This window comes from Belnapia sp. (assembly GCF_059504005.1).
Genome location: NZ_JCACHU010000044.1, coordinates 108844 through 161446, shown reverse-complemented (window position 1 = coordinate 161446; position 52603 = coordinate 108844). Strand labels below are relative to the sequence as shown.

At 73.1% G+C, this 52603-nt stretch carries 54 protein-coding genes (2 of these 54 running past the window's edge); 32 read left to right on the top strand and 22 right to left on the bottom strand.

The window, feature by feature from the left end; translation table 11 throughout:
• A protein-coding gene (locus AC5JJ1_RS06995; protein WP_495784390.1) for a DUF1194 domain-containing protein crosses the window boundary here: on the bottom strand, nucleotides 1–734 show its 5' portion. 1 nt of this gene lie to the left of the window's left edge; only the first 734 of its 735 coding nucleotides appear in the window; the start codon lies at nucleotides 732–734; the stop codon is cut by the window's left edge — 2 of its three bases fall inside, at nucleotides 1–2.
• Nucleotides 735–815: 81 nt separating this feature from the next.
• Nucleotides 816–1988, bottom strand: a complete 1173-nt coding sequence (locus tag AC5JJ1_RS06990) for a DegT/DnrJ/EryC1/StrS family aminotransferase (RefSeq protein WP_495784389.1) — start codon at nucleotides 1986–1988, stop codon at nucleotides 816–818.
• Between the two features lie 184 nt (nucleotides 1989–2172).
• Between AC5JJ1_RS06990 and AC5JJ1_RS06985 the strand changes: the two genes are divergently transcribed.
• The 3 genes from AC5JJ1_RS06985 to AC5JJ1_RS06975 all read left to right on the top strand — a co-directional run bounded on the left by AC5JJ1_RS06985 (nucleotide 2173) and on the right by AC5JJ1_RS06975 (nucleotide 5548).
• On the top strand, nucleotides 2173–3720 hold the full coding sequence (locus AC5JJ1_RS06985; RefSeq protein ID WP_495784388.1) for a DHA2 family efflux MFS transporter permease subunit: 1548 nt from the start codon (nucleotides 2173–2175) through the stop codon (nucleotides 3718–3720).
• A gap of 28 nt (nucleotides 3721–3748) precedes the next feature.
• A complete protein-coding gene (locus tag AC5JJ1_RS06980; RefSeq protein ID WP_495784387.1) occupies nucleotides 3749–4720 on the top strand; it encodes a Gfo/Idh/MocA family oxidoreductase in 972 nt (323 codons plus the stop codon).
• A gap of 78 nt (nucleotides 4721–4798) precedes the next feature.
• Complete coding sequence (locus AC5JJ1_RS06975; RefSeq protein WP_495784386.1) at nucleotides 4799–5548, top strand: carbonic anhydrase; 750 nt, start codon at nucleotides 4799–4801, stop codon at nucleotides 5546–5548.
• A gap of 30 nt (nucleotides 5549–5578) precedes the next feature.
• Here AC5JJ1_RS06975 and AC5JJ1_RS06970 read toward each other — a convergent pair whose 3' ends face one another.
• The 8 genes from AC5JJ1_RS06970 to AC5JJ1_RS06935 all read right to left on the bottom strand — a co-directional run bounded on the left by AC5JJ1_RS06970 (nucleotide 5579) and on the right by AC5JJ1_RS06935 (nucleotide 13621).
• Entirely contained in the window at nucleotides 5579–7540 is a 1962-nt protein-coding gene (locus tag AC5JJ1_RS06970) for a polysaccharide biosynthesis protein (RefSeq protein ID WP_495784385.1), read from the bottom strand.
• 7 nt (nucleotides 7541–7547) lie between these two features.
• On the bottom strand, nucleotides 7548–8723 hold the full coding sequence (locus AC5JJ1_RS06965) for a glycosyltransferase (protein ID WP_495784384.1): 1176 nt from the start codon (nucleotides 8721–8723) through the stop codon (nucleotides 7548–7550).
• A complete protein-coding gene (locus AC5JJ1_RS06960; RefSeq protein WP_495784383.1) occupies nucleotides 8686–9762 on the bottom strand; it encodes a UDP-N-acetyl glucosamine 2-epimerase in 1077 nt (358 codons plus the stop codon). The genes AC5JJ1_RS06965 and AC5JJ1_RS06960 overlap by 38 nt, the downstream gene beginning before the upstream one ends.
• Nucleotides 9762–10994 (bottom strand): glycosyltransferase family 4 protein, encoded by a 1233-nt coding sequence (locus tag AC5JJ1_RS06955; protein ID WP_495784382.1) that lies wholly within the window; start codon nucleotides 10992–10994, stop codon nucleotides 9762–9764. Before AC5JJ1_RS06955 ends, AC5JJ1_RS06960 begins: the two co-directional genes overlap by 1 nt.
• 101 nt (nucleotides 10995–11095) lie before the next feature.
• Nucleotides 11096–12136 (bottom strand): DegT/DnrJ/EryC1/StrS family aminotransferase, encoded by a 1041-nt coding sequence (locus AC5JJ1_RS06950; RefSeq protein WP_495784381.1) that lies wholly within the window; start codon nucleotides 12134–12136, stop codon nucleotides 11096–11098.
• A gap of 160 nt (nucleotides 12137–12296) precedes the next feature.
• Complete coding sequence (locus tag AC5JJ1_RS06945) at nucleotides 12297–12443, bottom strand: hypothetical protein (RefSeq protein ID WP_495784380.1); 147 nt, start codon at nucleotides 12441–12443, stop codon at nucleotides 12297–12299.
• Between the two features lie 58 nt (nucleotides 12444–12501).
• Entirely contained in the window at nucleotides 12502–12990 is a 489-nt protein-coding gene (gene secB / locus AC5JJ1_RS06940; RefSeq protein ID WP_495784379.1) for a protein-export chaperone SecB, read from the bottom strand.
• 52 nt (nucleotides 12991–13042) lie between these two features.
• Complete coding sequence (locus AC5JJ1_RS06935; protein WP_495784378.1) at nucleotides 13043–13621, bottom strand: histidine phosphatase family protein; 579 nt, start codon at nucleotides 13619–13621, stop codon at nucleotides 13043–13045.
• A gap of 191 nt (nucleotides 13622–13812) precedes the next feature.
• Here AC5JJ1_RS06935 and AC5JJ1_RS06930 point away from each other — a divergent pair, with 191 nt between their 5' ends.
• The 4 genes from AC5JJ1_RS06930 to AC5JJ1_RS06915 all read left to right on the top strand — a co-directional run bounded on the left by AC5JJ1_RS06930 (nucleotide 13813) and on the right by AC5JJ1_RS06915 (nucleotide 17064).
• A complete protein-coding gene (locus AC5JJ1_RS06930; protein WP_495784377.1) occupies nucleotides 13813–14454 on the top strand; it encodes a Tim44/TimA family putative adaptor protein in 642 nt (213 codons plus the stop codon).
• 80 nt (nucleotides 14455–14534) lie between these two features.
• Nucleotides 14535–15500: a murein transglycosylase A gene (mltA, locus tag AC5JJ1_RS06925; protein ID WP_495784376.1), complete on the top strand. Its 966-nt coding sequence runs from the start codon at nucleotides 14535–14537 to the stop codon at nucleotides 15498–15500.
• Nucleotides 15501–15565: 65 nt separating this feature from the next.
• On the top strand, nucleotides 15566–16333 hold the full coding sequence (locus AC5JJ1_RS06920; protein ID WP_495784375.1) for a (Fe-S)-binding protein: 768 nt from the start codon (nucleotides 15566–15568) through the stop codon (nucleotides 16331–16333).
• Nucleotides 16330–17064, top strand: coding sequence for a 2OG-Fe dioxygenase family protein (locus AC5JJ1_RS06915; RefSeq protein WP_495784374.1), 735 nt, complete (start codon nucleotides 16330–16332; stop codon nucleotides 17062–17064). The genes AC5JJ1_RS06920 and AC5JJ1_RS06915 overlap by 4 nt, the downstream gene beginning before the upstream one ends.
• 6 nt (nucleotides 17065–17070) lie before the next feature.
• Here the strand turns inward: AC5JJ1_RS06915 and AC5JJ1_RS06910 are convergent, their stop codons facing one another.
• On the bottom strand, nucleotides 17071–17280 hold the full coding sequence (locus AC5JJ1_RS06910; RefSeq protein ID WP_495784373.1) for a hypothetical protein: 210 nt from the start codon (nucleotides 17278–17280) through the stop codon (nucleotides 17071–17073).
• A 114-nt stretch (nucleotides 17281–17394) separates the two neighbouring features.
• Between AC5JJ1_RS06910 and AC5JJ1_RS06905 the strand changes: the two genes are divergently transcribed.
• Nucleotides 17395–18807, top strand: a complete 1413-nt coding sequence (locus AC5JJ1_RS06905) for an amidase family protein (RefSeq protein ID WP_495784372.1) — start codon at nucleotides 17395–17397, stop codon at nucleotides 18805–18807.
• 24 nt (nucleotides 18808–18831) lie between these two features.
• Here the strand turns inward: AC5JJ1_RS06905 and AC5JJ1_RS06900 are convergent, their stop codons facing one another.
• The 3 genes from AC5JJ1_RS06900 to AC5JJ1_RS06890 are packed head-to-tail and all read right to left on the bottom strand — an operon-like array spanning nucleotide 18832 to nucleotide 21940.
• On the bottom strand, nucleotides 18832–20247 hold the full coding sequence (locus AC5JJ1_RS06900) for a TRAP transporter large permease (protein WP_495784371.1): 1416 nt from the start codon (nucleotides 20245–20247) through the stop codon (nucleotides 18832–18834).
• 19 nt (nucleotides 20248–20266) lie between these two features.
• Nucleotides 20267–20815: a TRAP transporter small permease subunit gene (locus AC5JJ1_RS06895; protein WP_495784370.1), complete on the bottom strand. Its 549-nt coding sequence runs from the start codon at nucleotides 20813–20815 to the stop codon at nucleotides 20267–20269.
• A 24-nt stretch (nucleotides 20816–20839) separates the two neighbouring features.
• On the bottom strand, nucleotides 20840–21940 hold the full coding sequence (locus tag AC5JJ1_RS06890) for a TRAP transporter substrate-binding protein (RefSeq protein WP_495784369.1): 1101 nt from the start codon (nucleotides 21938–21940) through the stop codon (nucleotides 20840–20842).
• A 191-nt stretch (nucleotides 21941–22131) separates the two neighbouring features.
• Between AC5JJ1_RS06890 and AC5JJ1_RS06885 the strand changes: the two genes are divergently transcribed.
• From AC5JJ1_RS06885 to AC5JJ1_RS06855, 7 genes are all read left to right on the top strand, one after another.
• Nucleotides 22132–24126 carry a proton-conducting transporter transmembrane domain-containing protein gene (locus tag AC5JJ1_RS06885; protein ID WP_495784368.1) on the top strand — a complete coding sequence of 665 codons (1995 nt, stop codon included), beginning with the start codon at nucleotides 22132–22134 and terminating at the stop codon, nucleotides 24124–24126.
• The gene (locus AC5JJ1_RS06880) at nucleotides 24127–25086 is read left to right on the top strand and encodes a respiratory chain complex I subunit 1 family protein (RefSeq protein ID WP_495784367.1); all 960 of its coding nucleotides are present in this window, start codon (nucleotides 24127–24129) and stop codon (nucleotides 25084–25086) included.
• Nucleotides 25086–25754 (top strand): hydrogenase-4 component E, encoded by a 669-nt coding sequence (locus AC5JJ1_RS06875; RefSeq protein ID WP_495784366.1) that lies wholly within the window; start codon nucleotides 25086–25088, stop codon nucleotides 25752–25754. The genes AC5JJ1_RS06880 and AC5JJ1_RS06875 overlap by 1 nt, the downstream gene beginning before the upstream one ends.
• A complete protein-coding gene (locus AC5JJ1_RS06870) occupies nucleotides 25754–27178 on the top strand; it encodes a proton-conducting transporter transmembrane domain-containing protein (RefSeq protein WP_495784365.1) in 1425 nt (474 codons plus the stop codon). The genes AC5JJ1_RS06875 and AC5JJ1_RS06870 overlap by 1 nt, the downstream gene beginning before the upstream one ends.
• Entirely contained in the window at nucleotides 27175–28677 is a 1503-nt protein-coding gene (locus tag AC5JJ1_RS06865) for a hydrogenase large subunit (protein WP_495784364.1), read from the top strand. Before AC5JJ1_RS06870 ends, AC5JJ1_RS06865 begins: the two co-directional genes overlap by 4 nt.
• Nucleotides 28674–29219 (top strand): NADH-quinone oxidoreductase subunit B family protein, encoded by a 546-nt coding sequence (locus AC5JJ1_RS06860; RefSeq protein ID WP_495784363.1) that lies wholly within the window; start codon nucleotides 28674–28676, stop codon nucleotides 29217–29219. Before AC5JJ1_RS06865 ends, AC5JJ1_RS06860 begins: the two co-directional genes overlap by 4 nt.
• Before the next feature lie 308 nt (nucleotides 29220–29527).
• On the top strand, nucleotides 29528–30238 hold the full coding sequence (locus tag AC5JJ1_RS06855; protein WP_495784362.1) for a pirin family protein: 711 nt from the start codon (nucleotides 29528–29530) through the stop codon (nucleotides 30236–30238).
• Here the strand turns inward: AC5JJ1_RS06855 and AC5JJ1_RS06850 are convergent.
• The gene (locus AC5JJ1_RS06850) at nucleotides 30186–31004 is read right to left on the bottom strand and encodes a lipase family protein (RefSeq protein ID WP_495784361.1); all 819 of its coding nucleotides are present in this window, start codon (nucleotides 31002–31004) and stop codon (nucleotides 30186–30188) included. The two genes, AC5JJ1_RS06855 and AC5JJ1_RS06850, sit on opposite strands and share 53 nt — an antisense overlap.
• A 1-nt stretch (nucleotide 31005) precedes the next feature.
• Nucleotides 31006–32007, bottom strand: a complete 1002-nt coding sequence (gene curA / locus AC5JJ1_RS06845; RefSeq protein ID WP_495784360.1) for an NADPH-dependent curcumin/dihydrocurcumin reductase — start codon at nucleotides 32005–32007, stop codon at nucleotides 31006–31008.
• A gap of 79 nt (nucleotides 32008–32086) precedes the next feature.
• Here curA and AC5JJ1_RS06840 point away from each other — a divergent pair, with 79 nt between their 5' ends.
• Together AC5JJ1_RS06840 and AC5JJ1_RS06835 are read left to right on the top strand one after the other, a co-directional pair.
• Complete coding sequence (locus AC5JJ1_RS06840; RefSeq protein ID WP_495784359.1) at nucleotides 32087–32551, top strand: DUF427 domain-containing protein; 465 nt, start codon at nucleotides 32087–32089, stop codon at nucleotides 32549–32551.
• A 110-nt stretch (nucleotides 32552–32661) separates the two neighbouring features.
• Nucleotides 32662–32961, top strand: a complete 300-nt coding sequence (locus AC5JJ1_RS06835) for a hypothetical protein (protein ID WP_495784358.1) — start codon at nucleotides 32662–32664, stop codon at nucleotides 32959–32961.
• A gap of 22 nt (nucleotides 32962–32983) precedes the next feature.
• Here the strand turns inward: AC5JJ1_RS06835 and AC5JJ1_RS06830 are convergent, their stop codons facing one another.
• Nucleotides 32984–34987 carry a 4Fe-4S dicluster domain-containing protein gene (locus tag AC5JJ1_RS06830; RefSeq protein WP_495784357.1) on the bottom strand — a complete coding sequence of 668 codons (2004 nt, stop codon included), beginning with the start codon at nucleotides 34985–34987 and terminating at the stop codon, nucleotides 32984–32986.
• Nucleotides 34988–35077: 90 nt separating this feature from the next.
• Here AC5JJ1_RS06830 and AC5JJ1_RS06825 point away from each other — a divergent pair, with 90 nt between their 5' ends.
• The 12 genes from AC5JJ1_RS06825 (at nucleotide 35078) to AC5JJ1_RS06770 (ending at nucleotide 45641) form a co-directional block, all read left to right on the top strand.
• The gene (locus AC5JJ1_RS06825) at nucleotides 35078–35752 is read left to right on the top strand and encodes a biotin/lipoate--protein ligase family protein (protein ID WP_495784356.1); all 675 of its coding nucleotides are present in this window, start codon (nucleotides 35078–35080) and stop codon (nucleotides 35750–35752) included.
• Nucleotides 35749–36273: a DUF6505 family protein gene (locus AC5JJ1_RS06820; RefSeq protein WP_495784355.1), complete on the top strand. Its 525-nt coding sequence runs from the start codon at nucleotides 35749–35751 to the stop codon at nucleotides 36271–36273. The genes AC5JJ1_RS06825 and AC5JJ1_RS06820 overlap by 4 nt, the downstream gene beginning before the upstream one ends.
• Nucleotides 36270–37301 carry a DUF6352 family protein gene (locus AC5JJ1_RS06815; RefSeq protein WP_495784354.1) on the top strand — a complete coding sequence of 344 codons (1032 nt, stop codon included), beginning with the start codon at nucleotides 36270–36272 and terminating at the stop codon, nucleotides 37299–37301. The genes AC5JJ1_RS06820 and AC5JJ1_RS06815 overlap by 4 nt, the downstream gene beginning before the upstream one ends.
• The gene (locus AC5JJ1_RS06810; protein WP_495784353.1) at nucleotides 37301–37816 is read left to right on the top strand and encodes a DUF3305 domain-containing protein; all 516 of its coding nucleotides are present in this window, start codon (nucleotides 37301–37303) and stop codon (nucleotides 37814–37816) included. Before AC5JJ1_RS06815 ends, AC5JJ1_RS06810 begins: the two co-directional genes overlap by 1 nt.
• On the top strand, nucleotides 37813–38394 hold the full coding sequence (locus AC5JJ1_RS06805; RefSeq protein ID WP_495784352.1) for a DUF3306 domain-containing protein: 582 nt from the start codon (nucleotides 37813–37815) through the stop codon (nucleotides 38392–38394). The genes AC5JJ1_RS06810 and AC5JJ1_RS06805 overlap by 4 nt, the downstream gene beginning before the upstream one ends.
• Nucleotides 38395–38509: 115 nt before the next feature.
• Complete coding sequence (locus AC5JJ1_RS06800) at nucleotides 38510–39103, top strand: TorD/DmsD family molecular chaperone (protein WP_495784351.1); 594 nt, start codon at nucleotides 38510–38512, stop codon at nucleotides 39101–39103.
• 19 nt (nucleotides 39104–39122) lie between these two features.
• On the top strand, nucleotides 39123–39341 hold the full coding sequence (locus tag AC5JJ1_RS06795; RefSeq protein WP_495784350.1) for a twin-arginine translocation signal domain-containing protein: 219 nt from the start codon (nucleotides 39123–39125) through the stop codon (nucleotides 39339–39341).
• A gap of 8 nt (nucleotides 39342–39349) precedes the next feature.
• Complete coding sequence (locus tag AC5JJ1_RS06790; protein WP_495784349.1) at nucleotides 39350–42280, top strand: formate dehydrogenase subunit alpha; 2931 nt, start codon at nucleotides 39350–39352, stop codon at nucleotides 42278–42280.
• Between the two features lies 1 nt (nucleotide 42281).
• The gene (fdh3B, locus tag AC5JJ1_RS06785) at nucleotides 42282–42878 is read left to right on the top strand and encodes a formate dehydrogenase FDH3 subunit beta (protein WP_495784348.1); all 597 of its coding nucleotides are present in this window, start codon (nucleotides 42282–42284) and stop codon (nucleotides 42876–42878) included.
• Nucleotides 42875–43879 (top strand): formate dehydrogenase subunit gamma, encoded by a 1005-nt coding sequence (locus AC5JJ1_RS06780; RefSeq protein ID WP_495784347.1) that lies wholly within the window; start codon nucleotides 42875–42877, stop codon nucleotides 43877–43879. The genes fdh3B and AC5JJ1_RS06780 overlap by 4 nt, the downstream gene beginning before the upstream one ends.
• 10 nt (nucleotides 43880–43889) lie before the next feature.
• Nucleotides 43890–44393: a molybdopterin-guanine dinucleotide biosynthesis protein B gene (gene mobB / locus AC5JJ1_RS06775; RefSeq protein ID WP_495784346.1), complete on the top strand. Its 504-nt coding sequence runs from the start codon at nucleotides 43890–43892 to the stop codon at nucleotides 44391–44393.
• A gap of 9 nt (nucleotides 44394–44402) precedes the next feature.
• Entirely contained in the window at nucleotides 44403–45641 is a 1239-nt protein-coding gene (locus AC5JJ1_RS06770; RefSeq protein WP_495784345.1) for a molybdopterin molybdotransferase MoeA, read from the top strand.
• A 1-nt stretch (nucleotide 45642) separates the two neighbouring features.
• Here AC5JJ1_RS06770 and AC5JJ1_RS06765 read toward each other — a convergent pair whose 3' ends face one another.
• The 3 genes from AC5JJ1_RS06765 to AC5JJ1_RS06755 form a co-directional block, all read right to left on the bottom strand.
• On the bottom strand, nucleotides 45643–47016 hold the full coding sequence (locus tag AC5JJ1_RS06765; RefSeq protein ID WP_495784344.1) for an ATP-binding protein: 1374 nt from the start codon (nucleotides 47014–47016) through the stop codon (nucleotides 45643–45645).
• Between the two features lie 61 nt (nucleotides 47017–47077).
• The gene (locus AC5JJ1_RS06760; protein ID WP_495784343.1) at nucleotides 47078–47800 is read right to left on the bottom strand and encodes a response regulator; all 723 of its coding nucleotides are present in this window, start codon (nucleotides 47798–47800) and stop codon (nucleotides 47078–47080) included.
• Between the two features lie 6 nt (nucleotides 47801–47806).
• Nucleotides 47807–48400, bottom strand: a complete 594-nt coding sequence (locus AC5JJ1_RS06755; RefSeq protein WP_495784342.1) for a MarR family winged helix-turn-helix transcriptional regulator — start codon at nucleotides 48398–48400, stop codon at nucleotides 47807–47809.
• A 112-nt stretch (nucleotides 48401–48512) separates the two neighbouring features.
• Between AC5JJ1_RS06755 and AC5JJ1_RS06750 the strand changes: the two genes are divergently transcribed.
• The 3 genes from AC5JJ1_RS06750 (at nucleotide 48513) to AC5JJ1_RS06740 (ending at nucleotide 51677) form a co-directional block, all read left to right on the top strand.
• Nucleotides 48513–49415 carry a branched-chain amino acid aminotransferase gene (locus tag AC5JJ1_RS06750; RefSeq protein ID WP_495784341.1) on the top strand — a complete coding sequence of 301 codons (903 nt, stop codon included), beginning with the start codon at nucleotides 48513–48515 and terminating at the stop codon, nucleotides 49413–49415.
• A 117-nt stretch (nucleotides 49416–49532) separates the two neighbouring features.
• Nucleotides 49533–50111, top strand: a complete 579-nt coding sequence (locus AC5JJ1_RS06745; protein WP_495784340.1) for a LysE family translocator — start codon at nucleotides 49533–49535, stop codon at nucleotides 50109–50111.
• A 36-nt stretch (nucleotides 50112–50147) separates the two neighbouring features.
• Nucleotides 50148–51677, top strand: a complete 1530-nt coding sequence (locus tag AC5JJ1_RS06740; protein ID WP_495784339.1) for an AMP-binding protein — start codon at nucleotides 50148–50150, stop codon at nucleotides 51675–51677.
• On the opposite strand, the gene AC5JJ1_RS06735 is transcribed toward AC5JJ1_RS06740, so the two are convergent.
• Nucleotides 51670–52416 (bottom strand): sulfite exporter TauE/SafE family protein, encoded by a 747-nt coding sequence (locus tag AC5JJ1_RS06735; RefSeq protein WP_495784338.1) that lies wholly within the window; start codon nucleotides 52414–52416, stop codon nucleotides 51670–51672. The two genes, AC5JJ1_RS06740 and AC5JJ1_RS06735, sit on opposite strands and share 8 nt — an antisense overlap.
• Nucleotides 52413–52603, bottom strand: the final stretch of a protein-coding gene (locus AC5JJ1_RS06730) for a hypothetical protein (RefSeq protein WP_495784337.1). The gene runs 1108 nt beyond the window's last position; only the last 191 of its 1299 coding nucleotides appear in the window; its start codon lies off the right edge, out of view; it ends in the stop codon at nucleotides 52413–52415. The genes AC5JJ1_RS06735 and AC5JJ1_RS06730 overlap by 4 nt, the downstream gene beginning before the upstream one ends.

The following is a 52603-nucleotide window of genomic DNA, read 5'->3' as shown; positions in this document are numbered from 1 at the left end:
CAGCCCGCCGGCGTCGCGGGCAATGCGGCGATCTCGCGGATCAGCTTCCGCTTCACCGCATTGCCGAAGCTCTGGAAGTCCTCGGCGACCACGACGAAGGCGCCGGGGCCGCCGATGACGTTCTCGCGGTAGTACTCGTCGAGCGGCACCGGCGGCATCCGGCCGAAGGTGGGGCGGTCGTTCACGATGGGCAGGCCGTTGATGGTCACGCCCTCGGCCACCACCCGGTCGCGGGCCAGCTCCACCGGCCCGCCGCTGTTGTTCACCCCGTCGCCGGAGACGTCGATCACCCGGCGCATCGCCTCGAAGGGGGCGTCGTTCAGCACCTTCAGCGAGAAGTCGAGCGCGCTCGAGATCGATGTCCAGGACAGCGAGGCGCGCGGGGCCTCGGCCAGGAGCTCCGACCAGGCCTCGGCATCCCCGGCGCCGGCGATGCGGTGCCAGGGCAGCAGGAGGCGCTGGTATTCGGCCCCGGCCCATTCGACATAGGCCAGCCCGATGGCGCCGATCATGCCGCCGCGCACGGCCTCGATCACCGCCGGGTCGGAGACGGCGTTGCGGTAGCCTTCGCGCTGGAGCCGGGCCTCGTCCTCATCGACCGAGCGCGAGACGTCGACGGCGAGGACCAGCAGGACGTCCACCGGTTCGCCCTCGGCCCGGGCGAGCCCGGGCGCAAGGGCGGCCGCACCCAACAGGGCGCGACGGCCGAGCCGCATGGTAGTGGAGTACGGCACGACCGTCGCCTCCTTGACGCTTGGCCGTCATGGAAGCCCGCGCGCGGACGGCGGTTCAAGCACGAACCGCCAAGGAAACGATTACAGTCCGGCGATTACGGCGGCGGCGACGCCGGCCACATCCTCCTCGGTGAGGTAGGGATGCATCGGCAGGGAGAGCACCTGGTGGCAAAGCCGCTCGCTGACCGGCAGCGGCGGCGGGCCGGACCTGTCCCCCTGGGCGATGCTGCCGGCATGGGCGGCGGCATAGGCCGGCTGGTGGTGCAGCGGCTTCGGGTAGTAGATCGCCGACGGGATGCCGGCCGCCTTCATGCTGTCCTGGACGCGGGCGCGGGCCGCGGCATCAGGCAGGACCACCGTGTAGATGCCCCAGGCGCTGCTGGCGCCGGCCGGGACCTGCGGGGTGCGGACCCGGCCGGCGAGATGCGCCTCGTACCAGGCGGCGGCCCGGGCGCGCGCCTTTAGCTCGCCCTCCAGCAGGGGGAGCTTGGCGAGCAGGATGGCGGCCTGGATGGAATCGAGCCGGCCGTTCATGCCGGTGCGCTGCACCTCGTAGCGCGTCTTGCCCTCGCCATGGGTGCGGAGTGAGCGGTAGAGCTCCGCCCGGTCGGCATCGTTGGTGAGGATGGCGCCGCCGTCGCCGTAGCAGCCGAGCGTCTTGGTCGGGTAGAAGCTCAGCGCCGTCGCATGGCCATGGGTGCCGAGCCGGCGGTTGCCGAGCGCACCGCCGAAGGCCTGGGCGGCATCGTCGAGGGCGAACATGCCGTGCCTGGCGCAGAGCGCCTCGATGGCGGGCCAGTCGGCCGGCAGGCCGTAGAGGTCGACGCCGACGACAGCACGGGGGCGCAGGCGCCCCTCCTTCCGCACCAGCTCCAGCCGGCGCTCGAGATCGGCGAGGTCGATGTTGAAGCTGCCCTCCTCGACATCGACGAAGACCGGCGTGGCGCCGAGGACGAGCGGCACCTCGGCCGTCGCCGTATAGGTGAAGGCGGGGAGGAAGACGGCGTCGCCCGGCCCGATGCCCTCGGCCATCATGGCGATCTGCAGCGCATCCGTGCCGGAGGAGACGCCGACCGCATGCGCGGCGCCGGAGAATTCGGCGAGCCCGGCCTCGATCGCATCGACCTCGGGGCCCTGGATGAATCGGCCATGGTCGAGGATGCGGGCGATGCCGGCATCGATCTCGGCCCGGATCAGCGCCTGCTGGGCCTTCATGTCGAAGAAGGCGATGGGGCGGGGTGCGGCTGTACTCATGCCCCCGGGGATAGACCGCCGGGGCGGACGGGACAAATCAAGCCCGGTATCGAAGCGCAACATCGCGTCGGGGCATGGGCTGGCGCCCGCGCGGGCGTAGAAGGGCGGCCGGAACCGGCCCCGTCGGCCCGCCTTACCCCCAAGGGCCGCCCCGGGGCCTGCCCGCCCGGGCCGAGGAGAGCGCGTGAGCAGCCGAATCCGCACCGATGCCGCCCTGCCGGACCCCATGCCCGAGGCGGCGCCCCACCCCACGGTGCGGCTCAGGACCGTCCTCGCCGGGGCGCTGCTGGCGATGATGCTGGCGGCGCTCGACCAGAACATCGTCAACACCGCCCTGCCGCGGATGGTAGGCGAGCTCGGGGGGATGGCGCATCTCTCCTGGGTGGTCACGGCCTTCATGCTGACCTCGACCACGACGACGCCGCTCTACGGCAAGCTCTCCGACCTCTACGGGCGGCGGCGGCTGTTCTTCGTCGCCATCTCGCTCTTCCTAGTCGGCTCGCTGCTCTGCGGGGCGGCGCAGTCGATGGGGCAGCTGATCGGCTTCCGGGCGCTGCAGGGGCTCGGGGCGGGCGGGCTCCTGGTGCTGGCCCAGGCGGTGATCGGCGACGTGGTGACGCCCCGGCAGCGGCCGCGCTACCAGGGGCTCTTCACCGGGACCTTCGCGCTCTCCAGCGTCGCCGGGCCGCTGCTCGGCGGCGTCATCACCTCGGCGCTGTCCTGGCGCTGGGTCTTCTACGTGAACCTGCCGATCGGCCTGCTCGCTATGGTGATGATCGCCATCGGGCTGAAGGCGCCGCCCTCGGGCCAGGCGCGCCAGGTCGACTATCTCGGCTCGGCGCTCCTGGCCGGCGCGACCGCCGCCCTGCTGCTGCTGCTGGCCTGGGGCGGGACGGAATTCCCCTGGGCCTCGGTCGAGAGCCTGGCGCTGGCGCTGGGGACGGCGGGGCTGATCGGCCTCTTCCTCTGGTGGGAGCTGCGGGCGCCGGAGCCGCTGATCCGCCTCGCCCTGTTCCGCAACGCGATCTTCGCCCGCGGCGTCGCGGTGGGCGGGATGATGACCTTCGCCATGCTCGGCTCCACCGTCTTCCTGCCGCTCTACTTCCAGCTCGTGCTCGGGATGAGCCCGGCGGTCGCCGGGATGATGATGCTGCCGCAGGTGGTGGGCATGGTGCTCAGCTCGGTCATCGGGGGGCGGATCGTCTCCCGGCTCGGGCGGAACAAGCCCTTCCTGCTGGCCGCGCTCGGGCTGGAGGCGGCGGCGCTGGCCAGCCTTGCCCTCTTCGCCTGGATGGCGGCGGGGCCGGCGGCCTTCCTGGTGTCGATGGGGGCGCTCGGGCTCGGCATGGGCATGGGCATGCCGAACCTGACGACGGCGGTGCAGAATGCGGTCGCGCACCGCGAGCTCGGCGCGGCGACGGGGGCGATGGCCTTCGTCCGCTCGCTCGGCGCCGCGATCGGGGTGGCGGCCTCGGGGATGATCATGACCTCGCGGCTCTCGGCGGCGCTGGCGGGCATCGGGGGCGGGCTCGACTTGGCCCGGCTGACCGAGCACGGGATCGAGGCGATGGCGGGGATGGGCCCCGCGCAGCAGGCCGCGGTCGGGGCGGCCTACCGCTCGGCGCTGACGGGTTGCTTCCTGCTCAGCGGCGTGGTGATGACGGCGGCCTTCCTGCTCGTCCTCGGCCTGCCGGAGCTGACGCTGCGTAACAGCCTCGGCGACGCGGATTGAGGGCGGCGCCCCATCCAGGATCATTGCCATGCCCGCTCCCATCGCCCTCGGCATCATCGGCTTCGGCATCATGGGGGAGCGGCTGCTCCGCGCGGCGCTCGACCACGCGGCGGGCAGCGTGCGCCCGGCCGGGGTGTGGGACCCGGCGGAGGCGGCGCGGGGGCGGCTGGCCGCGGTCCCGGGCGGGGTGCCGATGCTCGGCTCCGCCGAGGCGGTGATCGCGGCCTGCGACTGCCTGTACGTCGCCGCGCCGCCGGCGGCCCATATCCCGCTGGCCGAGGCGGCGCTAGCGGCAGGGCGGGCGGTCTTCCTCGAGAAGCCGCTGGCGACGGACCTGGCCGAGGCGCGGGCCTTCGTCGCCCGGGCGGAGGCAGGGGGCGCGCGGGCGGCGGTGAACTTCCCGATGGCCTCCTCGCCCGCGGTGCGCGACCTCGCCGCCTGGCGCGAGGGGCTGCGGCCGGCGGCGCTCGAGATCGAGGTCGGCTTCGCCGCCTGGCCGCGCGGCTGGCAGAGCGAGGCGGCAGGGTGGCTCGCGCGCCGGGCGGAAGGCGGCTTCACGCGGGAGGTGGTCTCCCATTTCCTCTTCCTCACCCGGCGGCAGCTCGGCCCGCTTGCGCTGGAGGAGGCTACGGTCGACTTCCCGCCGGGGGATGGGGCGGAGACGGCGATCCGCGCCCGGCTGCGGGCCGGCGGGGTGCCCGTGCAGCTCCTGGGCGGCGTCGGGACCACAACGAAGGACGACCACAATGCCTGGACGCTGAACGGTGCGATCCGGCTGCGCGACTGGTCCTTCGCCGAGCGGCGCGGGCCGGATGGTGCCTGGGCGCAGGCGCCGGATGCGCTGCCGAACGAGCGCATGCGGCCGCTGGTCCTGAGAGACCAGCTCGCCGGCGTGGCGGCGATGACCCGCGGCGAGCGGCACCACCTGGCGACGCTGCGCGAGGCGCTGGAGGTGCAGGAGGTGGTGGAGGCGATCCTGGCGGCCGGCCCGCGCGCCTGAGCGCGGCATCCGCCGCCCTGGCCGAATCACGGCGTCGCGCGTTGCCTCTGGCACCTCGTCAGGTCCGGAGGATATCCGATGCGTCATGACGCTTGCGGCTGCTGCGGCGGCCTGGTCCATCGCCCCGCCGTCCCGGGGCGCCGCGCCGTGATGGCCGGCGGCGCCCTGCTGGCCAGCCTGGCCCTGCCGCCCGGCCCCGCCCGGGCGGCAGGGCCGGTGCCGAAGACGGATCTCACCCCGGATGCCGCGCTCGGCCTGCTGAAGGCCGGCAACGACCAGTTCCGCACCGAGGCGCCCTTCCGCAGCGCCCAGGGCCGCGAGCGGCGGGTGGAGCTGGCGCGCGGGCAGGCGCCCTTCTGCGTGCTCGTCGGCTGCTCCGACAGCCGGGTGCCGCCCGAATTGCTGTTCGGCCGCGGCCTCGGCGAGCTGTTCATCGTCCGCAATGCCGGCAACACGGTCGATACCGCGGCGCTCGGCAGCGTCGAGTACGGCGTCGGCGTGCTCGGCTGCCCGCTGGTCGTGGTGCTCGGGCACGAGGGCTGCGGCGCCGTCGCCGCGGCGCTGGACGTAGTGCAGCGGAACGCGACCTTCCCCGGCGTGATCGGCGAGATGATCCAGCCGATCATCCCCGCGGTGCTCACCGCCCGCCGCCCCTCCGGCGAGGTGGAGCTGGACGATGCGGTGGTGGCGAATGCCCGGCGCGTGGCGACGCGGCTCAGGACGCAGAGCCCGGTGGTGCAGCAGCAGCTGCGCGAGGGCCGGCTGAAGATCGTCGCCGCCCGCTACGACCTCGACGATGGCAATGTGGACTGGCTCGAGGAGCGCTGAACCTCCCGGCCCCGCATGGAAGGGCGGCGGCTACTGCGCCTTCCGCGCCTCCTCCCCCTCCGCCTTGTGGGTGAACTCCGGCACCAGCCGGCCGAGCTGGGCGAGGGCGGCGCGGGTACTGCCGGCACGGCTGCTGGCGGCGATCTCGTCGATGGCGCGGCCGACCAGCGCCGGGTCCGCGGTGCGGGGCGTCGCCATCAGCAGGCCGCGGAACTCGGTCGGGCGCGGCGGCTCCTGGCCGTGGAACAGCTCCTCGTAGAGCTTCTCGCCGGGGCGGAGGCCGGTGAAGCGGATGTCCACATCCTCCTCCGGCCTGAGGCCGGCGAGGCGGATCATGCGGCGGGCGAGGTCGACGATCTTCACCGGCTTGCCCATGTCGAGGACGAAGATGCCGCCCTCGGCCAACTCCTTGGGCTGGTCGTCCCGGTCCTCGGCGCCGATGACCGAGGCCTGGAGGACGAGGCCCACCGCCTCGCGCACCGTCATGAAGTAGCGGCGCATGTCCGGATGGGTGACGGTGAGCGGCCCGCCGCGCTCGAGCTGGCGCCGGAAGAGCGGCACGACGGAGCCGGTCGAGCCCAGGACGTTGCCGAAGCGGACGGTGACGCAGCGCATGCCGCCCGTGGCGCGGGCCTCGCGCTCCAGCGCCTGGCAGTACATCTCGGCCAGGCGCTTGCTGGCGCCCATGACGCTGGTCGGGTTCACCGCCTTGTCGGTGGAGATGAAGACCATCGCCTTGCAGCCGACCGAGCGGGCGGCATCGGCCACGATCCGGGTACCGAGGGCGTTGGTCTGCAGCCCCTCCAGCGGGTCGTTCTCCACCATGGGGACGTGCTTGAGGGCGGCGGCGTGAAAGACGAGCTCGGGGCGCAGCTCCTCCATCAGCCGGCGCATGCGCGACTCGTCGCGGATATCGGCGAGCACGGCGCGGCGGGGGACGTCCGGGTTGCGCTCGCGGAGCTCGAGGTCGATCTCGTAGAGCGCGAACTCGCCATGGTCGAGTAGGGTGAGCTGCGCCGGGCCGAGGGCGGCCACCTGCCGGGCCAGCTCGCCGCCGATCGTGCCGCCGGCGCCGGTGACGAGGACGCGGCGGCTCTGGATCAGCCGCGCCATGCCCTCGCGGTCGAGCGGCACCTGCGGGCGGTCCAGCAGGTCCTCGATGAGGACGGGGCGGAGCTGGACGGGCTGCGCCTCCTTCGCCTGCAGCGGGTCATCCATCCGCCGCGCGGCCGGGTCGAGGCTGGTGATGGAGGGGGCGCGGCGGACCGGGACGCCGTGGCGGTCCGCGGCATCGAGCAGGCGCTCGAGGGCGAGGCCCTGGACATGGGAGGTCGTGAGCACGATGAGCGCCGGCAGCCGGTCCTCGTCCCGCATGCGGTCGAGCACGGCGGGAATCTCGTCCGCCGTGCCGAGGATCGGGTGGCCCTGGATGCGCCGCCCCGCCTGGCGCGAGCGCATGGAGAGGATGCCGACCACGCGGTAGCTCGGGCTCCGCTCCTGGGCGAGGCCGCGGATGAAGAGGCTGGCGCCGTCCCCGGCGCCCACCAGCAGCACGGGCTGGGCAGCGCCGACGCCCTCCGGCCCGCGCCGCCCGTGATGCAGCCGCCCGGCGACGCGCGGCGCCCCGAGCAACAGGCCGAGGGTGAGCGCATGGATGGCTGGGAAGGCGGGGTTCGGCGGCTCCCAGCCATGCAGCAGGCGCAGCCCGCCGGAGAAGAGGATCGCGGCCATCACCGCCGCGCCCGCGATGCCGAGGAGGTCCGGCAGGCCGGCATAGCGCCAGTACTGCTGCGGCAGTCGCACCGGCAGCCCGGCCGCGAGCAGCGTCAGAGCCGCGCCGGGCAGGGCGAGCAGCCACCAGGGCAGGGCGGTCGGCTCCGGCGGCCAGGCACCGGGCGCGGCCAGCGCCATCGCTGCCGGCAGGGCGAGGCAGGCGATCAGGCTGTCGAGCAGCAGGTTCAGCAGGATTCGGTGCGGCGCGCGGCGGGCCATGGCGCCGCTATAGGCCGGCGGGCGCCGCTTGGCTATCGACGCTTGGGGGAGCGAGCGTCCGGTACAGCGCGACGAGCCGCGCCGTCTCGGCCGGCCAGGCATAGCGGGTGACGGCGGCGGCCCGCCCGGCAGCGCCGAGCCGGGCCCGCCGCCCCGGGCAGCCGAGGTCGCGGATGGCGGCCGCAATGGCGCCCGGGTCGGCGGTCTCGACCAGCCGGCCGCAGCCGGCATCGCGGATGACGGCCGCGACCTCGGTGGCGAAGGCCGGGACGATGACCGGCAGGCCGGCCAGCATCGCATCGAGCAATTTATGCGGCAGGGCGAGCCGGTGGTTGGTCTCGCCCGGCTGGAACAGGACGAGGGCGATGTCGGCCTCCGCCACCAGCGCCAGCGCCTCCGCATGCGGTCGCCAGCCGAGGCATTCGATCCGGGGCGCGAGGCCGAGGCGCGCGGCCTCGGCCGCGAATGCCGCCTCCGACCCGTCGGTGAAGCGGCCGACGAGGCGGAGGCGCGTGTCGCCCGGCAGCAGGGCGAGGGCGGCGAGCAGCTGAGGCCAGCCGCGGCTCCGCGTCATCGCGCCGGCATGGACCAGGGTGAGCGGGCCGGGCCGGTGCTCGCGCGGGGCGAGGGCTGCGGGCAGCGCGTAGTTCCGCACCGCGATGGTGCGGCGGGGGGCGGCGAAATCCTCGGCCAGCCCGTCCTTCGCCACCACCACCGCATCGGCGGCGCGGGCGGCCAAGCGGCAGGCGAGGCGGAGTGTCGACCGGGCCAGCGGCCGGAGTGGGCGGGGGAGGCGGGAATCCAAGCGGGAAGGGTAGTGCTCATGCACGTCGAGCACCACACGGGCGCCGCTGCGCCGCGCGGCCCAGAGGGCGGCGAGCCAGGCATCCGGCTCGCTGGCGTGCAGGATGCGGGCGCCGCTCGACGCTGCGCGGCGGGCGAGCCGGGGCAGGTTGAGCAGGCGCCCGCGCCAGCCGGGGCGGCGGCGATAGGTCTCGATGGCGACGCCGGCGACGCGCCCCGGCGCATCGGCGGGGCCGGGGGCGAGGTGGCGGACCGGCCAGCCGGCCTCGGCAAGCGCCGCGGCCTCCTCTTGCGGACCACGCGGATGTCGTCGGGCGGATGGGCCGCGGAGAGCATCAGGATCATCCGGCGCACCAGTCCTGCTCCGCGAGATGGGCAACCATGCGGGCCCCGGCCCCGCCATCCCAGAGCGGGATCGGCCGGGCGCGCGGCCATTTGCCGGCCAGGACGGCGGCGACCGAGGCCGCCAGGGCGGCCGGGGCGACGAGGCGGCTGGAGCCCGCCTCCAGCTTCACCGGCCGCTCCGTGCTCGGGCGGAGGGTGAGGCAGGGGAGGTCGAGCACCACGCTCTCCTCCTGCACCCCGCCGCTGTCGGTCGCTGCCAGCCGGGCGCCCGCCAGCAGGGCGAGGAAGTCCGGATAGGCCAGCGGCGGTAGCAGGGCGATGCCGGGCGGCGGGGCGAGGCCATGGCCGGCGAGGCGGGCGGCGGCCCGGGGATGCACCGGCCAGGCGAGGGGCAGGAGGCGGGCGGCGGCGCCGAGGCCGTCGAGCAGCGCCGCGAAGGCCGCAGGGTCGTCCACATTGGCGGCGCGGTGCAGGGTGACGACGCCGTAGCCGCCCGGGGCGAGGCCCGGCGGCAGCGGCCGGGCGCGGGCGGCGGGAAGCTGGCGGAGCAGCGTGTCGATCATCGCATTGCCGACGGCGCGGACCTCGCCATGCCCCGCGCCGCGGAGGCGGGCGGCGCTCGCCTCGTCCGGCGCCCAGTGATGGGTGGCGATGGCGTCGATGGCGCGGCGGTTGATCTCCTCGGGCATGTCGGCATCGTCGCAGCGGAGCCCGGCCTCCAGATGGACCAGCGGCAGGCCGAGCCTGCGGGCCGCGAGCGCGGCGGCGAGCGCGCCGTCGACATCGCCGGCGACGACCACGGCGGCGGGTCGGCGGCTCTGCCAGCATTCGGCCGCCGCCATCATGGTGCGGCCGGTGAGCGCCGCATGGCCGCCCCCGGCGATGCCGAGGCTGATCGCCGGCTCGGGCAGGCCGAGCGCGGCGAGGTGGTCGCCGAAGAGGCCGGCATCGTGATGCTGCCCGGTATGGAGCAGCACGGGGCGAAGGGGCAGGCGCGCCTCGGCCAGCGCAGGCCAGAGGGCGGCGAGCTTCGGCAGGTTGGGCCGGGCGGCGGCGACCAGGTGCAGCTCCATCAGGCGGCGGCCTCGACTAGGGCGCAGAAGCGGTCGGCAAGCAGCCGCCGGTCCCAGCGCTGCTCGGCCTGGAGGCGGGCGGCGTGGCCGAGCGCGGCGCGGCGCGCCGGGTCGGCGGCGAGCGTATCGAGCGCGGCGGCGAGGGCGGCCGCATCGCCCGGCGGGGTGACCAGGCCGCAGAGCCCCTCCTCCAGCAGCCGGGCGGCGCGGCCGGGGCAGTTGGCGACGACCGGAAGGCCCGCCGCCAGGTAGTCCATCAGCTTGTTTGGCGCGGTCCATTCGGCGAAGGTCGGCACCGGCGCCAGGCATTGCAGCCCGACCTGGCTGCCGGCCAGCAGCGCGGCCAGGCGCGGCTTCGCCAGCGGGTCGAGGAAGTGGAGGTTGCGCAGGCCGGCGGCGGCAGCCTGCAGGCGGCGCTTCTCCGCGCCCTCGCCGACCAGCAGCAAATGGAGGCGCCGGTCCCGCACCCGTGCGGCCGCCTCGATCAGCTGGTGGAGGCCATTGGCCGGGCCATGGGCGCCGGCATAGGTGGCGAGCACCGCATCGGGCGGCAGGCCGGGCGGGCGCCAGGGCAGGACGTGGGGGCCGAACAGCGCGAGGTCGCAGCCATTCGGCAGCACCGAGACCTCGCGGGCGCCGTGGGCGCGGGCGGTCTCGGCCATGCCCTCAGAGAGGGCGATGACGGCCCGGGCCTGGCGGCAGGCGGCATCCGCCAGCCGGTCCATCGCCCACCAGAGGCCGGGGCTGCCGATCCCCATGGCGCGCGGCAGCTCCGGCCAGGGGTCGCGGATCTCGAAAACGAAGGGCAGGTGGCGCAGCCGCTGGGCGAGCAGAGCAGGCAGGGCGACGCTCAGCGGCGTCGAGCTGGCGAGCGCCAGGTCGAACCGGCCGGACAGCGCCAGCCCGGCGGCGCGGCCGGCATAGCGCAGGAAGGCGCCGGCCCGCTCGCGGAGGCCCTGGCGGTTGCCGCAGGGGACGGCGAATTCGACGACGCGGAAGGCATCGACCGCGCCCTCGCGCCGGCCGCGGCCGAAGGGGCCGGCGAGGCCGGTCTCGGCACCCTCGTAGCCGCCGCAGGCCAGCGTCACCCGGTGGCCGCGGGCGGCCAGCGCCCGGGCCATGGCGAAGCTGCGCGTCGCCGTGGCGCCGCCGGGGGTGGAGAAATGCTGGTGGAGATAGAGGATGCGCATCGGGTGCCCTGCCCCCGCATCCCGGCCGGGGCCGGGAGGCATGGGCGGTTCGCTCCCGCCGGCCGATGGCATGCCGAGGCGGGCCCATCAGCGCCGCCACAGGCGGCGCAGCACGCCGACCACCCGGTCCTGCTGGCGGATGGTCAGCGCGCTGCCGGAGGGCAGGCACAGGGCGCGCTCGAACAGGCTGGCAGCGACGGTGCCGCCTCGCGGCACGGCGCGCCGAGGGCGGGGTCGAGCAGCAGGGCGGTCAGCCAGCGGGTGCCGCGGCTCCAGCCGGGCTCGGGCATGAAGGCAATCCCCGGCAGGTCGCCGAGGCCGGCTCGGTAGCGCTCGAAGATGGCGCGGCGGGCGGCGACGCGGTCCGTCAGCGCGCCGAGCTGCGCCAGGCCGAGCGCGGCGAGGACGGAGGAGAGGCCGTAGGAATAGCCCGTCGTCTCATGCTCGTAATGCGGCGCCGGGCGCCTGGCCTGGTTGGCGAGGCCGCGCGCCTCGGCGATGAGCGCCGAATCGGCCGAGGCCAGCGCCCCGCCGCCGCCGGCGGTGACGATCTTGTTGCCGTTGAAGCTGAAGGCCGCCAGGCGGGCGCCCTGGCCGGCCGGGCGGCCGCGATAGGTGGCGCCGAGCGCCTCCGCGCTGTCGCAGAGCACGGGCACGCTCCAGCGGTCGCAGAGGCCGAGGATGGCGTCGAGGTCGCAGCTCTGGCCGAAGAGGTCGACCGGGACGACGGCGCGGGGCAGCCGGCCGGCGCGGGCGGCCCGCCCCAGCTCGCGCTCCAGGAGATTCGGGTCGAGGGTCCAGCTTTCGGGCGAGACGTCGAGGAAGCGGGGGCGGGCGCCCATCTGCACCGCCGGGGCGATGGTGGCGACATAGGTGAGGGTCGCGGTCCAGACCTCGTCGCCCCGCTCGAGGCCGAGGCAGCGGTAGCCGAGATGCAGCGCCGCCGTGCCGGAGGCCAGCGCCAGGACATGCGGCTGGCCGGTCGCCTCGGCGATCGCGGCCTCGAAGGCGGCCGGGGCGGGGCCGGCGGGCGCCACCCAGCCGGATTGCAGCGTGGCGGCGAGGGCCGGCAGCTCGCCCCCCGTTAGATGCGGCGGCGAGAGCAGGATGGGCACCGCCGGCTCGGTGCGCGGCCGCAGGCGGTGAATCGGCGGGGCAAGCTGCACCGCCTCGGCGATCGGCATGGGCAGGGCTTTCGTTATGATAATAGACTATATGCATATCGGAACGAACAGCCGCAAGCCCGGCGGACGGCAAGGGCGGCGCCCTGCCGCGCGGCGCTGGGCGCCATGGCCGACGACACCCGCCCGTCTCGCGCGCCGGCATGGCCGGCTTCCCGATCGCCTACTTCGCCGGGGCGCTGCTCAGCGACACCGCCCATGCCGGCACGGCCGGGATGATGCGGGTGAATTTCCCGCCTGGCTGCTCGCGGTCGGCATGCTCCAGCCGCAACCCGGCAAGCTCCGGCGAATGCCAACGGGATGTCGGCAACACGGCCCGGTGGGGAGGGCGGCGGGCGGGGGTGGCCGAACCACCCCCGCCAAGGGGGTCAGGCGGTGCCGGCCACCTGGCCCTCGGCACGGCGGGACTGCCAGAGGGCGACGAAGTCGATCGGCGCCAGCATCACCGGCGGGAAGCCGCCCTCGCGCGTCACATCGGCCAGGATGTTCCGGGCGAAGGGGAAGAGCAGGCGCGGGCACTCGACCAGCAGCACCGGCTCCAGCTGCTCTGGCGGCACGTTCACGGTGAAGATGCCGCAGTAGACCAGCTCGGCGATGAAGCAGGCGCGCCCCTCGGCCTGGGCATCGGCGCGAATCTGCAGCGAGACCTCGAAGACGTTGCCGCCCTCCTGCACCGGCCGCGCCTGGACGTCGAGCTGGAGGTCAACGCGCGGCTGCTCGCGCAGCGTGGCGAAGATCTCGGGCGCCCCCGGCACCTCGAAGGAGAGGTCCTTGGTGTATTGGATGTTCAGCACCAGCGGGCCCTGCGGGGCCCCGGGGGAGGATTGATTGGGGTCGCCGTTCGGCAGGTCGGACATCGGGGCGCCTTTCACGAGGAGGCGGGGCGGTTAGCACGCCCCCGCCGGGCTGTCAGGGCTTGACCGCGGTCGGGTGCGGCTGCCGCCACTGGATCGCCTCCGGCGCCGGCGCGGTCGGGTCGCAGCGGCGCCACTCGCCGTTCATCACCCGCTCCCCGGTCATGGCCAGGATGAAGCCCCAATGCGAGACGACCAGCGTCTCCCGCCAGTCCGGCAGCGCCGCCATCTCGGCGCGGAACAGGGCGGCGCGGGCCTCGATGCCATGGTCCGGCTCCTCCACCGCGGGCCACCAGACATCGTCGATATGGGCGAAGTCGAGGCCGGGGAAGGCGATGGCGAGCTCGGTGCAGGGCGAGCCGATGTCGCAGGAGAAGGCGTAGCGCTCCCGCACGGTCGGGTTCACCAGGATCGGCAGGCCATGCTGGCGGGCGATGGGCGCCGCCGTCTGCAGGGCGCGGGTATAGGGCGAGGCGATGATGCGGGTGATGCGCTCGCCGGCCAGCGCCAGCACCGCCGCCTCGGCCTGCTGCAGACCGAGCTCGGTCAGCTTCGGGTCGGGAATGCCGGGGTCGCGCTTGGTCGCGGTGAAATGGAGGTTGAACTCGCTCTGCCCATGGCGCAGCAGGATCACTGTGGTCTTCCTCCCGGCATTCCTGCCCCGGCGTAGCGGGGGCGCACCGGGCCGGCAAGCGCCGTTCATGGGTCATTGTTTATGGCCCCGCCATCCTCCCGGCCGTTGCGGGGGAGGGGTCGCTCGCCTAGATAGGTGAAAAGGAGTTCATGATGACGGGCGGATTTCCGGTCGATCTCATCCTGTTTGCGATGATCGCGGCTTTCCTCGTGCTGCGGCTGCGGAGCGTGCTCGGCAAGCGCACGGGCTTCGAACGGCCGGTACAGCCGGAAGCGCGGCCGGCGGGCTTCGACCCGCGCGGCGGCGCAATAGAGGGCGTCGCCGAGGAAGTACGCGGCCCTGCCGCGGCGGCGGGAAGCCGGCGCGTGGTGCCCGACCCGCGCACGCCGCCGGGCCAGGCGCTGTCACGCATCGCCGGACTCGACCGCAGCTTCGAGCCGAACGCCTTCCTCGACGGGGCGGAGGCGGCCTTCCGCATGATCGTGGCCGCCTTCGCCGCCGGCGACCGGCAGACGCTGCGAGCGCTGCTGTCGGACGACACCTATGCCGGTTTCGAGCAGGCCATCACCGCGCGGGAGAATGCCGGCGAGACCCAGCGGACCGAGCTGCGCGCCGTGCATGAGCTGGCGATCGAGGCGGCCGACCTGCGCGGCAGCATCGCCGACGTCACCATCCGCTTCGTCACCGACCAGATCAACCTGACCACCGGCCGCAACGGCGAGGTGGTGACGGGCAGCGACGCGGTGACCGAGCTGACCGATGTCTGGACCTTCCAGCGCGACCTGAACCAGGCGGACCCGACCTGGAAGCTGGTCGCCACCCGCTCGGCCTAGACCTTCCCGCGGCCTTGCGGCGGGGCGTCCTACGGCCTTCCGCGGCCTCGCCGCCGGGGGCCTCCGAGCCGGCTCTGGCGTTGCTCCTCCTCGGCCTTGCCCTGATGCTGGGCGGGGCGGGCTGGCCGTCGGACTGGCCGGGCGAGGCGCCGGAGGCGGCGCTGGCGCCCTTTCTCCGTTCCTGCGAGGCGTGGCGCGCCGGGCCGCCGGAGTTCGCCGCTCCCTGGGCCGAGGCCTGCGCGGCCGCCGAGGCGGTGCCGCCGGGCGAAGCGGCCGCCTTCTTCGAGCGCGCCTTCGCGCCGCACCCGCTGGGGGAAGGGCTCGTTACCGGCTACTACGAGCCCGAGTTGCGCGGAGCGGAGGTGCCGGGCAGCGGCTATGCCGTGCCGCTCTTCGCCCTGCCGCCCGACGGGCCGCTGCGGCTGCTGGACCGTGGCGCCATCGAGGCGGGTGGGCTCGAGGGGCAGGGGCTGGAACTCGCCTGGGTGGATGACCCGGTCGATGCCTTCTTCCTGCAGATCCAGGGCTCCGGCCGGATCGGGCTGCCGGACGGGCGGGTGCTGCGGCTCGGCTATGCCGGGCGGAATGCGCATCCCTACCGGCCGATCGGCCGCAGCCTGATCGAGCGCGGCGCCATCGCCCGCGAGGCCATGTCGATGCAGGCTATCCGCGCCTGGCTCGGCACCGCCCCGCCCGGGGAGGCGGCGGCGCTGCTCAGGGAGAACCCCGCATTCGTCTTCTTCCGCCCCGTCGCGGGGCTCGCACCGGAGATGGGCCCGATTGGCACGCTCGGGGTGCCGCTGACGCCCGGGCGGTCGCTCGCCGTCGATGCGGGGATCGTGCCGCTCGGCGCGCTGGTCTTCCTCGAGACGCGGGACCCGCTGAACGGCCGGCCGATCCGCCGTATCGTCCTGGCGCAGGACACTGGGGGCGCGATCCGCGGCATGGCCCGCGGCGACCTGTTCTGGGGCTGGGGGGCCGATGCTGCGGCGCGGGCCGGGCTGATGCGCGAGCCGGCCCGACTGTTCCTGCTACTGCCCCGCTGACGGAGCAGTACAGTTTCGGACTCGGCGTCCTTCCGCCGGGGCCGCGGTGCGCCTAGATTGCAGGCATGCTCCAGACCCGTCCCCGTGTCGCCCTCTTCGTCACCTGCCTGGTCGATCTCTACCGGCCGAATGTCGGCTTCTCCGCCATCGCCCTGCTGGAGGAGGCTGGCTGCCAGGTGGAGGTGCCGCGGGCGCAGACCTGCTGCGGCCAGCCGGCCTACAACAGCGGCGACCGGCAGACAACCAAGGACCTGGCGCGGGCGGTGATCGACGAGTTCCTGCATTACGACCACGTGGTCGTGCCGAGCGGGAGCTGCGGCGGGATGATCGCGCACCACTACCCGGCGCTCTTCGACGACGACCCGGAGTATCGCGGCAAGGCGGAGGCGCTCGGCGCCAGGACGCATGAGCTCGTCTCCTTCCTGACCGACGTGCGGGGGATGGAGGGCGTCGCGGCGCGGTTCGAGGGCGTAGTCACCTATCACGACAGCTGCTCGGGGCTCCGCGAGCTCGGGGTGAAGGCGCAGCCGAGGGCGCTCCTCCGCTCCATGCCCGGCGTGGTGGTAAAGGAGATGGCCGATGCCGAGATCTGCTGCGGCTTCGGCGGGACCTTCTGCGTGAAGTACCCGGACATCTCGACGCGGATGGTGGCCGACAAGGCGAAGTCCATCGCGGCGACGGGAGCGGATACGCTGCTCGCCGGCGATCTCGGCTGCCTGCTCAACATGGCCGGTCGGCTGAAGCGGGAGGGCGTGCCGGTGAAGGTGCGCCATGTGGCGGAAGTCCTGGCCGGGCGGACCGAGGAAGCCCCGGCGATCGGTGAGGTGTCATGAGCGCGGCGCTGAGGATCGAGGACGGGGACCCGCTGCTGGCGGAGGTGGCGGCGCAGGGCTTCGCACGGGTGCCGGGCGTGGCGCTGGAGGCACGGCTCGGCCTCCGGCCCCAGGCGCTCGCGGGCTTCGCCCGGAGCTGGGAGCGGCTGGAGACCGACCGCTTCATGGCCGATGGCGGCCGCTACCGGCGGCGGCGCCACGCCAATTTCTCCGCCCGCGCCGGCGTGCCGGGGCATGTGCGGGGGCCGCACCGGGCGCATTTCCAGGCGGTCGTCCACAACAGCCTCAATGGCGGGGTGGAGCGCTGGTTCGCCCCGGTCGAGGATGGGGTGGGCGAGGGGCCGGTGCTGCAGGCCCTGCTCGATCTCGGCCGATCGGTCGCCGATGCGCGGACGCCGGGCGCCGACTGGTTCGTCGAGGTGCACCAGTTCCGCATCGAGGCGGCGGCGGGCGCCCCGGGCTTCCCGACGCCGGAGGGCGTCCACCATGACGGCGTCGACACCGTGCTGATCGGCATGGTGGCGCGGACCAATCTCGCGGGCGGCGAGACGCTCATCACCGACGATGCGGGGGCCGAGCTGGCGCGCTTCACCCTGCTCGGCCGGCTCGACACGGCCCTCATCGACGACCGGCGGGTCATGCATGGGGTGACGCCGGTGCAGCCGGTGGACCCGGCGCTGCCCTCCTGCCGCGACGTGCTGGTCATCACCTGGAAGCGCGCGGACGGCTGAGCCGCCTCAGCGGTTGGCCGCCTTGTGCGTGCCGACATTCTCGTGCCACTCGATCGGCAGCCCGTCCCAGGTGGCGAGCTGCTTGCCGGGCCATTTGCGCCGGACATAGACGCGGAAGCCATCCGCCGTGGCCTCCACATAGCCCGACTTGCCGTCGTTGAGCTTGAGGTGCTGGGCCAGCTCCTCCGCGCGTTCCTGCATGTAGTCGTCGGCCATGGCCGCGATGCCTCCTCTTTGGCGCGAGCTTGCCCGATCCGGCGGGGAAGGGGGCTACAAAGCCTGGTGTCCGGCGGGCCATGATGGCGGCCCTCAGCACAAGGGACCACCCCCATGCAGCACCTGCCCCCCGAGCTCTGGCGCTGGAATGCCGTCGACCTGGCCCGCGCCATCCGGCTGCGCGCGGTCTCGGCGCGGGAGGCGGTGCGGGCGATGCTCGACCGCTGCGCCGCGGTGAACCCGGCCCTCAACGCCGTCGTGCTGGTGCTGGAGCAGGAGGCGCTGGACGCGGCCGAGGCCGCCGACGCCGCCATTGCCAGGGGCGAGCCGGTCGGGCCGCTGCACGGCGTGCCGGTCACCACCAAGATCAATGCTGACCAGAAGGGTCTGCCGACCAGCAACGGCTGCGTGCCCTGGCGCGACCTGATCGCCCTGGAGGACAGCGCCGTCGTCGCCAACCTGCGGGCGGCGGGGGCGATCATCCTCGGCCGGACCAATACGCCGGCGCTCTCCATGCGCTGGTTCACCGAGAATGCGCTGCACGGGCGGACGCTCAACCCCTGGAGCGCCGGGCATACGCCGGGCGGCTCCTCCGGCGGGGCGGCGGCGGCCTGTGCGGCGGGGATCGGGCCGATCGCCCATGGCAACGACCTTGGCGGCAGCGTGCGCTACCCGGCCTATGCCTGCGGCATCGCCGGCATCCGGCCGAGCTTCGGCCGCGTGCCGGCCTTCAACCCGACCATGGCGGCGGAACGGCCGCTCTCAGGCCAGCTGATGTCGACCCAGGGGCCGCTGGCCCGCCGCGTCGCCGACCTGCGGGTGGCGCTCGCGGCCATGGCCCGGGGCGATGCGCGCGACCCGTGGTGGATGCCGGCGCCGCTGGAGGGGCCGCTCCTGCCGCGGCCGATCCGCGTCGCGCTCTCGGTCGACCCGGCGGGGACGGGGGTGCACCCGGAGGTCGCCGAGGCGGTGCGGCGCGCGGGGCGCATCCTCGAGGCGGCCGGCTATGCGGTCGAGGAGCGCGAGCCGCCCGATTTCGCCGGCGCGGCGCGGGACTGGGATGCCTTCGCCCATGGCGAGGCGCGGCTCTTCATGGCCGAGAGTTTCGCGCGGCATGCCGACCAGGGCGCGCAGGACACCTACCGCTTCATGCTGGCGCATTGCCTGCCGACCGACCTCGAAGGCTACATGCGGCTCGCCGCGCGGCGCACGACGCGGCAGCGGGACTGGGCGCGCTTCATGGCGGAGGTGCCGCTGGTGCTCTGCCCGGTCTCGGCCGAGCCGCCCTTCCCGCAAGGGCTGGATGTGGCAGGGCAGCAAGGCTTCGATGCCGTCTACCGGGCGCAGCAGCCCTTGCTGGCGACGCCGCTGCTCGGCCTGCCGAGCGTCTCCGTCCCGACCGGCGTGACGGCGGAGGGGCTGCCGATGGGGGTGCAGATCATCGCGCCGCGCTGGCGCGAGGACCTGGCGCTCGACGCGGCGGAGGTGGTGGAGGCGGCCTGCCCGATGGCGACGCCGGTCGGTTGACGAATTGCGGGGGCAGACCCCCGCCTATTTGAACACCGGCGGCGCGTCATCCTCCGGCAGGTCGGGCAGCGGCACCTCGATCCGCACCGTGCTCGGGTCGACGCCGGTGCCCCTGTCGATCCAGTAGGTCACGCTCTGCGGCCAGAAGATCACGATGGCGACCAGCACCAGCTGCAGCCCGACCCAGGGGATGGCGCCCCAGTAGATGTCGCTGCTGCGGACCTCCTTCGGGGCGATGCCGCGCAGGTAGAAGAGCGCGAAGCCGAAGGGCGGGTGCATGAAGCTGGTCTGCATGTTCACGCAGATCAGCACGCCGAACCAGACGAGGTCGATGCCGAGCTTGGCCGCGACGGGCGCCAGCAGCGGGATGACGATGAAGGCGATCTCGAAGAAGTCGAGGAAGAAGGCCAGGAAGAAGATGAAGATGTTGACCGCGATGAGGAAGCCGGTCGCCCCGCCCGGCAGCTTCATTAGCATGTGCTCGATCCAGAGCGAGCCGTCGACGCCCTGGAAGACAAGGCTGAACACGGTCGCGCCCATCAGGATAAAGATCACCATGGCGGTGATCCGCATGGTGTTCTCCATCGCTTGGCGCAGCAGCGACCAGGTGAAGCGGCCATTCACCCAGGCGAGGCCGATGGCGCCGACTGCGCCCATCGCGCCCGCCTCGGTGGGCGTCGCCAGGCCGAGGAAGATGGTGCCGAGCACGAGGAAGATGAGGACGATGGAGGGCACCATGCCCTTTGCCACGCGCCAGATGAGCGGCCAGCCGCGCTGCTTCAGCGCCTCGTCCGGCAGCGGCGGCACCTTGTGGGGCGCGAAGATGCTGACGCCGGCGATGAAGAGGATGAAGAGGAGGACCTGCAGGATCGACGGCCCGATCGCGCCCGCATACATGTCGCCGACCGACTTGCCGAGCTGGTCGCCGAGGACGATCAGCACCAGCGAGGGCGGGATGACCTGGGTGATGGTGCCGGAGGCCGCGATCACGCCGGTGGCGATCCGCATGTCGTAGCCGTAGCGCATCATGATGGGCAGCGAGATCATGCCCATGGCGATGACCGAGGCGGCGACCGTGCCGGTGATGGCGCCGAGCACCGCGCCGACCAGGATCACCGCATAGGCGAGGCCGCCCGGGATCTTGCCGAAGAGCTGGCCGGTGCCTTCAAGCAGGTCCTCGGCAAGGCCGCATCGCTCGAGAATGGCGCCCATCAGGGTAAAGAAGGGGATCGAGAGCAGCAGATCGTTCTGCACGATCCCGAAGACGCGCAGCGGCAGGTTGCCGAGATAGGCCGGGGTGAAGAAGCCGAGCTCGATCGAGAGGAAGCCGAAGAACAGCCCGGTCGCGGCCAGGCTGAAGGCGACGGGGAAGCCGATCAGCAGGAAGACGACCAGACCGCCGAACATCAGCGGGGCCATCACGTCCATGTCGATGGTCATGGGATCTGTCGGTCCTGGTTCACTGCTCGGGGCGGTGGTACTCGACCACCACCTCGGCCGCCGGGCGGATGCCGCGCAGCAGGGCGATGCGCTTGATGAGTTCCGAAAGGCCCTGCAGCGTCAGCAGGAAAAAGCCGACGGGCAGCAGCAGCTTCACCGGCCAGCGGATCAGCCCGCCGGCATTGGGGCTGCCCTCGTCCCGCACCCAGCTGTCGACGAAGAAGGGCCAGGTCATCCAGGCGAGCAGGATGACGGCGGGCAGCATGAAGAAGATGAAGCCGAAGACGTCGATCCAGAGCCGCGTCCGCTCCGAGACATTGCCATAGACCAGGTCGACGCGGACATGCTCGTTGCGGAACAGGGTATAGGAGGCGCCAAGCAGCACGATGGCGCCGAACAGGTACCACTGCACCTCCAGCCAGGCGTTGGAGCTGTAGGAGACGCCGTAGCGGACGAAGGCGTTGCCGGCGCTGATGACGCAGGCAAGCAGCACCGCCCAGTCAGCGATCTTGCCGACGGCCGCGTTAAGTTTGTCGACGCCCCGGCTAAAGGCGATCAGTGGACCCATACCCTTGCGGCCTCCGCGGGCGCCTCAGCGGCGCTGCTGCTGTTCCTGCGCCTGCATGAAGTAGCCGAAATTGTCGAAGGTGCTCTCGGCGACGCGGAACCACTGGTACTGCGAGTCGCGGAAGGCCCGCCAATGCTCGAAGACCTTCTTGAAATTGGCGTTCTTTGCCGCGGTCTCGTCATAGAGCTCGAAGGCGGCCTTGTAGCAGGCCTGCATCACCTCGCGCGGGAAGGCGCGGAGCTGTGTGCCGGCGCCGATCAGGCGGCGCAGCGCCTGCGGGTTCTGCACGTCGTACTTGGCCATGGTCTCGATGGTGCTGTCGCGGCAGGCGCTCTCCAGCGCATCCTTGTAGAGCTGCGGCAGCTCCTCGTACTTGGCGCGGGCGATATAGAAGGAGAGGTTGAGCGAGCCCTCCCACCAGCCCGGGTAGTAGTAGTACTGGGCGACGCGGTTGAAGCCGAGCTTCTCGTCGTCATAGGGGCCGATCCACTCGGCGGCGTCGATGGTGCCCTTTTCGAGCGCCGGGTAGATGTCGCCGCCGGCGATCTGCTGCGGCACCACGCCGAGTTTCTGCAGCACGTTGCCGGCGAAGCCGCCGACGCGGAACTTCAGGCCCGAAAGGTCCTGGACGGTCTTGATTTCCTTACGGAACCAGCCGCCCATCTGCGCGCCCGTGTTGCCCGCCGGGATGGAAACGATGTTGTAGCCCTCGAAAAACTCGCGCATCACTTCGCGCCCGCCGCCGGCCTGCAGCCAGGCATTGATCTGGCGCATGTTGAGGCCGAAGGGAATGGCGCCGTCGAAGGCGAAGGTCGGGTCCTTGCCGACGAAGTAGTAGCTGGCCGTATGGGCCGACTCCACCGTGCCGTTCTGCACCGCATCGGCCACCGCGAGGCCGGGGACCAGCTCGCCCGCCGCGAAGACGCGGATCTGGAACTTGTTGTCGGTCAGCGCGGCGACGCGCTTCGCCACATGCTCGCCCGCCCCGTAGATCGTGTCGAGCGACTTGGGGAAGGAGGAGGCGCAGCGCCAGCGCACCTCCGGCATAGCCTGGGCGATGGCGGGCGTGGCCAAGGCCAGCGTGCCGGCAGCGGCGGCGCCGGCGAACAACCCTCGACGATCCATGGTTCTTCCTGTTCCGCGGGACATGTTCTGAAAGCGGGGCGTCCAGCCTTCGGGCGCGTCTCTATCGCGTCATTGCGCGGAAGTTAAGGCATGATTTTCGGGCGCCCCCACACGGTTGGCGGAAACGGCCCTTCGCGCCGGTCGCGGGGCCGGGCTAGACTGCGGGCCGTGCAAGCCTTGCCCTGCCCCCGGTGCTGACGGCGCTCGCCCTCGGCCCTGCCCTGTTCGGCCTGCTGGCCCTGGCTGGCTTGGCGCCGATGGGCCGCAGGGCCGGGCCGGTGGTGTTCGGGGGATGCGCGCTCGTCTCGGCCGGCCTCGCGCTCCTGGCGGGCGGGTCGCTGGCCTTCGGCCCGCCGGAGGGGGTACTGGCGCTGCCCTTCGGCCCGGCCTGGGGCGGGATGCGCCTGGGGCTCGACGGGCTCTCCGCCTGGTTCCTGCTGCTGCTGGGGCTCGCCGGGGCGGCGGCCTCGGTCTTCGCCCTGGGCGGGCCGGCGCGGGGGCTGGTCGCCTGGCCGCTCTTCCTCGGCGGGATGGAGCTTGCCCTGCTGGCGGCGGACGGCTTCACCCTGATCCTCGGCTTCGAGCTGATGTCGCTCGCCTCCTGGGCCTTGGTCGCGCTCGACCATCGGGAGGCCGGCAACCGGGAGGCGGCCCGGCTCTACCTCGTCTTCGCCGCCCTGGCCGGGGCCTGCCTGGTGCCGGCCTTCGGCCTGCTCGGCGCGCTCGATTTCGCCGCGATCCGCGCGGCGCCGCCCGAGGGCTGGCGGGCCATCGCCATCCTGGCCCTCGGCCTTCTCGGCGCCGGGGCCAAGGCGGGGCTGGTGCCGCTGCATCTCTGGCTGCCGCTCGCCCATCCGGCCGCGCCCTCGCCGGCCTCGGCGCTGATGTCGGGGGTGATGACCAAGGTCGCGCTCTATGTCCTGGCGCGGCTGCTGCTCGATCTGTGCGGGCCGCTGCAGCCGGGCTGGTGGGGCCTGCCCCTGCTGGTCGCGGGCGCGGGCTCCGCTCTGCTCGGGGCGCTGCGGGCCAATCTGGAGGAGGATGCGAAGGTCGTGCTGGCCTGCTCGACCATCGAGAATGTCGGGCTGGTGACGATGGCGCTCGGCCTCGCCCTGCTGTTCCGGGCGGCGGATCTCGGGCCCATGGCGGCGCTGGCCGCCGGGGCGGCGCTGCTGCACGCCATGGCGCATGGGTTGTTCAAGACGCTGCTCTTCCTCGTCGCGGGTGCCGTGCAGCATGCGGCGGGCAGCCGGCGGCTGGACCGGCTCGGCGGCCTGATCCACGCCATGCCGCGGACGGCGGTAGCGGCGCTGATCGGGCTCGGCGCCGCGGCCGCCTTGCCGCCGCTGCCCGGCTTCGCCAGCGAGTGGCTGCTGCTGCAGGCGCTGATCGGCGGCTGGCGGCTGGGCGAGATCGGACTGCAGGTCGCGGCCGCGGCGGCGCTGGCGGTGGCGGGGATGGCGGCGGCGCTGGCGGCGGCGGCGATGCTGCGGCTCTTCGGCCTGGCCTTCCTCGGCCGGCCGCGCAGCCCGCGCGGGGCAGGGGCGCGGGAGGCCAACCGCTTCGAGTTGGCGGGGATGGCGGTGCCGGCGGCGCTCACCCTGCTGATCGGGCTGTGTCCCGGCCTGGCGCTGGCCCTCGCCGGCCCCGGCATCCGCGTGCTGGTCGGGCCGGCCGCGCTGCCGCCGGTGGTCGGGCTGGCGATCGGCGCGGCGGAAGGGCACTCGGCCTATGCGCCGCTGGTCGTCGCCCTGCTGCTCGGCCTCGCCCTGGTCCTGCCCTGGCTGGCGGTGCGGCGCCGCTCGCCATTGGCCGCCGATCGCGGGCCGGCCTGGAATGGCGGCTTCATCGATCCGCCCGCGGAATTCGTCTTCGGGGATCCGTTGGGCCAGCCCTCGGCCGCCGGCATGGCGCAGCCGCTGCGGCGGATGCTGGGCGACCCGCTGCTCGCGGCGCGCGAGGCGGTGACGATGCCGCCCCCGGGCGACCCGCGGCCGGCCCGGCTCGACGCCGGCTTCGAGGATCGCGCCGCCCTTGCCCTGCCCGTGCCGGCCGCGCGGCTGCGCGATGCCGTCGCCGGGCAGGTGGAGCGGCTGCGCGGCCTCACCCTGCGCGGCTCGCTCTCGCTTGGCTTCGCGACGCTGGTCGGGCTGCTGGCGCTGCTGGCCTGGCTGGAGGGGCGCTGAATGCTCGTCCTCGGCGCCGTCCTCGCGCAAATTCTGCACATCGCGCTGATGCTGGCGGCGGCGCCGCTGGCGGTCGGCGTCATCCGCTGGCTGAGGGCACGGATGCAGGGGCGGCGCGGCGCCTCGCCGATGCAGCCCTTCCGCGACCTTGCCAAGCTTTGCGCCAAGCGCCCGGTGTTGGCGGAGAACGCTTCCCCCGTCAGCGAGGCGGCGCCCTACTTGGCGCTGTCGGCGACGCTGGTGGCCGCCGCGCTGGTGCCGGGCTTTGCGCAGGGGATGGCCTTCGCCCCGGTCGCCGACCTGGTGCTGGTCGCGGGGCTGCTGGCCCTGGCGCGGATGGCGCTGGCGCTCAACGGCATGGATGCGGGCACCGCCTTCGGCGGGATGGGCGCGGCGCGGGAGATGAGCTTCGCCGTCTTCGCCGAGCCGGCGCTGCTGGTCTCGGCGCTGAGCTTTGCCATCCTCGCCGGCAGCACCAATCTCGACCAGATCGGCGCCGTCTTCCGCGACGGCGGCCTCGGCCTCCGGGTCTCGCTCGGCCTGGCGGCGGTGGCGATGGGGGCGGTGGCGCTGGCGGAGAATGCGCGCATCCCCGTCGACAACCCGTCGACGCATCTCGAGCTCACCATGGTGCATGAGGCGATGCTGCTGGAGGCCTCCGGCCGCCACCTCGCGCTCTGGGAGCTGCAGGCGGCGCTGAAGCTGACCCTGTGGCTGGCGCTCGTCGCCGCGATCTTCCTCCCCTTCGGCACGGCGCCGGCGGGCAGCGGGCCGCTCGCTTGGCTCATCGGCCTGCTGGCCTGGGGGGCGAAGATGGGCGGGCTCTGCCTGGCGCTCGCCGTCTTCGAGGGGATGGTCGCCAAGATGCGGGTCTTCCGCGTGCCGGAGTTCCTGGGCGCGGCGCTGCTGCTGGCCCTGCTGGCGGCCGTGCTGCTCTTCGTCTCGACGGGATTCGCCTGATGGGCTTCGGCCAGCTCCCCTATGACGTGGCGCATCTGCTCGGCGGCGGGATGCTGCTGCTCTCCTTCATGCTGCTCTACCAGCGGCGCGTCGCGGCGGTGGTGAGCGTGCTGGCGGCGCAGGGGGCGGTGCTGGCGCTGGCGGCGGCCTGGCAGGGGTGGGTGCAGGGGGCGCCGCAGCTCTACCTCACCGCGCTGATCGCGGCGGTGGCGAAGGCGGGGCTGATCCCCCTCGCGCTGCGCTGGATGATCCGCCGGCTCGCCCTGGCGCGCGGGGTGGATGCGGCGCTCGGCATCGGGCCGAGCCTCGTCGCCGGGGTGGCGCTGGTGGCGCTCGCCGTCGCCGTCGCGCTGCCGATCACCACCGGCGCACAGGCCCTGGCGCGGGAGGACCTGGCGATCGCCCTCTCCGTCGTCCTGCTGGGGATGCTGATGATGATCACCCGGCGCAACGCCATCCTCCAGGTCGCCGGGCTGATGAGCCTCGAGAACGGGCTGGTGCTGGCCGCCGTCGGCGTCGCTGGGATGCCGCTGGTCGTCGAGCTCTCGACCGCGGCGCTGGTCATGCTAGTGCTGGTCGTGGCCGGCGTCGTCGTCTTCCAGATGCGGGAGAGGCTCGACAGCCTCGACATCGCCCTGCTGCACCCGCATCGGGGGGAGCGCGAGTGATGCCGCTCGCCTGGCTGCTCGTGCTGCTGCCCTGGGCCGGCGCGGCGGTGCTCGGTTTCCTGCCGCGGGAGCGGGTGGCGGCGCGCGTCAATTGCGGCGTCTCCGGCCTCTCCTTCCTGCTCGCCCTGCTGCTGCTCGCGCAGCCGGAGGGGGTAGCGGGTTGGACCCGGCTCGACCCGCTGAACCTGCCGCTGCTGCTGCTCGCCTTCCTCGTCGGGCTGACGACAGCCATCTACTCGCTCAGCGCCATCGCGGCGGAGGGGCTGGACCCGCGCCGGCTGCGCGCCTTCCATGTCGCCTTCCAGCTCTTCATGGGCGCACAGGCGCTGGCGCTCCTCGCCGACAATCTCGGCATCATGTGGGTGGCGATCGAGGTGGCGACGCTCGCCAGCGTGCTGATGGTCGGGCTGCATGGCACCCCGGCGGCGATCGAGGCGGCGTGGAAGTTCTTCATCCTCTGCGGCGTCGGCATCGCGCTCGCCCTGCTCGGCACCATCATCCTCCATCTCGCGGCGCAGCCGGTGATCGGCGAAGGCGAGGGGCTGTCCTGGGCGGCGCTGCGCGCGGTCGCCGCGCGCTGCGACCCGGGCGTGCTCAACCTCGCCTTCGTCTTCCTCCTCGTCGGCTACGGCACCAAGGCGGGGCTGGTCCCGCTGCATGCCTGGCTGCCGGATGCCGAGGCCGAGGGGCCCATCGCCATCTCCGCCGTGCTCTCCGGCTTGCTGCTGAACGCGGCGATGCTGGCCGTGCTGCGGGCGAAGGCGATCGTCGGCGCGCATCCGGAGACGGTGCCGCCCGGCGCGCTGCTGCTCGCCTTCGGCCTCGCCTCCGTCCTCGTCGCCGCCTTCGCGCTCTGGCGGCGGCGGGATGCGCGGCGCTTCTTCGCCTGGAGCAGCATCCTGCATATGGGCCTCGCCGCCACCGGCTTCGGCTTCGGGGGGGCGGGGAACCTGGCGGGGCTGCTGCAGATGCTCGGCCATTCGCTGGCGAAGTCGGCCGTCTTCTTCGGCATCGGCGCGGCGGTGCGCCTGCGCGGCTCGCAGCGGATCGCCGATCTCGGCGGGCTCTGCATCGCGGCGCCCGGGCTCGGCTGGGCGCTGGCCATCGGCATCGCGGCGGTGGCGGGGCTGCCGCCCTTCGCCCTCTTCGCCGGCGAGTACCTCCTGGTGACGGAGGCGGCGGCCAGTCACCCCTGGGCGATCCTGCCGCTCGGCCTCGGCCTGCTGGTGGCGGTGGCGGCGAAGGTGCGGGTGCTCCAGGCGCTCTGCTTCGGCGACCCGCCGGCCGGACCCGCCGCCGGGCCGGCGGAGTGGACGAGCCTCGGGCCGATCTGGGCGCATCTGGTGCTGGCGCTGCTGCTCGGCGTGGCGCTGCCGGGGCCGCTGCGGGCGCTGCTCGGCGAGGCGGCGGGGGTGGCGGGATGAGCGAGGCATTGCAGCGGCTGGTCCGCCACGGTCAGGAGCAGGGCTGCCGCCCGCATCAGCGCTACCTGCTCGACCGCGGGCAATGGGCGGCGCTGGCCACGGCCATCGGCGAGGATGAGGGGGTGGCGCTGCTCGGCCTCTGGGCCGATCCCGCCCAGGTGCATGCGGCGCTGATGGTGGGGGAGGCGATCCTCATCGCCTCCTGCGCCGTGCCCGAGGGGCGCTATGCCGCGCTCTCCCCGGTGCGGCCGGGCGCGGTGCCCTTCGAGCGGATGATCCGCGACCTCTGGGGCCTGGTCGCCGAGGGCGGGCTCGACCAGCGGCCCTGGCTCGACCACGGGCGCTGGCCGATGCTCGGCCCGCTGGCGGCGCGGCCGGCGCCAAATGCGATGCCGCCGCCGCAGCCCAGCTTCCTCCCCGTCGAGGGCGAGGGCGTCCACCAGATTCCGGTCGGGCCGGTCCATGCCGGAGTGATCGAGCCGGGGCATTTCCGCTTCCATGTCCAGGGCGAGGCGGTGGTGCGGCTCGAGGCGCGGCTCGGCTACCTGCACAAGGGGCATATCGGGCTGATGCTCGGCAAGCCGGCGCGGGTGGCGGCGCGCTTCGCCGCCCGGCTCTCGGGCGACTCGACGGTCGCGCATAGCTGGGCCTTCGCTCAAGGGGTGGAGGCGGCGCTCGGCCTCGAGCCCTCGCCGCGCGCCCTCACCCTCAGGGCGCTGATGGCGGAGCTGGAGCGGCTGCACAACCACCTCAACGACTGGGGTGCCATCTGCAACGACGCCAGCTTCGCCTGGCTCCACGCCCAGGCCGGGGCGCTGCGCGAGGCGGTGCTGCGGGCCGCGGCCACCGCCTTCGGCCACCGGCTGATGATGGACCGCATCGTCCCAGGCGGTGTCACCGATGACCTGATGCCGGCCGGGGCGGCCGCCCTCGCCGCCGCGCTCGATGCGGTGGAGGCGGAGCTGCCACGGCTCGATGCCGTCTATGACAGCCATGCCAGCCTCGCCGACCGCATGGTCGGCACCGGGGTGATCGCACATTCTCTCGCTCAGCGCTTCGCTGCCGGCGGGGTAGTGGGCCGCGCCTCCGGCCGGGCCTTCGATACGCGGTACCGGCCGGGCTACGCGCCCTATGCGCCGGCCGAGCCGGCGGTGCTGGCGGCAGGCGATGTCGATGCCAGGGCGCGCCTCCGCATGACGGAGATGGGCCGCTCGATCCGCCTGGCGCGCGGGCTGATGGAGGCGCTGCCGCCCGGCGAGCTCACCCTGCCTCTGCCGCAGCGGAGCGGCGAGGGCCTCGGCCTCGTCGAGGGCTTCCGAGGCGACTGCCTCCATTGGGTGGCGCTCGACGAGGGCGGGCTGGTGCGCGCCGTCTTCCCGCGCGACCCGTCCTGGCTGCTCTGGCCGCTGCTCGAGGCGGCGATCGAGGGGAACATCGTGGCCGACTTCCCGCTGATCAACAAAAGCATCAACGCCTCCTATAGCGGGGTCGACCTGTGAGGGAGGGCTGGCGCCGCCTGCTCTGGCCGCGGCTGGCCCAGGCGCTGGCCTCGCCGCCGCTGACCGAGGCGGCGCCGGTGCCGCCGGCGGAGGTGGTGGAGGCCCTCGTCGCCCGGCTGGAGGCGGCGGCGCAGGCGCGGCTCGGGCGCAGCCTCGCCATCCGGCAGGTGGATGCCGGCTCCTGCAATGGCTGCGAGCTCGAGATCGGCGCCATGCAGAACGTGGTGCATGACCTGGAGCGCTTCGGCCTCCGCTTCGTCGCCAGTCCGCGCCACGCCGATGTGCTGCTCGTCACCGGCCCGCTGACCCGCAACATGCGCGCGGCGCTGCTGCGCACGGCGGAATGCACGCCGGAGCCGAAATGGGTAGTGGCCGCCGGGGATTGCGCCGTCGATGGCGGCGTCTTCAAGGGCAGCTACGCGGTGGAGGGCGGGATCGAGGCCGCCCTGCCGGTCGACCTGCTGATCCCCGGCTGCCCGCCGACGCCGATGCAGCTGATCGAGGGAATGCTCGCCCTGCTGGAGGCTCAGGCGCGGGACTGAGAAAAAGAAGCGGGCCGGCCGGAGGTCCGACCGGCCCGGTGGCTGCCTGTCATGGCTGCCAGTCTGACAACGGCTTGCCGGGAAATAGCCGCTGCCCGATGCCGCCCGTCCGTACACCTGCGCCGGGGCGCCAGGTCATCAGGACGACAGGTGCGAGCATCCGTCACGCAGCCTCTACGGAAGGTGAGGCCGGGCTTAAACTGCGGCAATGCGGCCATGGCCCCGGTGAATGGCGCCGATGGGTGGCGGTGATGGGCATCCGGCGCGGAAAGCGCCTATCTCCTGCGCAACCCGAAAGGAGCACGACGATGATCGATATCCGTCCCTTCACCACCCTCGGCGGCGCCAACCATGGCTGGCTCAAAGCCCGCCATCACTTCTCCTTCGCCGGCTACCATGACCCGGCGCGGTTGAACTGGGGCAAGCTGCGCGTCTGGAACGACGACGAGATCGCCGCCGGCACCGGCTTCGACCCGCACCCGCATCGCGACATGGAGATCATCACCTATGTACGCGAGGGGGCCATCACCCACCGCGACAACATGGGCAACGAGGGCCGCACCGAGGCGGGCGACGTGCAGATCATGTCGGCCGGCACCGGCGTGGTGCACAGCGAGTACAACCTGGAGCCGGAGACGACCAAGATCTTCCAGATCTGGATCATCCCCGACCGCCGCGGCGTGCAGCCCAACTGGGGTGCCAAGCAGTTCCCCAAGGAGCGGCGCGAGGCCGGCTTCGAGGTGCTGGCCAGCGGCCGCCCGCAGGATGCCGGGAGCGGCGCGCTGCCCCTCAACGTCGACGGCGCCGTGCTGGCCGCGACGCTGAAGGCGGGACAGACGCTGCGCCAGGGGCTGGAGCCGGGCCGCGCCGCCTATCTCGTGCCGGCCAAGGGCGCGGTCACGGTGAACGGCAAGGCGCTCGGCACCCGCGACGGCGCCGGCATCGTCGACGAGGCCGTGATGGAGATCACCGCGTCGGAGGATGCGGAGCTGGTGCTGGTGGAAGTGGCGGCGGAGTAAGCCCGAGCAGCCGGGCGCGCAGCACCCCGAGCGGGTCGCGCCCCGGCCCGCACGCCACCAGCGCGCGGTGCCCGCCCGGCAGCACCAGCACGGGCAGGCCGGGCAGCCGGGCCGAGGCGAGGGGCACCAGCCCGTCGCTCTCGCCCACCCCCTGGCTTTGCATCCAGCGGTCGACCAGGCGGTAGGCGCCTTCCTCGACTCGCCTGGGCGCGCCCTCGAGCGTGGTCGCCACGACGGCGATCGGCACCACCCGGGCCAGCTCGGCAACCGCCCTCGCATTCTCCGCCATCCACGCCGTCCGGACCGGCGTCGTCAGGTCACGGAGGCCTTGGCCATCGCCGAGCCGCAGCGCCTGCAAGGCACGATGCGCCATGTGATGCAGCGGGCGGATGCCGCAGAGCGCATCGGCGACCGGCGAACCGAGGAAGGGCGATTGCAGCGCGACGAGGCCGCTGCACCGCTCCGCCATGCCGGGCCGCAGCAGCGCCGCCAGCGCCTCCAGCCCGCCCTTGCTGTGGCCGACCAGCAGGCCGGGCCGCGGGTCGGCCGCGATGCGCTCGGCGATGCGGCCCGCATTGGCAAGGACGGGCGCCGCGGTCGGCAATGCCACCACCTCGACCGCGAGGCCGAGGCTGCGCAGCCAGTCCGCCTGGCTGCGCATGTAGTCGAGGCGCAGCCCCGCCATGACCTCGCCGAACAAGCCGTAGCAGAGGAGGATGCGATGCCCCGCGTACCGCGCCGCGAGCCGCGCATCCTCCCCGGTCATGTCAGTCGATCTTGATGACGAGCTTGCCGAAGTTCTCGCCCTTCAGCAGGCCGATGAAGGCGTTCGGTGCATTGCGCAGCCCCTCCACCACGTCCTCGCGCCAGGCCATCTGGCCGGCGGCCATGTGGCCGAGCATCTCCTTGCGGAACTGGCCGTAGCGCGGCCAGCCGGTATCGCTGACGATGAAGCCCTGGATGCGCAGGCGCTTGCGCACGGTTGCCATCAGATTCGGCCCCGGCCGCGCCTCGGTGTCGTTGTACTCGGCGATCATGCCGCACATCACCATGCGGCCATGGTCGTTCATCCGCGGGAAGACCGCGCGCTGCACGGCGCCGCCGACATTCTCCCAGTAGACGTCGATCCCCTTCGGGCAATGCCGGTCGAGCTGCGCCGCGAGGTCGCCGCGGTGGTCGATGCAGGCATCGAAGCCCAGCACCTCGGTGACGAATTCGCCCTTCTTCGCCCCGCCGGCGATGCCGACCACTGTGCAGCCGCGGATCTTGGCGATCTGCCCGGCCACCTGGCCCACTGCGCCCGAGGCGGCGGAGACGACGACGGTCTCGCCCGCCTTGGGCTGGCCGATATCCTCGAGCCCGACCCAGGCGGTCAGCCCCGGCATGCCGAGCACGCCGAGGCTGGCCGAGAGCGGCGCCTCCTTAGGGTCGATCCTGAACAGCCGCGCCGGCTGCACCGCGGAGAAGCGCTGCCAGCCGAAGCCGCCGAGCACGGTGTCGCCCGGCGTGAAGCCCGGCGCGTTGGAGGCGACGACCTCGCCCGCCGTCTGCCCCTCCATCACCGCGCCGAGCTCGACCGGGGCGGAGTAGCTCTTCGCGTCCGACATGCGGCCGCGCATGTAGGGGTCGAGCGAGAGGTAGTGCGCGCGGACCAGCACCTCGCCGGGGCCCGGCTGCGGCACCGGCGTCTCGACGATCTCGAAATCCTCCGGCACCGGCTCGCCCTTGGGGCGGCGACGCAGCAGGACCTGCAGGTTCATCTCGGCCATGGATCGGCTCCTCCGTGAGGGCCCCCAGTGATGCCCCCGGCCCCGTTGCAAGGGAAGGGGGCGGGGCCAGATCGGGGCGATGACAGAGCGTGTCGCCGATTATCCCCGTCCGCCGCGGCTGGAGCCGAGCCGGCGGCGGATCCGCATCCGGCTCGGCGGCGAGACCGTTGCCGAGACGCAGGCGGCCTGGCAGGTGCTGGAGACCTTCCACCCGCCCGTCTGGTACCTGCCGCCCGAGGCCTTCGCCCCCGGCGTGCTGCGCCCGGCGGCGGGGCGGAGCTTCTGCGAATGGAAGGGGGTCGCGCGCTACTGGACGCTCGCCGCCGGCGGGGTGGTGGCGGAGGCGGCGGGCTGGAGCTATCCGGAGCCGAGCCCGGCCTTCGCCCCGATTCGCGACCACGTCGCCGTCTATGCCGGACGTATGGAGGCCTGCTTCGTCGATGACGAGCGGGTCATCCCCCAGCCAGGCGGCTTCTACGGCGGCTGGATCACCGAGGAGCTGATCGGCCCGTTCAAAGGCGGACCGGGCACGGAGGGTTGGTAATATCGGTATCCGTAACATGACGCATTGCAACCCATAGGAGGCGTCGCTAGGCTCCGCCCCCGATGGCTGGAACCACGATCCTGTGGCTTTCCGAGATCGGGACCTGACACATGCGTAAGATCCTTCTCCCTCTGGCCGCGCTGGCGGCCCTGGCGGCCTGCACCGCCGAAAGCGGTCCGGCCCCGACCACGGCCACTGTCGGCCAGGGCTCGCCCCCGCTGCGCCAGCAGAGCTTCCAGCAGCCGCACAGCAATGATGCCAGCGCCGGCGCCGCGACCATCTCCGGCGGCGACACCCAGGGCCGCCCGCAGGTCACCCGCGACGGCAGCACGGCCGGCCCGGGCATCGGCGGCGTCCCGCCGCAGCAGCGCACCCCGGCCGCCCGCAACACCAATAAGGGCGGCGGCTGAGGCTGAAACCTGCGGAGGAGGGCTACTCCTCCTCCGCCTCCCGCAGCCAGTCCTCGGTGGTGCGAACCACGGGACGCGGCGGGCCGGCATAGGGGTCGACGCCGCCGAGCGTCGCCTCCGCCGCCCGGCAATCCTCGCAGAGCTCGAGCAGGGCGAGGCGGGACGGGTCGGCGAACATCCAATGCCCGCTGGCAGCCAGGCGGGACTTCACCCGCGCGATGCTGCTCGCCGTGCCGAAGGGCTTGGCGCAGCGGGTGCAGTGGAACGGCTCCTCCTCCTTCGCCACCATCGGCTGCGCGGCGGATTCGGCGAAGTTAAGCCTTGGTGCGAGCTCGATCACCCGCTCCGGGCAGGTGGCGGCGCAGAGGCCGCATTGCACGCAGGCCTCCTCAAGGAAGCGCAGCTGCGGCCGCTCCGGATTGGCGCTGAAGGCGCCGGTCGGGCAGACCATGGTGCAGGCAAGGCAGAGGCTGCAGCCATCGGCCGCGACCAGCGCGGCACCGAATGGCGCGGCCTCCGGCATCGGCACCACCTCCGGCGCCCCGGCCGGGCGCAGCGCCCGCAGCGCATGGCGCAGCACCTCCCGCGGCGCGCCGAGCGGCAGGAAGCCGGCCGGCACCCAGCCGGTGCGGAGCCCCAGGGCCGGGGCAAGCTGCTCGCCGAGGCTGAAGGGATCGTCCGTCTCGATCGCCGCCGCCCGCGGCAGCCCGGCGGCCAGGCCAAGGCCATCGAGCGCCACCTCCGCATAGTCGAGGTTGCGGAACATCCCCTCTGTCCCATGCCCGCGCCGGGCGGGCAGCAGCACGCGGATGCCCGCGGCGCCCCAGGCGAAGCCGGCGGCGAGCGTCGCCAGGTCGAGCGCGCTCGCCTCGTTGAGGCGGAAGGGCAGCACCCGCGCCGGCAGCCCCTCGCCATGCCGGGCCAGGGCGTCGATCAGCGCCTCGCCATGGCTGCCGTCATGCAGCAGCAGGACCGGGTCGCGCCCGCCCGCCTCGGCATGGCCGAGCAGCAGGGCGCGCATCCGGGCGAGGGTGGCGGCCGGCGGCGGCAGCGCATAGGTCACGGCGCCGGTCGGGCAGACGGCGGCGCAGGCGCCGCAGCCGGCGCAGATCTCGGTGCTGATGGCGACGCTGTCCTTGGCGGGCGTGATGGCGCCGGTCGGGCAGAGGTCCAGGCAGCGGGTGCAGCCAGTGCGACGGTTGCGGGAATGGGCGCAGAGCCCCGCTTCGAACTGCACGAAGCGCGGCTTGTCGAATTCGCCGACCAACTCCCGCGCCGCGGCGATGGCGCGCTCGACCGCCGCCGCATCCGCCGGGTCGGCGCGGAGGTAGCCCTGCCGCGTCTCGTGAAAGAGGGCAGGGCCCCCGGTGAGGTCGAGGATGACGTCGCAGCGGCTGAGCGCGCCGTCGCGCACCCGCCCCCAGACATAGGCGGCGCGCGAGGCGGGCGAGGGCGCCGCATGCCCATCCACCACCACCTCAAAGGCGCCGAGCCAGCCCGTCGCCGTCCGCGCCCGGCCGCGGAGGACAGGGAATTCGGTGCGCGGCGCGGGCGCAACGGGCTCCGCCCCAGTCAGCAGCACGGTGAGGTCGAGGCGGTCGGCCAGCCGCCGGGCCGCCTCGATCGCCGCGGCATCGCGGCCGAGGACCAGGGTGACGCCCTCGCTCCGGAGCGGCACCAGCGGCACCTCCGGCAGCGGGATGGCGGCGGCGGCGATCAGCCCGGCCATCTTGGGCCCGGCCGCCGCCCCCTCGCCGGACCAGCCGGCCTGCTCGCGGAGATTGACGAAGGCGAGAGGCTGGGTGGCGCCTGTCTCCTCGGCCAGCTCGGTGAAGAGCGGCGCCTCCTGCGTGCAGCCGACCGTCACCGGCTGCCCCGTTGCCAGCGCGGCGAGGAAGCGGTCGCGCTGCGCCTGGCAGAGCTGCTCCGCGGTGCGGAGCTCCGCGCCGCAGCCGCGGGCGAGGCTGCGCTCGTCGAGGCGCATGCTGTCCTCGCAGCTGCAGACCAGGGCGATGCGATCCGGCATTCTTCGGGGATTCCTTGGTCTTGATCCCCGCTAGGCGTCAGGGGGACAGGGGCATATATGCCGCCATCGGGGACCTTGCGAGGGAGAAGGATGGAGCTGCCCGATCTGCCGAGCGTCTTCGCTCCCATCGCGCTCCGCGAGGGCGGCGATGCCATGGCGCGGGCGGTGGCGCTGGCGCCCGAGCGGGGCGCTGGCCTGCTCGCCTGGGTCCGCTCCGCCGCCCGGGCCGAGGCGGCGGTGGTGCTGGAGCCAGAGATGCCGCTCGCCGAGGCACGGCTCGCCCTGCTGGCCGCCGCCAACGCCCTGGCTGATGCGCTGGTGGTGCTCGGCCCGCCCGAGGCGGTCATCGCCCTCCGCTGGCCGGCCGAGGTGCTGGTGAATGGCGGAAGGGTCGGCGGCCTGCGCCTGGCCCTGCCGCCGGGTGCTTCCGAGTCCGAGGTGCCGGACTGGCTGGTGGTCGGTTTCGAGCTCGCCCTCGCCCCGCCGCCCGGCATCGAGCCCGGCGATGCACCGGACCGGACCTGCCTCGAGGAGGAAGGCTTCGAGGAGCCCTCCGCCGCCGAGCTGTCCGCCGCCTGGGCCCGGCACCTGATGGCCGGGCTCGACCGCTGGCAGTCCAAGGGGCCGCGCCGGCTGGTGGAGGATTGCCTCGCCCGGCTTGAGGATGGCCGCGCCGATGCCGGGCTCCGGCGGGGGATCGACCCGAAGAGCGGCGCCCTGGTGCTGGAGCGTGACGGCAACCGGCAGTTGGTGCCCCTCGCATGAGCCTGCTGCCCCGCACCCTCCGCCTCGATCCCTCGGACCAGGTCGTCTTCACCCGCGCCGCCGAGCCCGGCGAATGGGCCGTGCCCGGCGGTTTCGCCTTTTGGGACGAGGACCCGGCCGCCCTCGCCGGCAAGCGGCGGCAGGAATTCCGGGCCGGCTTCCTCGGCCTCGGCAGCTTCGGCTGGTCGACGCTGGTCGAGGTCGCCGAGGCCAGCCCCGCGGAGCGGGAGGCCGCGCTTGCGGCCCTCGCCGCCCATATCCAGGTCGAGTACGGCGCCCCCGATGCCGCCGCGGCCCAGGCCGCCGCCGCCGAGGAGATCGCCTTCGCCGAGTCGCTTTGCACCCATCCGCCGGGGACGGTGCTCGCCCTCAGCCGGACGGTGGAGGCGGGCGCCGTGCGAGAGCGCTTCCGCACCCTGCACCGGCGCGAGGGCCCACCGCCCGTCTTCGCCATTGAGGAGGCCGGGGAGGAGGCGCCCGAGCGCCCCGACCTCACCAGCCTCGGGAGCGAGGCGCGATGATCGGCCCGGGCGACTTCTGGCTCTCCTCGGGCCATCACCTCTGCGACCGCGATGCCGACGGCCGGCTGCTGCCGACGGAGGATCTCTGGCGCGCCTTCCTCGCCCGGCCGGAGCTGGTGCCGCCGGAGGAGGCCTGCGCGGCGGAGCTTGCGCTCCATACCGGCCTGCTCGCCGCCCCGCTGCGTGCCGTCGCGCCCGCGGAACTTGCGGCCCTCGCGGATCCGGATGCGCGGGAGAACTGGCAGGTCTTCCTGGCCTTCCGCGACCGGGTGCAGGCCGCCCCGACCTTGGAAGGCGCCTGGCTCGCCCTGTTCCGCGCGGGCGTCGGCGGCATCCCGCCGATCTTCCTGCAGATGCTGACCCATCTCGTCACCCGCGCCGCCATGGAGGGGGAAGGGGATGCCTTCGCCCTCCGTGCCGCCGAGGCCTTCTTCCGCCCGCAGCGTGCCGCCATCCATCCCGGCGCGCTGCTGCTGGCCGACGAGGAGTTCGTCGATGCCCGCGCCGCGGATGGCGACCTCGGCAGCCTCGGCCGGCTGCTGACCGAGGCCGGGTCCCCGCCGCGCGAGGTGGAGCTCGAGGTCCTCTCGGAGGCGAATGCGCCCGGCTACCCGGCCCGCTCCGACGCGCATGACCTCGCCCTCGACATTGCCGAGAACCGCACCGGCCAGCACGGCATGGCCCGCGCGCTGGAGCGCTTCGTCGCCCATGTGATTGGCGAGCGCGTTGCCATCCGCCCGGTGCCGGTGATCGACGACCGCAACTGGACCTGGCATGTCGGCCTCGACGCCGAGGCGACCGGCATCGCCAACGACCTCTGGCGCGGCCGATCGGTGAAGCAGGCGCGCCTCGCCCGCATCCTCTGGCTCGGCGTGCTGGAATTCGCCGATGCGACGCGGGTACTGGAGCGCGCGGCGGGCAAGCCGGTCTACCTGGCCCTGGCGATGGATGCGGCGCAGCGCGTGCGGATGAAGCCGCAGAACCTGGCCGTCGGCCTTCCCCTCAAAACAGCGGCGGAGGCGGTGTGATGCGGCTCGAAGTCCCCGGCACCATCCGCATCCCCGTCGCGGTGCTGGCCGAGCGCCGCCCGGCCGCGACCCGCTGGGCCGACTGGTCCTGGCGCGCCGTCGAGGTGCTGCGCGAGGCGCCCGCCCTGCCGCCCTGGACCGTGCTGCGCGAGGAGGCCGGCCGCACGCTCTTCCTCGCCGGCGCGGCGGAGGTGGTGCTCTCCCCGACCGACACGCCGAACTACCGCGACAACCTCACCGCCGACCCGCCGCTCATCTGGGTGGTGCTGCGCCCGGTGGAGGCGGAGCCCGGCCTCGCCCTCCATGCCGTCACGGTCGATGCCGGCGAGGCGCAGCTCTATGCCGACAGCGGCGCCGACCTCCTGGAAAGCCTGCCCCTGCCGGACTGGCTGCGCCCCACGGTCGATGCCTTCATCGCCGAGCACCATGTCGAGCGCGCGCGCCACAAGCGCCGCCGCGAGGAGGCCGACCCGGAGGCGCTCGGCAAGCGCCCCGGCGGGCGGCGCGGGCCATGAGCGAGGAGGGCTTCCTCGGCCGCTGGTCGCGGCGGAAGCGGGAGGCGGCCCGCGCCCTGCCGGAGCCGGAGGCCGAGGCGCCGCCACCCCCTGCCGAGGCCCCGCCCGAGCCCGCCCCTCCGGCGGAGTTCGACCCGGCCTGCCTGCCGCCGATCGAGAGCCTGACCGAGGCGAGTGACTTCGCCGCCTTTCTTCGCGCCGAGGTCCCGGCCGCGCTGCGCCAGGCCGCCTTGCGTCGGGCCTGGACACTCGACCCCACCATCCGCGACTTCGTCGGTCCTGCCGACTACGCCTGGGACTACAACGCGCCGGACGGCGTGCCCGGCTTCGCCCATACCCTGGGCGGCGATGTGAAGCGGCTGTTGGCCCAGGCCATCGGCGCCCTCGAGGAGGCGGTGGCGGAGACGCCGCCCGAGCCGCCCGAGGCCGAGGCTGAAGCCGAAGCCGAGCCCGCATTGCCCGAGGCCGCCGAACCCGCGCCGGAGCCGCCCCTCCTTGCCGAGGATGCGACCCCGTCGGCCGGAACTCCGGCCGCCCCGCCGCCCCGCCGCAAGCATGGCGGCGCCATCCCGGTTTGACATTTCGGAAAGCGGCCTATCTCGCTTCAACGTGGTCCGGTTTCGAGACGGTTCCCGCCCTCTGGGCGCAGGGTGCTGCTTGTGGGCCGGATTTAACCTGGGTAAAATAATGACGATGGAACGTCCGGGAGTCGAAACAGGCGTGGTCGATCCGCTTGATCGGGAGCGGGCGCAGCTTTTCGCGCTGCTTGGGCGCCTGCTATCCGCGGCGCCCGATGCCGTGCTGCTCACGCGATTGCAGCGCCTGGAGGGCAGCGACATGCCGCTCGGCCGGGCGATCGCCGGCCTCGCCGCGGCCGCGGCCCGGACCGATGCGGCGCGAGCGGAGCGGGAATACTTCAACCTCTTCATCGGCGTCGGCCGGGGCGAGCTGCTTCCCTACGGCTCCTACTACCTCACCGGCTTCCTGCATGAACGACCATTGGCCGAGCTGCGGGCGACGCTCGCCGCGCTCGGCATCGCCCGTGCCGAAGGGGTGGCGGAGCCGGAGGATCACCTGGGCTTCTGCTGCGAGGTGATGGCCGGGCTGCTGGAGGGCCGCTTCCGCGGCGCCGCGCCGGGCGAGTTCTTCGCCCGCCATCTCGCGCCCTGGGCCGGGCGGTGCTTCGCCGATCTCGAAGGGGCGGAAGCGGCGGTTTTCTACAAGGCGGTCGGGGCGCTCGGGCGCAGCGCGATCGAGATCGAACAGGCGGCCGCATCGCTGCCGTGACGGGGTGGGGAGGGTGACGATGAGGGACGGGACCAAGGCCGAACGGCGCGGCTTCCTGCGCGCGCTCGGGCTCGGCACGGCGGCCGCGGCAGCGGCGGGAACGGCGCAGGCGCAACGCGCGGACAGCGTGCCGGCCGGCCAGGCGGCCAAGGAGAACGCCGCCGCGCGCACCGCCGCACGCTACAAGGAAAGCCCGCATGTGCAGGCCTTCTATCGCAGCAACCGTTACGAGCAGTAGGTCCGGGGATGCTGATCAAGCGCAGTGACGGGCGGGCGGCGCCGCAGCGCCTGGCCTCCGGCTATCAAGGGCTCTCGGCCGGCGGGCTGGATCGCCGCGGCTTTCTTCGCCAGGCGGGGCTCGGGGGCGCCGGGCTGGCCGCGCTTGGGACGCTCGGCGCCGGCCGCGCGGAGGCCAGCGGCGCCGCGACCGGCGTGCTCGACCATGCGAAACCCGTGACGCGGGTGAAAAACATCTGCACCCATTGCTCGGTCGGCTGCACCGTCACCGCCGAGGTGCAGAACGGCGTCTGGGTCGGCCAGGAGCCGAGCTGGGAATCGCCCATCAACCGCGGCACGCATTGCGCCAAGGGCGCTGCGGTGCGCGAGCTGGTGCATGGCGACCGCCGCCTGAAATACCCGATGAAGCTGGTTGCCGGCGAATGGCGCCGCATCGGCTGGGACCAGGCGCTCGACGAGATCGCCGCGAAGCTGGGCGAGGTGCGGGAGAGGGCGGGGCCGGACAGCGTCTTCTGGCTCGGCTCGGCCAAGTTCACCAATGAGGCGGCCTATCTCTACCGCAAGCTCGCCGCCTTCTGGGGGACCAACAGCGTCGACCACCAGGCGCGCATCTGCCACAGCACGACGGTCGCGGGCGTCGCCAATACCTGGGGCTATGGCGCCCAGACCAACAGCTACAACGACATCCGCAATGCCCGCACCATGATCGTCATGGGCGGCAACCCGGCCGAGGCGCATCCGGTTTCGCTGCAGCATGTGCTGTCTGGCAAGGAGATCAACCGGGCGAACCTCATCGTCATCGACCCGCGCTTCACCCGCACCGCGGCGCATGCGACGGAGTATGTGCGGCTGCGGCCGGGCACCGACATCCCGCTGATCTGGGGCATGCTCTGGCACATCTTCCAAAATGGCTGGGAGGATAAGGAGTTCATCCGCCAGCGCGTCTACGGCATGGAGGAGATCCGCAAGGAGGTCGCCAAGTGGACGCCGGACGAGGTCCAGCGCGTCACCGGCGTCCCCGGCGAGCAGCTGAAGCGCGTCGCGCAGATGTTCGCGACGCAGAAGCCCTCGACGCTGATCTGGTGCATGGGCGCGACGCAGAAGACGGTCGGCACCGCCAATGTGCGGGCCTATTCCGTGCTGCTGCTGGCGACCGGCAATGTCGGGGCGAACGGCACCGGCGCCAACATCTTCCGCGGCCACACCAACGTCCAGGGCGCGACCGACCTCGGCCTCGATGTGACAACGCTGCCGGGCTACTACGGGCTCGACGAGAATGCCTGGCGGCACTGGGCGCGCGTCTGGGGCGTGGAGTACGAGTACCTGCTGTCGCGCTTCGGCAGCAAGGCGCTGATGGAGATGCCTGGCATCCCGACCACGCGCTGGTTCGATGCGACGCTCATGCCCGGCGAGCGGGAGAAGACTGCCGCCGATGGCGAGGCCTATGTGGCCCAGCCGCACAGCCTGAAGGCCATGATGGTCTTCGGCCATGGCGGCAACACCGTCACGCGCATCCCGGAATCGGTGAAGGGGCTGGAGAAGCTCGAGCTCCTGGTCGTCGCCGATCCGCACCCCACCACCTTCAGCCAGGTCTCCGGCCGCCGCGACGGGACCTATCTGCTGCCGATCTGCACCAGCTTCGAGATGGATGGCAGCCGCACGGCCTCCAACCGCTCGCTGCAATGGGGTGCCAAGATCGTCGAGCCGATCTTCGAGAGCCGCAACGACTACGACGTGATCTACGCCCTGACGCGGCGCCTCGGCTTCGGCGAGCGGATGTTCCAGGGCATCGAGCTCAAGGACGGCAAGGTTGTCGCCGAGAGCATCCTGCGCGAGATGAACCGCGGCCTCTGGAGCATCGGCTATACCGGTCAGTCGCCGGAGCGCCTGAAGCTCCATATGGAGCACCAGGACAAGTTTGACCTGGTGACGCTGCGCGGGCGCGAGGGCACGCCGGTCGCGCATGACTATTACGGCCTGCCCTGGCCGTGCTGGGGCACGCCCGAGATCAGGCACCCCGGCAGCCACATCCTCTACAACACCAACCTGCATGTGAAGGATGGCGGCGGCACCTTCCGCGCCCGCTTCGGCGTGGAGCGCAACGGCGAGACGCTGCTGGCGGAGGGGAGCTGGTCCAAGGGCTCCGAGATCCAGGACGGCTACCCCGAGTTCACCGTCGCCGTGCTGAAGAAGCTCGGCTGGTTCGACGAGCTCACGGCCGACGAGAAGGCGAGCCTCGAGCGGCATTTCGGCGCCAATATCGATCGCGCCTCCTGGTCCACCGACCTTTCGGGCGGCATCATCCGCGTGGCGCTGGAGCATGGCTGCTCGCCCTTCGGCAATGCCAAGGCGCGTGCGGTGGCCTGGAACCTGCCCGACCCGGTGCCGGTCCACCGCGAGCCGATCTACACGGTGCGGCCGGACCTGGTCGCCAAGTACCCGACCCTGCCGGACCGCCGCGGCTTCCGCATGCCGCATCTTGGGAGCAGCGTGCAGGCGCGGAGCGCGGCGGCGGTGCGTGACTTCCCGATCGTGCTGACCAGCGGCCGCCTCGTCGAATACGAGGGCGGCGGCGAGGAGACGCGCTCCAACAAGTGGCTCGCCGAGCTGCAGCAGGACATGTTCGTCGAGATCAACCCGGCCGATGCCGCCGAGCGCGGCGTCCGCGACGGCGGCTGGGTCTGGGTCAGCGGGCCGGAGAATGCCAGCCGCGTCCGCGTCAAGGCGCTGGTGACGGAGCGCGTGGCGAAGGGCGTCGCCTTCATGCCCTTCCATTTCGGCGGCTTCTTCCAGGGCGAGGACCGGCGGCGCTTCTACCCGCCGGGGACCGACCCGATCGTGCTCGGCGAAAGCGTGAACACCGTGACCACCTATGGCTACGACCCGGTGACCTTCATGCAGGAAACCAAGGTCACCCTCTGCCAGATCCGGAGCGCGTAAGATGGCGCGTATGAAGTTCCTCTGTGACGCGGACCGCTGCATCGAGTGCAACGCCTGCGTCACCGCCTGCAAGAACGAGAACGAGGTGCCCTGGGGCATCAACCGGCGCCGCGTCGTCACCCTGAATGACGGCAAGCCCGGCGAGCGCTCGATCTCGATGGCCTGCATGCATTGCACCGACCCGCCCTGCGCCGCGGTCTGCCCGGTGAGCTGCTTCTACACGACGGCGGATGCCATCGTGCTGCACGACAAGGACCTCTGCATCGGCTGCGGCTACTGCTTCTACGCCTGCCCCTTCGGCGCGCCGCAATACCCGCGCGTCGGCAATTTCGGCGGGCGGGGCAAGATGGACAAGTGCACCTACTGCGCCGGCGGGCCGCAGCAGGACAACTCGGCCGCTGAGTACATCCAGTACGGCGCCAACCGCATCGCCGAAGGCAAGCTGCCGCTCTGCGCCGAGATGTGCTCGACCAAGGCGCTGCTGGCGGGCGATGGCGGGATCATCGCCTCGATCTACAAGGAACGGGTGCAGCGGCGCGGCTACGGCTCCGGCGCCTGGGGCTGGCGAACGGCCTACCGCGAGGAGCTGGCGGTATGAGGCGCCTCCTTCCCCTGGCGCTGCTCGCCCTCCTCGCCATCGCCCCGGCCGCGGCGCAGAACGCGCCGGTGCCGCAGCCCCTCGGCGACCGCGGCCAGCCGGACGCGGCGGAGCTCGAGATGCGCGCCCTGCTGCGCGGCGCGCCCATCGCCGGCCGCATCACCATTCCCGATGCCAAGGCGGCCAACCTCATCCAGCCGGAGGGCCAGCAGTGGCGGGCCTTCCATAACCGCACCCTCGCCTGGGTTGGCGGCATTGCGGTCCTTGGGATGTTGGGGCTGCTTGGCCTGTTCTTCGCGGTGAAGGGCCGCATCCGCATCGGCGGGGGACGGTCAGGGCGGACGCTGCTGCGCTTCAACCTGCTGGAGCGGGCCAATCACTGGATGGTGGCGAGCACCTTCATCATCCTCGGGCTCTCCGGGCTCAACCTCACCTTCGGCCGCCACCTGCTGCTGCCGCTGGTCGGGCCGGAGGCCTTCACCGCCGTCAGCCTGGCGGGAAAATTCGCCCACAACTACCTGGCCTTCCCCTTCACCCTCGGCCTCGTGGTGATGCTGCTGCTCTGGGTGCGGGACAACATCCCGAACCGGCTCGACATCGACTGGCTGAAGGCGGGCGGCGGCTTCATCGGCGGGCGGCACCCCAAGGCGGGCCGCTTCAATGCCGGGCAGAAGCTGGTTTTCTGGATCACGGTGCTGGGGGGCGGGCTGGTCGCCGCCTCGGGCTATGTGCTGATCTTCCCCTTCACCGTCGCCGACATCGCTGGGCAGCAGGTGGCCCACATGATCCACAGCCTGCTCGCGGTGCTGATGGTGGCGGCCATGCTGGCGCATATCTATATCGGCAGCCTCGGCATGGAGGGCGCCTTCGGGGCCATGGGCACCGGCCAGGTCGACTACAACTGGGCCAAGGAGCATCACGGGCTGTGGGTGGAGCAGGAATTGGCCAAGGCCCGGGAGACCTCGGCGCCCAGCGGCGCCAGGGCGGCCGGGGCCGACTAGGCCTCGCCCCATGCGGGTGATCGGCCTCGCCGGCTGGAGCGGGGCCGGCAAGACCACGCTGATGGCGCGGCTGCTGCCCGAACTGGGCGCCCGGGGCGTCGGCGTCTCCACCATCAAGCACGCGCATCACCGCTTCGACGTCGATACGCCCGGCAAGGATTCCTGGGTGCACCGGCAGGCGGGGGCGCGGCAGGTCCTCGTCTCCTCGGAGAATCGCTGGGCGCTGATGACGGAGCTGCGCGGCATGCAGGAGCCGGGCCTCCTTGCCCTGCTCGGCCAGCTCTCGCCGGTCGACTTGGTTGTGGTCGAGGGCTTCAAGCGCGACCGCCACCCGAAGATCGAGGTGCATCGCACCGCCAACGGCAAGCCCTGGCTGCATCCGGGGGATCCGGCGATCCGCGCCGTCGCCAGCGACGTCCGGCCCCCTTCCGCCTTGCCCTGGGCCTCGCTGGACGATGCCGCGGCCGTGGCCGACCTGGTCCTGCAGCATGCGGCAGAGCCGGAGGCATGGTAAGCCGCCCCCATGGCCCAGCTCTCGGATGACTGCTTCGCCTTCGGCGGCCCGCTGCTCTCGGTGGAGGCGGCGGAGGCGCTGATCGCCGAGCGCATCCCGCCCCTGGCCGGCGAGGAGAGCCTGCCCCTCATCGAAGCCGCCGGCCGCGTCCTGGCCCGCGACCTCCGCGCCCCGCTGCCGCTGCCGCCCTTCTTCAACGCGGCCGTCGACGGCTATGCCTTCCGCCATGCCGACCTCACTCCGGGCGAGCGTTGCCTGCTGCCGCTCGCCGGCCGCATCGCCGCCGGCCATGCGATGGCGGCGGCGCTGCCGCCCCGCCACGCCGCCCGGATCTTCACCGGAGCCCCCATGCCGCCCGGCGCCGATACGGTGGTGATGCAGGAGGATGCCGAGGCCGAGGCCGCTGGCATCTGGGTCCTGCCCGGCCTCAAGCCCGGCGCCAATGCCCGCCCGGCCGGCGAGGATGTGGCCGAGGGTGCCCTTGCCCTGCCGGAGGGCCGCCGGCTTCGTGCGCCGGAGATCGGCCTTGCCGCGGCACTCGGCTGCGCGCGGCTGCCGGTCCGCCCGCGCGTCCGGGTCGGCGTCTTCTCGACGGGGGATGAGCTGGCCGCGCCCGGCCGGCCGCTCGGCCCGGCGCAGGCCTATGACAGCAACCGCTTCACCCTGCTCGCCCTGCTGGCCCGGCTGCCGGTCGCGGCCAGCGACCTCGGCGTCCTCCCCGACGACCCTGCGGCGACCGCGGCGGCGCTGCGCGCAGCGGCCGGCACGCATGACCTGCTGCTGACCTCGGGCGGCGTCAGCACGGGGGAGGAGGACCATGTCCGCACCGCCATCGAGCAGGGAGGCCGCCTCGTCTTCTGGCGGCTGGCGGTGAAGCCGGGGCGGCCCGCGGCGATGGGGGTGATCGGGGGGACGCCGGTGGTCGGCCTGCCGGGCAATCCGGTGGCGGCCGTCGTCACCTTCCTGCATCTGGCGCGGCCGCTCGTGCTCCGCCTCGCCGGCGCCGCGCCCGAGCCCCTGCTGCGAATCCGGGCCGAGGCCGGCTTCGCCTACCGCAAGAAGGCAGGCCGGCGCGAATACGTCCGGGTGCAGGTCCGCAACGGCATCGCCACCAAATTCGGGCGGGAGGGCGCTGGCCTGCTCAGCTCCCTCACCGAGAGCGACGCCTTCGCCGAGCTGCCGGAGCCCGTGCTCGCCGTCGCACCTGGGGAAGCGGTGACGCTGCTGCCCTTCGCCGCGCTGTTCTGAGCTAGACCGGCAGCAGCAGCCGGGCCCGCAAGCCGCCGAGCGGGCTCTCCTCCAGCAGGATGTCCCCGCCATGGGCGCGCACGATGTCCCGGGCGATGGCGAGGCCCAGCCCCGTCCCATCCGGCCGCCCGGTGGCGAAGGGCTTGAAGGCGCCCTCCCGCTCCCCGGCCGGAATGCCAGGCCCATCGTCATCCACCGTCACCTGCGCCCAGAGCGACTGGCCCTCGCCCCCTGGTCCCCCCCCTGGCCCCGCCGGGTCGGGCCGCGGCACCGTCTCCACCGCGACGGCGACGCGCCGGGCATGCCGCCGCGCATTGTCGATCAGGTTGCCGAGGCAGCGCCGCACCGCATCCGGCCGGAGCGGCAGGGCCAGCCGGCCCGGTGCTGCCACCTCCACCGCCGCGCCGGAGCGCCGCGCCTTCGCCGCCACGTCCTGCACCAGCTCCACCAGGTCGGCTGGGCGGGCCTGCTCCGTGCCCTCGCCGCGGGCGAAGGCGAGATAGGCGGCGATCATCCGCTCCATCTCCTCCATGTCCTGGGTGAGGGCGGCGATGTCCTCCTCCGCCTCCGGCACCCGCGGCAGCATGGAGACGCCGAGGCGCATGCGCGTCAGCGGCGTGCGCAGGTCATGGCTGATGCCGGCCAGCATCTCCGTCCGCTGGCCGACGAAGCGGCGGATGCGCTCCCGCATGCGGTTGAAGGCGGCTGCCGCCTGCCGCACCTCGCTCGCCCCCTCCGGCTTGATCGGACCCACATCGCGCCCGAGGCCGAAGGCCTCCGCCGCCGCCGCCAGCCGCCGGATCGCCCGCACCTGGTTCTTCATGAAGAGGATGGCGACGCCCGAGAGCAGGAGCGCCGAGCCCACCAGCCAGATGACGAAGAGGTAGAGCGTCGCGGTGAAGAGGCGCTTCCGCGGCGCCTCCACATGCAGCACGCCGTCCGGCAGCTGCACGCGGATGATGACGCTGCGCGGATCGCTCTGCCAATCCGTGTCGAAGCGCGCCCGGACCCGTTCGCCGAGCGCGTTGTTGAGGTCCTCCTCGAGCGGCAGGATGGACATGCTCGGCCGCCGCTCGCCCTGGATGATGGCACCCGGCTCGAAGGCCAGCCCCAGGTCGAGCCGCCAGGAGGCCTCGCGGAAGATCCAGGGATGCTGCGCCTCCGGCTCGCGCCGGATCAGCTCGGCGACGAAGGCGACGTCCCCGGCGACGCCGCCCGCCAGCCGGCGCGAGATGACGTCGAGGTGCCCGCCGTAGAAGAGCTGCAGCGCCACCGCCTGCAGCACCAGCATCGGCGCCAGGATGATCAGCACGGAGCGCGCCAGCAGCGAGCGCGGCAGCAGCCGCCGGAGGCCGGCCATCACGGGTCCGGGCATCAGATCAGGCCTCGGAGGGGCGGCACCGCGAGGGAATGGTCATTCGATCGCCAGACCATGGTCAGGGCCCCGGCCGCAGCACGTAGCCGCGGTGCCGCACGGTATGCAGGTAGCGCGGCTCGCGCGGATCCGGCTCGATCTTCCGCCGCAGCCGCGTGACCTGCACGTCGATCGCCCGCTCGCCGGCCTCCGGCGTGCCGAGGGCGGCAGCGATCTCCTCGCGGCTCAGCACGTCCCCGGCGCGGCGGGCCAGGGCGTCGAGCAGCGCGGCCTCGCCGCCGGTGAGCCGCACCGTGCCCTCCGGCCCGCGCAGCTCCGAGCGCTCGGCATCGAACCAGCGCATGCCGAGCTGGACGGGCGCCACGGTCAGCGGCTGCGCCGGCGGCGCCACGCGGCGGAGGATGGTGCGGATGCGGAGCGCCAGCTCGCGCGGCTCGAAGGGCTTCGCCAGGTAGTCGTCGGCGCCCATCTCGAAGCCGGCGACGCGATCCTCGGGCCCGCCGCGCGCCGTCAGCATCAGCACCGGCACGTCCTTGCCCTGGCGGCGGAGCGACTCGACCAGCTCGAGCCCGGTCTCGCCCGGCATCATCACGTCGAGCACCAGCAGGTCATAGGCCACGGCGGCGAGCTGCGCCCGCGCCGCCGCGGCATCGGCGGCAGTGCTGACGCGGAATCCCTGCTCCGACAGGAAGCGCTGCAGCAGCGCCCGCAGCCGCGCATCATCATCCACCACCAGCAGATGGGCGTTGTCGGCAATGGTGGCCTCGGCAGGCATCGCGGGCATTCCTCTTCAGGCGGAGCCGGGGGCGTCACCCCGTCCGCGGGCAATCTGTGGCGACGGACGCTCGAGGGGAAGATGCTGCGGGCGCTGCTCCAGCCGCTCGAGCTGGCTGCGCGCCTCCGGGCCCATCAGCCCGCGCATGACACGGCGGAAGCCCTCCACCGCCACCGGCCCGGCCTCGCGATAAGCCCGCATCACCCACTCCCGCTGCCGCTCGAACAGGCGCCGTTCCAGCGCCTCGCCCTTCGGCGTCAGGGAGAGCAGGCGCTGCCGCCGGTCGTTGCGCCCGGCCGATTGCAGCACGTAGCCTTCCTCCATCAGCGGCGTCAGCACCCGGCCGAGCGACTGCTTAGTGATGCCGAGGATGCCCAGAAGGTCGCCCACCGTGATCCCCGGCCGGCGCCCGACGAAATGCAGCACCCGGTGATGCGCCCGGCCCATGCCGAGCTCGGCGAGGATCTGGTCGGCGCCCGCGGTGAAGTCGCGGTAGCCGAAGAACAACAGGTCCTGCGCCAGCCGCAGCTCCTCCTCGCGGAGGAAGAGCAGGTTGCGCCCGGCGCCGACGGGCGCGGCCGTCGGGGGTGCGTCAGCCGTGTCGGGCATGGCAGCCATGCGGTTTGCTGGGGTCCATTTTGGTCAGCAACATTGACACATTTTTCCCGATCATTCTAACCTGCCCTGGCAGCAAGCAAGTATATTGCGGAGGTACGCGGTTATGGCACTCATTCCTTACGACGACCGGGATGGCTGGATCTGGTGGGACGGGGAGTTCCTCCCCTGGCGGGATGCCAGGCTGCATGTCCTCTCGCATGGGCTGCACTATGCCAGCGCCGTGTTCGAGGGCGAGAGGGCCTATTCCGGGAATATCTTCAAGCTGCGGGAGCATACCGAGCGGCTGATCGCCTCCGCCCGCATCCTCGGCTTCGAGATTCCCTACACCGCCGAGCAGATCGACGCCGCTTGCCAGGAGGCCGTGGCGCGGAACGGCTTCACCGATGCCTATGTGCGGCCGATCGCCTGGCGCGGCTCGGAGGAGATGGGCGTCGCGGCGCGGCTCAACAAAACCCACCTCGCCATCGCCGCCTGGGAATGGGGCGCCTATTTCGGGGTGGAGCAGCGCATGGCTGGCGTCCGCCTCGCCATGGCCAAGTGGCGGCGCCCGGCGCCGGACACCGCGCCGACCGCCTCCAAGGCCTCCGGCCTCTACATGATCGGCACCATGTCGAAGCATGCCGCGACCGACGAGGGCTTCGACGACGCGCTCATGCTCGACTACAAGGGCGACGTGGCCGAGGCGACGGGAGCCAACATCTTCTTCAACATGGGCGGCGAGCTGCACACGCCGAAGCCGGTCTGCTTCCTCGACGGCATCACCCGCCGCACCGTCATGGGCCTCGCCCGCAAGCGGCAGGTGAAGGTGGTGGAGCGCACCATCCGCCCCGATGAGCTGCGCGACGCCTCCGAGGTCTTCCTCGCCGGCACCGCAGCCGAGGTGACGCCGGTGCGCGAGATCGCCGGCATCGCCTACGCGCCGGGCGACCTCACCCGCATGCTGATGACCGACTACGAGGCGCTGGTGCGGCTGAGCCCGGCGGAGGTAGCGAAGTCCGGCGCCTGACGCGCCGGCGCCGCTGCGGCTGGCGCACCTCGCCTGCCGGGGGCGCCGCCGCGGCGATGCCGGCCATGGCGCGATGCGGGCGCCGATCGCCCGAGGGCAGGATGGGGGAGGGTGCGGATGGACCTGGCCTGGCTTCTCTCGGCGACCGGCTTCGCGGTGGCGATGTCGGCGACGCCGGGGCCGAACAATGCCATGGTCGCCGCCTCGGCGGTGAACTTCGGCATGCGGCGCAGCCTGCCGCACATGCTGGGCGTCTCGCTCGGCTTTCCGGCGATGCTGGTCCTGGTGGCGCTCGGGGCGGGCGAGCTGCTGGCCGCCTCGCCCGGGCTGCAGGCGGCGCTGCGCTGGCTCGGCGCCGCCTGGATGGCCTGGCTCGCCTGGAAGATCGCGGCCGCAGCGCCGCCCGAGGCCGGCGCCGAGGCACGCGGCCGCCCGATGACCCTGGTGCAGGCCGCGCTCTTCCAATGGGTGAACCCGAAGGCCTGGGTCATCGCAGGCGCGGCCATCCTCGCCTATGGCGCCTCGCTGCTGCTGGCGGCGATCTTCGCCCTGGCCGCCTTTGCCAGCCTCTATCTCTGGGCGCTGGTCGGGCTCGGGGCGGCGCGACTGCTGCGCAGCCCCGCATCGCTCCGCTGGTTCAACCGGGCGATGGCGGCGCTTCTCCTGCTCTCCCTGGTGCCGGTGCTGCGGGGCTGACATCCTCCCCCGCAACGGATCGGGGAGGGGGATGCGATGGCGGGTTTCCAGCACGGGATGCCGGGGCCCTTCGCCGGCATGGACCTGCCCTGGCTGCTCGCGGCCAAGGCCCGACAGCGCGGCAGCCACCCCTTCCTGGCCTGGGTCCCGGCCGAAGGGCCGGAGGAGGTGTGGAGCTATGCCCGCTTCCATGCGGAGGTCGGGCAGCTCGCCGCCGGGCTGGCGCGGCGCGGCATCGGCCCGGGCGACGCCGTCCTCGTCCACCATGAGAATGCGCCGGAGTTCCTGCTTGCCTATTTCGCCCTTGCCGAGCTCGGCGCCATCGCCGTGCTGACAAACACCCGGGCGGCTGGGGACGAGCTTGCCTATTTCGCCGCGCATTCGCGCAGCGTCGCCGCCATCACCCAGCCGGGCATGGCGGCCCAGGTCGAGGCCGCCGCGCCCGGCCTCCGCTGGGTCGCCGTGACCGGCACTGCCGACTGGGCCGCGCTCTTCGCCGCGGGGACGGACCGCCCGCGCCGGGCGCCGGAGCCGGAGCGGCCGCTATCCGTCCTCTACACCTCCGGCACGACCTCCCGCCCCAAGGGCGTCGTCTGGACCCATGCCAATGCGCTCTGGGCCGCGCGGGTGAATGCCGCGCATGAGGGGCTGGTGCCGGAGGATGTCCACCAGGTCTACCTGCCGCTCTTCCATGCCAATGCGCTCGGCTATTCCATGCTGGCGACGCTCTGGGCAGGCGGGACGGTGGTGCTGCAGCCCAAATGGTCGACCAGCCGCTTCTGGCCGGTGGCGCTGCGGCACCGCACGACCTGGGTCTCCTTCATCTGGTTCTCGCTCCGCGCCGTGCTGGAGGGGGAGATCCCGCCTGGCCATCACCTGCGCATGTTCGGCTTCGCCACCTCGGACCCGCCGGCCGCCGCCCGGCTCGGCGTGCCGGCGATCGGTTGGTGGGGCATGACGGAGACGATCAGCCACGGCATCGTCGGCAGCCTGCATGTGCCGAACCGGCCGGGCGCCATCGGTCGCGCCGCGCCGGAATACGACATCCGCATCCTGCGCGAGGATGGCAGCCCCGTCGCCCCGGGCGACACCGGCGCCCTCTTCTGCCGCGGGGTGCGCGGCGTCTCCATGTTCTTCGAATACCTGCACGACCCGGCGGCGACGGCGGCCGCCTTCGATGCCGAGGGATGGTTCTCCACCGGCGACCTCGTCACCCTGCTCGAGGACGGCTCCATCCAATTCACCGACCGCGCCAAGGACATGCTGAAGGTCGGCGCCGAGAACGTCGCCGCTTCGGAGATCGAGCGGGTGGTGCTCGGCGTCCACGGCGTGCGCGAGGTGGCCGTCGTCGGCAGGCCGCATCCGATGCTGGACGAGGTGCCGGTCGCCTTCATCACGCTCGCCGCAGGCGCCGAGGCGGCGGCGATGCCGGAGGCGGTGATCGCCGCCTGCCGCGCCGCCCTCGCCGACTTCAAGGCGCCGCGCGAGGTGCTGGTGGTGGAGGACATGCCGCGGGCGACGCTGGAGAAGATCGCCAAGGCTGAGTTGCGCAAACGGCTTAGATGAAGGCCTTCACCGCGAGGTAGAGGCCCAGCACCCCGAGCGCCCCCTGCACCACCTTGCGGAACCGCGCCTCCGCCATCCGCTGGCGGAGCCGCTGCCCGGCCGCCATGCCGAGGAAGGCCGGCGCCACCCCGGCCAGCGAGGCGAGGCCCAGCTCCGCCGGCAGCAGCCCGCCGCCCGCGAGGCCGATGGCCAGCGCCCCCGTCGCCACCACCACCCCGAGGCCGAAGCCCTGGATGAACTCCCCCGGCGGCAGCCGCAGCGCGACGAGGTAGGGCGCCGCCGGCATCAGGAAGCTGCCCGTCATCCCCGTCACCATCCCGGAGGCGAGGCCCACCGCCGGCGAGACCCAGCGCTCCCGCCGCGGCCCCGGCGGCGGCACCGGCCAGCCGGAGAGCGACAGCACCGCCGAGGCCACCAGCAGCAGCCCGAGCAGCCCGGAGAGCACCACCGCATCCGACCGCGCCAGGACGCCCGTCCCCGCCAGCGCTCCGAGGCCCGCCGCCAGCAGGAAGGGCCAGAGCCGCCGCAGCGCCGCCCCGAGATGCGGCCCGACGAAGGCCTGCCAGAGATTGGTCGCAAGCGTCGGCACCAGCATCAGCGCCATGGCATCCGGCAACGGCCGGGTGAGGGCGAGCAGGCCGAGCGTCACCGTCGGCAGGCCGAAGCCGGCGATGCCCTTGACGAAGCCGGCGAGAAGGAAGGCGCCGGCGACCGGCAGCGTGTCGTGAAGCGGGATCATGCCCCGAGCTTCGCCTCGGCCCCTGCCGCATGCTTCGCGGCCGGCCGAAGCGCCAGCAGCGCGGCGAGCGGCAGCAACCAGGCGATGCGCGCGCCGTAGCGGTCATGCGGCCCGGAGAGCCCGCCCGTCACCAGCGCATTCACCGCGATGCCGACTAGGACGCAGCCGACGAGCCCGAGCATCGCCC

What these genes read in the sequence shown, in the direction of transcription:
- AC5JJ1_RS06835 (WP_495784358.1), top strand. Translation starts at nt 32,662, where the DNA reads ATGCGTAAGATCCTTCTCCCTCTGGCCGCGCTGGCGGCCCTGGCGGCC.
- AC5JJ1_RS06790 (WP_495784349.1), top strand. Translation starts at nt 39,350, where the DNA reads ATGCTGATCAAGCGCAGTGACGGGCGGGCGGCGCCGCAGCGCCTGGCC.
- AC5JJ1_RS06825 (WP_495784356.1), top strand. Translation starts at nt 35,078, where the DNA reads ATGGAGCTGCCCGATCTGCCGAGCGTCTTCGCTCCCATCGCGCTCCGC.
- AC5JJ1_RS06950 (WP_495784381.1), bottom strand. Translation starts at nt 12,136, where the DNA reads ATGCCGATCGCCGAGGCGGTGCAGCTTGCCCCGCCGATTCACCGCCTG.
- AC5JJ1_RS06855 (WP_495784362.1), top strand. Translation starts at nt 29,528, where the DNA reads ATGATCGATATCCGTCCCTTCACCACCCTCGGCGGCGCCAACCATGGC.
- AC5JJ1_RS06760 (WP_495784343.1), bottom strand. Translation starts at nt 47,800, where the DNA reads ATGCCCGCGATGCCTGCCGAGGCCACCATTGCCGACAACGCCCATCTG.
- AC5JJ1_RS06865 (WP_495784364.1), top strand. Translation starts at nt 27,175, where the DNA reads ATGAGCGAGGCATTGCAGCGGCTGGTCCGCCACGGTCAGGAGCAGGGC.
- AC5JJ1_RS06765 (WP_495784344.1), bottom strand. Translation starts at nt 47,016, where the DNA reads ATGCCCGGACCCGTGATGGCCGGCCTCCGGCGGCTGCTGCCGCGCTCG.
- AC5JJ1_RS06875 (WP_495784366.1), top strand. Translation starts at nt 25,086, where the DNA reads ATGGGCTTCGGCCAGCTCCCCTATGACGTGGCGCATCTGCTCGGCGGC.
- AC5JJ1_RS06805 (WP_495784352.1), top strand. Translation starts at nt 37,813, where the DNA reads ATGAGCGAGGAGGGCTTCCTCGGCCGCTGGTCGCGGCGGAAGCGGGAG.
- AC5JJ1_RS06750 (WP_495784341.1), top strand. Translation starts at nt 48,513, where the DNA reads ATGGCACTCATTCCTTACGACGACCGGGATGGCTGGATCTGGTGGGAC.
- AC5JJ1_RS06820 (WP_495784355.1), top strand. Translation starts at nt 35,749, where the DNA reads ATGAGCCTGCTGCCCCGCACCCTCCGCCTCGATCCCTCGGACCAGGTC.
- AC5JJ1_RS06910 (WP_495784373.1), bottom strand. Translation starts at nt 17,280, where the DNA reads ATGGCCGACGACTACATGCAGGAACGCGCGGAGGAGCTGGCCCAGCAC.
- secB (WP_495784379.1), bottom strand. Translation starts at nt 12,990, where the DNA reads ATGTCCGACCTGCCGAACGGCGACCCCAATCAATCCTCCCCCGGGGCC.
- AC5JJ1_RS06745 (WP_495784340.1), top strand. Translation starts at nt 49,533, where the DNA reads ATGGACCTGGCCTGGCTTCTCTCGGCGACCGGCTTCGCGGTGGCGATG.
- AC5JJ1_RS06955 (WP_495784382.1), bottom strand. Translation starts at nt 10,994, where the DNA reads ATGCCTCCCGGCCCCGGCCGGGATGCGGGGGCAGGGCACCCGATGCGC.
- AC5JJ1_RS06880 (WP_495784367.1), top strand. Translation starts at nt 24,127, where the DNA reads ATGCTCGTCCTCGGCGCCGTCCTCGCGCAAATTCTGCACATCGCGCTG.
- AC5JJ1_RS06990 (WP_495784389.1), bottom strand. Translation starts at nt 1,988, where the DNA reads ATGAGTACAGCCGCACCCCGCCCCATCGCCTTCTTCGACATGAAGGCC.
- AC5JJ1_RS06905 (WP_495784372.1), top strand. Translation starts at nt 17,395, where the DNA reads ATGCAGCACCTGCCCCCCGAGCTCTGGCGCTGGAATGCCGTCGACCTG.
- AC5JJ1_RS06930 (WP_495784377.1), top strand. Translation starts at nt 13,813, where the DNA reads ATGATCGCGGCTTTCCTCGTGCTGCGGCTGCGGAGCGTGCTCGGCAAG.
- AC5JJ1_RS06830 (WP_495784357.1), bottom strand. Translation starts at nt 34,987, where the DNA reads ATGCCGGATCGCATCGCCCTGGTCTGCAGCTGCGAGGACAGCATGCGC.
- AC5JJ1_RS06960 (WP_495784383.1), bottom strand. Translation starts at nt 9,762, where the DNA reads ATGGAGCTGCACCTGGTCGCCGCCGCCCGGCCCAACCTGCCGAAGCTC.
- AC5JJ1_RS06735 (WP_495784338.1), bottom strand. Translation starts at nt 52,416, where the DNA reads ATGATCCCGCTTCACGACACGCTGCCGGTCGCCGGCGCCTTCCTTCTC.
- AC5JJ1_RS06890 (WP_495784369.1), bottom strand. Translation starts at nt 21,940, where the DNA reads ATGGATCGTCGAGGGTTGTTCGCCGGCGCCGCCGCTGCCGGCACGCTG.
- AC5JJ1_RS06920 (WP_495784375.1), top strand. Translation starts at nt 15,566, where the DNA reads ATGCTCCAGACCCGTCCCCGTGTCGCCCTCTTCGTCACCTGCCTGGTC.
- fdh3B (WP_495784348.1), top strand. Translation starts at nt 42,282, where the DNA reads ATGGCGCGTATGAAGTTCCTCTGTGACGCGGACCGCTGCATCGAGTGC.
- AC5JJ1_RS06780 (WP_495784347.1), top strand. Translation starts at nt 42,875, where the DNA reads ATGAGGCGCCTCCTTCCCCTGGCGCTGCTCGCCCTCCTCGCCATCGCC.
- AC5JJ1_RS06770 (WP_495784345.1), top strand. Translation starts at nt 44,403, where the DNA reads ATGGCCCAGCTCTCGGATGACTGCTTCGCCTTCGGCGGCCCGCTGCTC.
- AC5JJ1_RS06850 (WP_495784361.1), bottom strand. Translation starts at nt 31,004, where the DNA reads ATGACCGGGGAGGATGCGCGGCTCGCGGCGCGGTACGCGGGGCATCGC.
- AC5JJ1_RS06870 (WP_495784365.1), top strand. Translation starts at nt 25,754, where the DNA reads ATGCCGCTCGCCTGGCTGCTCGTGCTGCTGCCCTGGGCCGGCGCGGCG.
- AC5JJ1_RS06755 (WP_495784342.1), bottom strand. Translation starts at nt 48,400, where the DNA reads ATGCCCGACACGGCTGACGCACCCCCGACGGCCGCGCCCGTCGGCGCC.
- AC5JJ1_RS06915 (WP_495784374.1), top strand. Translation starts at nt 16,330, where the DNA reads ATGAGCGCGGCGCTGAGGATCGAGGACGGGGACCCGCTGCTGGCGGAG.
- AC5JJ1_RS06815 (WP_495784354.1), top strand. Translation starts at nt 36,270, where the DNA reads ATGATCGGCCCGGGCGACTTCTGGCTCTCCTCGGGCCATCACCTCTGC.
- AC5JJ1_RS06975 (WP_495784386.1), top strand. Translation starts at nt 4,799, where the DNA reads ATGCGTCATGACGCTTGCGGCTGCTGCGGCGGCCTGGTCCATCGCCCC.
- AC5JJ1_RS06795 (WP_495784350.1), top strand. Translation starts at nt 39,123, where the DNA reads ATGAGGGACGGGACCAAGGCCGAACGGCGCGGCTTCCTGCGCGCGCTC.
- AC5JJ1_RS06740 (WP_495784339.1), top strand. Translation starts at nt 50,148, where the DNA reads ATGGCGGGTTTCCAGCACGGGATGCCGGGGCCCTTCGCCGGCATGGAC.
- curA (WP_495784360.1), bottom strand. Translation starts at nt 32,007, where the DNA reads ATGGCCGAGATGAACCTGCAGGTCCTGCTGCGTCGCCGCCCCAAGGGC.
- AC5JJ1_RS06970 (WP_495784385.1), bottom strand. Translation starts at nt 7,540, where the DNA reads ATGGCCCGCCGCGCGCCGCACCGAATCCTGCTGAACCTGCTGCTCGAC.
- AC5JJ1_RS06810 (WP_495784353.1), top strand. Translation starts at nt 37,301, where the DNA reads ATGCGGCTCGAAGTCCCCGGCACCATCCGCATCCCCGTCGCGGTGCTG.
- AC5JJ1_RS06980 (WP_495784387.1), top strand. Translation starts at nt 3,749, where the DNA reads ATGCCCGCTCCCATCGCCCTCGGCATCATCGGCTTCGGCATCATGGGG.
- mobB (WP_495784346.1), top strand. Translation starts at nt 43,890, where the DNA reads ATGCGGGTGATCGGCCTCGCCGGCTGGAGCGGGGCCGGCAAGACCACG.
- AC5JJ1_RS06840 (WP_495784359.1), top strand. Translation starts at nt 32,087, where the DNA reads ATGACAGAGCGTGTCGCCGATTATCCCCGTCCGCCGCGGCTGGAGCCG.
- AC5JJ1_RS06895 (WP_495784370.1), bottom strand. Translation starts at nt 20,815, where the DNA reads ATGGGTCCACTGATCGCCTTTAGCCGGGGCGTCGACAAACTTAACGCG.
- AC5JJ1_RS06800 (WP_495784351.1), top strand. Translation starts at nt 38,510, where the DNA reads ATGGAACGTCCGGGAGTCGAAACAGGCGTGGTCGATCCGCTTGATCGG.
- AC5JJ1_RS06900 (WP_495784371.1), bottom strand. Translation starts at nt 20,247, where the DNA reads ATGACCATCGACATGGACGTGATGGCCCCGCTGATGTTCGGCGGTCTG.